We start from the raw sequence: 57,495 nt of genomic DNA on the forward strand, positions 1-57,495 counted from the left end.
CCGCGAGTCGGTCGGCGGCGACGTCGGGCACGCCGGCCAGCGTGATCGAGGGCAGCACCGACAGCAGAAAGGGCAGTCCCAGCAGCCAGGGCACCGGATCGTACCACGCGCCCCCGAGGACAACGAACCCGAGCACCAGGACCCCGACGCTGTGGGTGACGGCGACGTCCAGTTCGCCCAGCGTGCGGTAGGCGAGCCGCAGCGGCGGGAGCGTGTACCCGAGCGCCAGCGCCGCGAGGGCACCCATCGTCCCCGCGGTCGCCGCCGTCGAGCCGATCCCGACGAGCGCCGCGGCACCGCCGAGTGCGACGGCCGCCGCGAGGAACGCGCCGATCCCGGCCCGCACCTGCCCGAACGACAGTTCGTCGTCGACCAGCACGCGGGAGCCCCCGGTGAACGGGCCGGCGAAGGTGTTCCACCGGTCGGTCTCGTAATCCGCGTACTCGTTGCTCAACACCGTCGCGGCCTCGAGGGCGAAGAGGAAGCCGAGCCCGAGCCAGTACGCGCCCGCCGAGAAGGCGTCCGAGCCGACCGCCGCCAGCGCCCCGATCGTGTAGGCGATCCAGGCCATCGGGTAGAACTGCAGGCGCAGCGCCTTCAGCCAGCTCGTCGCCGTTCGCTTCGCCCGTCCCAGCCGCGTGTCGGGCCCCGTCTCGAGGCTCCGGCCCAGCTCCCGGACCTCCTCGAGCCAGTCCTCGCGTTCCTCGAGGCTCGAGTCCTCGATCGGTCCCATGTTCGTCACTCGCGTCGTTCGCACGCCCGCGTAGCCGAGCGTCGCGCGCTTGAGCGCGTGGTTGCCGGGCTGGCGGAGGACCCAGCGGTAGATCCGCGGGGGGACGTCCATCGTGACGATCAGCTCGGCGGTCTTGTCGTCGAGCAGCTCCTCCTTGCCCGCGCCCTCGCCCTCGTCGTAGAAAGAGAAGGCGAAGCCCGGCCTGAACAACCGGTCGAAAAACCCCTTGAGTCGGGCGGGCATCGTCCCCCACCAGTTCGGGTAGACGAAGACGAGGTGGTCGGCCCACTCGAGATCCCGTTGGGCCGCCCGCAGGTCGGGCTCGAGGGGCTGGTTCTCGGGGGAATCGGCGCGGACGTCGGGGTCGAACTCGATGTCGGCGACCGCGAGCTCGCGCACGTCGACGTCGGCCTCGCGAGCGCCCTCGCGGTAGGCGTCGGCCAACGCGGTGCAGTAACTGTCCGTCCGCGGGTGCCCGAGGATCAGCAGTACGTTCACGGCTGTTCGGACGGTTGGATCGTCGGCCGTATAGAACTGTCCGCCCGCTACTCGAGGAGTTCGATCTCGTCGTCGCCGTTGGGCACCGCACAGAGGAAGGCGCCGGGTTCCTCGCCCTCGTTGCGGTACCAGTGGACGGTGCCCGCGGGGATCAGCAGGGAGTCGCCCGCCTCGACCTCGCGTTCCTCGTCCCCGATTCCGACCGTGTACTCGCCCTCGAGGACGTACTGTTCGTGCTCGACCGCGTTGGTGTGTTCGGGGACCTCGGCGCCGGCTTCGAGGACGAACCGACGGATCGCGAAGTTCGGCGCGCCGTCGCTTTCGTCGATCAGAACGCCCTTCTCGAGGCCGTCGGCGGCGTCGACGGGTTCGTACTCGATCTCGTTTCGACGGCGAACGCGCGGTTCGGGTTCGGTCATACCCGAGAGTCGTGCGGGGTGTTACTAAACGTTGTAGTTCGGCCGTCTCGCCGTGACCGGAGCCGCGGCTAAGAAGTGTAAAATACTGCAGTCAAGAGCCGATACCGTTACGAATCCGCCTTACAGGCGCTCGACGTTCGTCGCGCGCGGGCCCTTGGGGGCCTGCTCGATGTCGAACTCGAGCTCCTGTCCTTCCTCGAGGTCCGGGCCGCCGATGTCTTCCATGTGGAAGAAGACGTCCTCGTCCGCGTCCTCAGTTTCGATGAATCCGTAGCCGCCAGTGTCGTTGAAGAAATCAACGGTTCCTTTCGCCATTGCTTCTGAAGAGAGTGGTGCGATATGTATAAACGCTGCGGTTCGTAGATCGACGGTGTATCGGCTGTCACATTCGCCGTCGCCGTCGATTTCGCCCTTGCATCGGGTTACACGTCGTCGACCTCGAGAAACGGGTGTACGTCCGCTCGCCGCCCGGGATCGACGACGAGCGCCGCACGACGGCCCGGAACGCGGGATCGGCCGAAGCCCCTTATATTGGCCGGTCGAAACGACCCGGTATGGCCGAGTACGAACTCGATGCGGTCGACCGGGAGATCCTCTACGCGCTCCAGGAGGAGGCCCGGAATCTCTCGTCCGGCGAGATCGCCGAACGGACCGACGCGTCCTCGAGTACGGTCCGCAAGCGGATTCAGCGCTTGGAGTCGGAAGGGGTCATCAAGGGGTACAGCGCCAACATCGATTACACGAAGTCCGGCTATCCGATCCGGATGCTGCTGTTCTGTACGGCGCCGATCCCGGAGCGGGGCGACTACCTCGACGAGATCCTGGACATTCCCGGCGTCGTCTCGGTACAGGAACTGGTGACGGGCGAGGAGAACCTCCTCGTGACGGCCGTCGTCAAGAACGATCGGGGCATCACGCCGATCGCTCAGGAACTCTCGGATATGGGCCTGACGATCACCGACGAGGTCCTCGTGCGCAGCCACGAGTCGACTTCGTTCGACGAGTTCTCCGCCGAGTGACCGCGCCGTCACTTGGTTTCGGTTCACTTTTTATACTACTTTGCACCTACCGAGTCCGACGGTAACGCCGCGTCGGCGGCGTCTTCGTCGTACCAGAGCGGCGAACTCTCCAGATGTGCTGAGAATCGGCAGGTCGGTTCGCGGCACTTCTTGCGGAAGACCATGATGTTCTTTCACACGGATTTGGCGAACGATTTGTTCGAACAGCAGGTTATAATAACCAGGATGTTCAAAGCGGTGGTAACGACGACCAGACGGGCCCCGCAGTGCGACCGTCCGCGCTGGTCGGAGGGATGACTCGACGCATGACTGACGAACGCTCGATCGACGCCGCACAACTCTCGGAACTGACGACGACGGACGATTCGGTCGTTCCGCGGGCGTCGACGCGATTGGTGTGGGTACTGTTCCTCTGTAGCGTCGGCGTTCTCGCGCTGACGGTCCGACGGGGCGAGCCGTGGACAGGCGCCGACTACGCGGTCGTCGACGGGCTGACCGCGGTGCTTTGGGTCGTGGTCACCTTCTTCAGTGGCATCGTCCACAGCTACTCCCGGCGCTACATGGCGGGCGACCGCGACCTCGAGCGCTTTTTCGCTCGCGTGTTCGCGTTCACGCTCGTCGTGATGGCGCTTACGGCGGCGAATCACGTCGCGCTGTTCGTGGCGGCGTGGCTCGCGATGGGCCTGCTGATGGCCGGCCTCATCGGCCACGTCCGCGAGTGGGAGCAGGCACGGGCCGCCGGCGCGCTGGCGCGTCGGTACTTCGTCGCCAGCAGCGCGGCCCTCGCCGGGAGCCTGGCGCTGCTGGCCTGGGAGATCGGGACGACCTCCATCAGCGGCATTCTCGGTGGTCTCGAGGGCGTCTCCGGGACGGTCGGCCTCGTCGCCGCTGGGGGGATCGTCCTCGCGGCGCTGATCCAGTCGGCGCTGTTCCCGTTCCACGGCTGGTTGCTGTCCTCGATGACGGCGCCGACGCCGGCCTCGGCGCTGATGCACGCCGGCTTCGTCAACGCGGGCGGCGTCCTGCTGACGCGCTTCGCCCCGCTGGTCGCCGACCACCTCGCGATCATGTCGGCCGTCGTCCTCCTCGGCGCGGTCAGCGCCCTGCTGGGGCAGGCGATGCTGCTCGTCCAGACGAACGTCAAGCGCAAGCTCGGCAGCTCGACGATGGCCCAGATGGGCTTTATGATCCTCCAGTGCGGACTGGGCTTTTTCGCGGCCGCGATCGCCCACCTCGTCCTGCACGGATTCTACAAGGCCTACCTCTTCCTCTCGTCGGGAGCCGCCGTCGAGGAGACGGCGCCTCGCTCCACCGCCAAACACGCCGGCCACACCGAGTTCGGCTTCTCGAGCGCCGTCGTCAGCCTGCTCACGGCTGTCGGCGGCGGCGTGCTCTTCGGCGCGCTCACCGGGAAGGCCACGGGGCTGGCCTTCGACAGCGGGACGATCCTGACGCTCGTCGTGGTCCTGACGACGCTGACCGCGGCGCGGGACATCCTCAACCGGACGACGCTCTCGCGGTCGGTCCGGCTCGTCAGCGTCCCGCTGGTCGTTCTCACGGCTATCGGGGGCTACGCCCTGCTGTACAACGCGATCTCGGCGGTGGTTCCCTCCGCGATGACCCACGCTTCGACGGACGTGACGATCGCGCACGGCCTCGTCGTCGCCCTGTTCGTCGGAGCCTACCTCGCGACGGAACTGGGGTGGCACCGCTCGAGCGAGCGCCTCTACGTCACGCTGTTGAACCTCTCGCAGCCGGATTCGTCGACCGTCCTCACGAACAAGGAGGAGTACAAAGATGTCTAAGCAGACGGCTCAAGACCTCGAACGCGCCCGGGCCGAACAGGCACCACAGCAACGCGATCAGGCGGCAGACCGCCCCGAGACGGATTCCGATCGGGACCCCATCGCCGCGACGATCGAGCGGGCGGCCGAGCGGGTCGGCTCCGTCTGGCCGCTGTACTCGTTCGTCACGGCCAACCCCCTCTCGGGGTTCGAGGAGCAGCCGTTCCACCGGGCCGTCGACGAGGCCGAGCGCCTGTTCGGCGGGCGGGGCTACCCGCACCCCGACGTCTTCCGCACGGCGTGGGAGCGCGGCCAGATCGATCCCGACGTGCTCGCCGCCGAACTCGAGGCCCGCGGGATCGACCGCGATCCGGAGCGGCTCCTCGAGGAGCTGGCCGAGGCCGAGGTCGAAGCGACGCGCGACGCCGAGTCCGACGGCGCGACCGAGACCGTCGACCGCGTGCTCTCGAAGTGGCTCGGCGCCTTCCTCGACGAGGGCCAGGCCAAGTGGCCGATGCCGAACCGCGAGGAGGGGTTCTACGCCGCCTGGCGCTCGGTCGCGCCCTACGGCGGCGACGTGCCGGGTTGTGACGATCCCTCGGACCTTCCGGAAACGGCGACCGAGGCGCTCGAGTCGATCCTCGACGAACACCCCGAGAGCCGGTGGGTCGACATCGCCGAGCGCCACTTCGCCGCGCTGCCGGGCTGGACCGGGTTCATCAAGCAACGCGTCGACGACGACACCGACCCCTGGCAGGCCGAGTACCCGATCGCGCTGCGGGAGTACCTCGCGGTGCGCCTGACGCTCGCGGACCGACTCGATGCGCCGATCGAGTCGCCGTCTGCGGACGAAGATTCCGATACCGGCGACGGCGAGGACGCGGAGCCGCCCCTCCCCGAGATCTGGCTGACCGCCTGGGAGAAGAGCTACCGCGGGCGCTTGCTCGAGCAAATCGACGGCTCTGTGACCGATCCCGCCGACGCGGGCGAGACGTCTCGGCCCGCTGGGCAACTGGTGTTTTGCATCGACACGCGCTCGGAGATCGTTCGCCGTCACATCGAGCAGCAGGGTAACTACGAGACCCACGGCTACGCCGGCTTCTTCGGCGTCCCGATGCGGTACCAGGGGTACGACGCGACCGCCTCCGTCGACGCCTGTCCGCCGATCGTCGAGCCCGAGCACCGCGTGGTCGACCGGCCCGACGACGAAGAGACGGTGACGAAACGCGACCGCTGGACCGGCCTCGCGAAGGTGACGCGGAAACACTTCAAGCGGCTCAAGGCCAACGTCGTCGCCGCTTTCCCGTTCGTCGAGGGCGGCGGTGCCGCCTACGGCTCGGCCATGGCCGCGCGGACGCTCGCTCCCTCGGCGATCGCCTCGCTCGAGAACGCCGTCGACGAGCGCGTCCCGAGCCGACACGAGTTCTGTTCGCCGGCCCTCGAGTACGCCGACCACGAGGACCACACGCACGCGGACCACGACCTCCCGCAGGGAATGAGCCTCGAGGCGAAAGTCGAGTACGCCGAGAACGCCTTCGCGCTCATGGGCTGGACGGACTTCGCCCGCCTGGTCGTCTTCGCGGGCCACGCGAGCCGGACGACGAACAACCCGTTCGACTCGAGTCTCGACTGCGGGGCCTGCGCCGGTAACCCCGGCGGGCCCAATGCCCGCGTGCTCGCGACGATCTGCAACGATTCGAACGTGCAGGCGGAACTCCGCGAGCGCGGCTTCCACATCCCCGACGACACGGTCTTTCTCGCCGGCGAGCACAACACGACGACCGACGAGATCGAACTGTTCGACGACGCGGTCCCCGAGACTCACCGCGAGGATCTCGAGCAGTTGCGCGCCGACCTCGAGCGTGCCCAGGCCGGCGCGGCGGCCGAGCGCCTCGAGTCGATGACCGACGGCGAAGTCGACCCCGAAGCGGCCGTCGCCGAAGTCGAGCGCAGGGCGGCCGACTGGGCCGAAACCCGTCCGGAGTGGGGGCTAGCCGGCAACGCCTCGTTCGTCATCGGGCCGCGCGAACTGACCGACGACGAGAACTTAGACGGCCGCGCGTTCCTCCACTCCTACGACTGGACGACCGACCCCGAGGGCGAGGCCCTCGAGGCGATTATGACGGGGCCGCTGGTCGTCACCCAGTGGATCAACAACCAGTACTACTTCGCGACCGTGGACAACCGCGTCTACGGCAGCGGCTCGAAAGTCACGCAGAGCCCGCTGGGCAACGTCGGCGTCGTGCAGGGCAACGGCGGCGACCTGATGACCGGCCTGCCGCTCCAGTCGCTGCAGCTCGACGACGACGAGCCGTACCACCAGCCGCTCCGGCTGACGGCGGTCGTCCACGCGCCGCGCGAGCGCGTGACCGAGATCCTCCGCCGCCACGACGACGTCGAACGGCTGGTCGACAACGGCTGGATCGGCGACCTGCTAGTCGTCGACCCGCAGCGGAACGCCGAGGCGTTTCGCTACCGGGGCGACCTCGAGTGGACGGCGGTATCGCAGTCGCGGACGGCGGCTCCGGCCCGCGGTCGGGAGCAAGAGCAGGGAGGCGTTTCAGCGTCGGCGCGGGACTGACCGCCCGATCGTCGCTCGCGACGACGAACGCACCGCGGCGCTGGAAGAGCCCGTCGGACTCGAGGAGCGAACGCAGGGCGGTACCGGGAGTGGACGACCGTACCGACGGCGACCCGCGGAACCGTGTTCGACGCCCCGTGACGGGGTCACTCGAGTTAGGGCAGCAGGCTGACGACCGCTGTTTCGTAGCCGTCCGGAACGCACTCGCGGATCGCCGCCGGATCGGTCTCGCCGTCGACGTTGACCAGGTACGCGCGGCCGTCCGCGTCGCCGTAGATCCGCTGAAAGTCGTACACGAACCCGTAGACAGAGATATCGTCGGGAACGTCCGCCGCGTCGCGGAGGAACTGCACCTGTCGATCGACGTTGTACTCGACGAGCCGGTTGACGACCGTCTCCTCGTCCGCGTCGGCGTCGACGGCGCCGCGCTCGAGGGCCTCCTCGACGACGGGGACCAGCATTTCGACCCACTTGTCGACGCCCTGTGGACCGGGCACGTCGCCGCCGGTCGCGACCCGGTACGCCGCCGTGACGGCGCCGCAGCCGGTGTGGCCGACGACGGCCGCGACCGCGGTCTCGGTGTGGTGGATCGGGTAGAGGATTCCGCCGTCGACGATGCGCTCGCCGCCGTCCTCGTCCCAGACCTGGTTGCCGATGTTACTCGGCGTAAAGACCGCGCCGGGGTGGTCGAACCCCCACATGTGCTCGTGGGGTACCCGGGAGTCCGAACAGCAGATCGCGACGACGCCCGGGTGCTGCCCCGTTCGGACGTCCCTGAAGTAATCGTCGGGCAGCGAGTCGACGTGGCGTCGGTTACCCGCGAGCAGCGTCTCGAGGACCTCGTGGTCGCAACCTCGCTCGCGGTCGGGGTCGTCGGGAGTCGCGTTCGCGTCGGCATCGCCCTCGTCGCGATCGCCGTCGTCGTTGTCGGTCGCCATGCGGTACCGTACGCGGACGGTGGTGAAAAAACTCCGACGCCGGTCCGTCTCGTCGGCGGTCCTCGAGCGCGCTCGAGGCGTCTCTCGCCCTTTCGATCGCAGTACCGGACCTGACTTCCGCGAGCCCGCGATTCATCCGTCGCCGACCCCTCCGTCTCGGTATGGCAGAAACCAGACAGTGGCGACTCGCAAGCCGTCCGACGGGCGAGCCGACCCGCGAAAACTTCGACCTCGTGACCGTCGACCGTCCCGAACCCGAGTCGGGCGAGGTCCTCGTGAAGACCCGCTACCAGTCCGTCGACCCGTACATGCGCGGGCGGATGCGCGACGAGGAATCCTACGCCGAGCCGTGGGCCGTCGGCGAACCGATGGGAGCCGCCGTCGTCGGCGAGGTCGTCGAGTCGGAAGCCGACGCGCTCGACGAGGGCGACGTCGTGACGGGGAACCTCCTGTGGGCGGAACACGCCGTCGCCGACGCCGACGCGCTGCGCCGCGTCGACCCCGACCGGGGGCCGGTCTCGACGGCGCTCGGCGTCCTCGGGATGCCGGGCGTGACGGCGTACTTCGGGACCCTCGACGTCGCCGAGCCCCAACCCGGCGATACCGTCGTCGTCTCGGCCGCGGCCGGCGCCGTCGGCTCGGTCGCGGGTCAGCTCGCCCGACTGAGCGGCGCGCGGGTGGTCGGCACGGCCGGCAGCGACGAGAAGGTCGACTGGCTCACCGACGACCTCGGCTTCGACGAGGCGATCAACTACGACGAGACCGACGACCTCTCCGGGGCGATGGCCGAGGCCTGTCCCGACGGGATCGACGTCTACTTCGACAACGTCGGCGGACCGATCACCGACGCCGTCTGGCCGCTGCTGAACGTCCGCTCGAGGGTGGCCGTCTGCGGTCAGATCGCGCTCTACAACGCGACGGCGGTCCCGACGGGGCCGCGGAAGCTCGGAAAACTCGTCGAGTCGCGCGCCCGCGTGGAGGGGTTCCTCGTGGGCGACTACGAGGGCCGGTGGGACGAGGCCCTCGACCGCCTCTCGGCGTTCGTTCGGGACGGGCGGATCCGGTACCGCGAGAACGTCGTCGAGGGCTTCGAGAACGCGCCCGACGCGTTCCTCGGTCTGTTCGAGGGCGAAAACGTCGGGAAGCAGCTGGTTCGGGTCGGCGATCCCGACGAGTAGCCGGGAGTCGACGAGTCGTCAGTCGGTCAGTCCGTACCCGGTTTTGAACAGGTAGACGTCGATCGCCAGGACGACGAGGGTACACGCCGTGAGTACTGCGAGCGAGACGAGCGGCGCGAACTCGGTGTAGGGCGCGGGCAGGATCCCGACGCCGGTCAGGTCCGAGTAGCCCAACAGCCCGTACCGGACGCTGTCGACCATGTACACCATCGGGTTCAGCAGCGAGAGCCCGACCTGCCAGGCCTGCTCGAACGTCTCGAGCGAGTAGAAGACGGCCCCGAAAAAGACCAGCGGCCGGAGGATGAACTGGTTCATCACGGTCAGGTCGTCGAAGTCCCGCGCGACGAGTCCGCCGACGATCCCGAAGCCGGCGAACAGCGTCGTGACGACGACCATCGTCGCGACGAGGTAGAGGCCGTGCTCGATGCTGATCGGGACGAACAGCCGGCCGACCGCGGCGATGATGACGCCGACGATGAGCCCGCGAACCGCGCTGGAGCCGACGTAGGCGACGACCATCTCGACGTACGACAGCGGCGAGGTCAGCGTCTCGTGGATGTACTCGTTCCACCGCCCGTGGAAGATCGAGAACGAGGCGTTCTCGAAGGCGTTCGAGATCGCCCCCAGCACGACGAGGCCCGGGACGATAAAGAGGATGTAGTCGAAGCCCGCGATCTGGTCGATCCGGTTGCCGAGGATCACCCCGAAGACCGCGAAGTACAACACGTTCGTGATCGCCGGCGGCATGAACGTATTCTTGGGCCGGCGGACGAACCGCAGGACCTCGCGTTTGAACAGCGCGCGGAACCCGACCGAGAGCATCAGACGACCCCCTCCTGGGCTCGCTTGGTCGGCTCCTCGCCCGTCTCGTCGGCGTCCTCCGACGCGCTCGAGCGGGTGACCGTCCGGTCCTCCTGGGCCGTCAGATCGACGAAGATCTCCTCGAGCGAGGTCCGCGAGATCTCGAGGTCGGCGATCTCGTGGCCCGCGGCCTCGAGGTCGTTGAGCAGCCGCGGCGCGGTCGAACCGCCGTCGTCGACGCGGACCTCGACGTGGTCGCCGCGGGTCGTCACGTCGCGGGCGTACGGCCCGAGTGCGGGCTCGAGGGCGCCCGCGGCGGGCGGCGCCGACTCGAGGCGGACGTCGACGGTGTCCGATCCGCGCCGTTTGAGGTCGTCGGGCGTCGCGACCGTGACCTTGCGGCCCTCGTTCATGATCGCGACGCGGTCGCAGAGCCGTTCGGCCTCCTCGATGTAGTGGGTCGTCAACAAGATGGTGGTGCCCTCGTCGTTGAGGTCGGTGACGAGGTCCCAGAGGTCGTGGCGCAGCTGGACGTCGACGCCCGCGGTCGGCTCGTCGAGGATCAGCAGATCGGGATCGGTCACGAGCGCGCGTGCGAGCAGCAGTCGGCGCTTCATCCCGCCGGAGAGCCAGTCGAACCGCTCGTTGCGCTTGTCGTAGATGCCGACCCGTTTGAGGACCTCGTCGGCTCGCTCGGCGGCCTCGTCCTCGGGGATTCCGTGGTAGCCGGCCTTGTGCATGAGGACCTCGCGGACGGGGAAGAAGCGGTCGACGTTGAACTCCTGGGGTGCGAGCCCGATCGCGTCGCGGGCCTGCCGGTACTCCGATTCGACGTCGTAGCCGAAGACGCGGGCCTCGCCGCCGGTCTTGCGGACGAGCCCGACCAGCGTGTTGATAAACGTCGTCTTCCCGGCCCCGTTGGGTCCGAGCAGTCCGAAGAACTCGCCCTCCTCGACGGTGAGCGAGAGCTCCTGCAAGGCGCGCAAGTCGCCGTACTCCTTGACGAGATCCGTCGTCTCGATGGCCGGTGGCATCGGTGGCCCCTCGGCCGCGCCCGCGGTTAAGAATGTTGGATCCGGCCGTCGAGACGCCCGTCAATCGACCGTTCGAGGCCGACCCGAGGGATCGACGGCGCCGCTTTGCTGGACGATATCGAAGGCGGTCATCACGTCCGACCGCGAGATCAGTCCGACCAGGTCGCCCTCGGTCCTCGAGGCCGGGTCGCCGACGGAATCCTCGGCACCTCGGCCGTTGCGCGGTTCGACCACCAGGAGCCGTCCGATGTCGTGCTCTCGCATCCGCTCGATGGCGGTCATCGCGTCCGAGTCCGGATCGACCGTCTTCAGGTCGGTGGTCATCACATCGGCGACGGTGTAGGCGTCGCGTTCGACGGGCTTGATGTCGCGAGCGTCCGACAGCGTCACGAGCCCCACGAGTCGCTCGCCGCCGGCGCCGCCGGTTTCGACGACCGGGTAGCCGGTGTGTCGCTCGGTGAACATCCGCCGGAGCAGCTCCGCAACCGACGCGTTCGGCTCGACCGTGTGGAGGTCGCCGGCGGGGGTCATGATGTCCCGCACCGTCACGTCCCGGAAGGCGGCCTTCATCGTCACCTGCTGGGCCTCGCTCGAGGCGGCGATGTAGACGAAGAAGGCGACGCCGATGAGGATGATGTTGATCTGGAACAGCCCGAACAGCCCCATCGCGATCGCGAACAGCTTGCCGATGCTTGCGGCCTGTTGGGTGGCCTGTGCGTAGGGGCGGCCGCGAGCGAGCAGCGCCCGGAGGACGCGACCGCCGTCCATCGGGAACGCGGGGATCATGTTGAAGACGGCGAGTGCAACGTTGAGCACGGCCAGGTAGCCGAGGACGAACCGCGCCCCGCCGAACGCCTCGGGCGTGAGCGCGAAGAGCCCGTAGGAACCCACCCCGACGAGTACCGAGACGATCGGTCCGGCGATCGCGATGACGAACTCCTGTCGCCAGTCCTCGGGCATCTCCGAGAACGCGGCGATGCCCCCGAACAGCCAGAGCGTGATCGACTCGATCGGAAACCCGTACCGCCGGGCGGTCAGCGAGTGGCCCAGCTCGTGGAGAACGACTCCGACGAACAGCCCGACCGCCGCGACGAAGCCGAGGATCCAGGGAGTAAGGCCCGCGGTGACGTCGGCCGTGTCGATCCCGGCCTCGAGGACACCGTTTAGGATCTCCGTCACCTCGAGAGTTTGCACGCCGATCAGGTACGCGAACAACGGCAGTACGAGCAAAAACGTCAGGTCGAGTTTGATCGGGATCCCGAACAGGGAGCCGATTCGAAAACTCCTCGCCATACCGGTAATTTCGGTGGCAGGTCCTTAAACGCGCCCCCGTCACGACGAGACGACCGCCGCGGCGTTCGGCCGACGCGGGCGGAACCGTCCCGGACCGCTTCGGCGCGAATATTAGCCTCCTTATACGGAACTGAGAGTGGGGATAGATACCACGTTTCGTTATTGGTTTGCACCGACATGCTCAGACCATTGAACGGAATGGGCCGATACGCGCGAGATATTTACCGGTGGTAGCTCGAGCCGCCGACGTTGCTGTTCGGACCACAGAATAATCCAGAACGGTGCTACGGAATTCTCGTGGCGTTATCTGGCACGGCCGATCTCATTTATATTGATAATAGGTCCCTTATCCTGTACCCACAATATTGTCCGGGTGCACAATAGACTTATATAGAACCTCGTCGTGCCTTCTGGTACGATGATAGAACAGCAACTCGCCACCACCCAGCTCGACCCCCTTCCCGACCAACTCGACTCCCCGCAGGCCAAACTCGTCTACCTCTACCTTGAGGCCAGCGGCGGAGCGACGGCGACGGATCTGAACGAAGTCCTGGCGATGAAAAAGATCGCCGTCCTCTCGGTCCTGAACTGCCTCGAGGGAGAGGGCCTCGTCGAAAAGAACGACGCCGAGTACGTCGTCTGTAACTGAGCGACGATTTTTGCCGCGCTGTCGTCCACCGTTTCTACAGTGGTAACTGAAACGGCTCACACACCGCTTGCAGTGCAGTCCGCCGCTCGGGCGTTCGTCGACTGACACGCGGTAGACGGCGAGCGAACCTCGGCGTTTGCGCCGGGGAGGCCGTCACAGCTCCCCGCTCGCGTCGGCGCCGTCGACGGGTGGCTCCGAACGCATCGGTTCGAAGGCTTTATCCCCACGGTAGGCCTCGGTTTTCGTAAGTAACCACAACCATGTCAGACAAACCTGCCTCGATGTACCGGAAGATTAGCAAGCCGGCCTACACGCGACGCGAATACATCACCGGCATTCCGGGTTCGAAGATCGCACAGCACAAGATGGGCAACGTCAGTGCGGGTCCCGAGGACTACCCCGTTCAGATCAGCCTCGTTACCGAAGAGGAGGTCCAGATCCGCCACGGGAGCCTCGAGGCCTCGCGCCTGTCGGCCAACCGTCACATGCTCAAAAACGCCGGTGAGAACAACTACAAGATGATCCTCCGGAAGTTCCCCCACCACGTCATCCGGGAGAACAAGCAGGCGACGGGTGCGGGTGCGGACCGCGTCTCCGACGGGATGCGCCAGGCCTTCGGGAAGATCGTCGGCACCGCCGCGCGGATCGACGCCGGCGAGCGCATCTTCACGGTCTGGTGTGACGTCGACGACGCCGACCACGCCAAGGAGGCGTTCCGCCGCGCGTACAACAAGATCTCGCCGCCGTGTCGCATCGTCGTCGAGAAGGGCGAAGAGCAGCTGATCTCGTAACCCGGCTCGCCTCTTCGAAACGGTCCTCGTCTCGATTTTCCCCGCAGCGTCGATCGCTCGAGCCGCGCCCGTCGACCGCGCGGACACGCGAGGAGAGGACGCAGCTTTTTGCGTCGCTGGACCCGACGCTCGAGCATGATCGACCTCGCGGTCGCAAACGCCGAGGAGACGTTCCGCCGGATGCGCGAGCCCCTCGCCGAACGGGGTATCCGTGCCCGTCACGTGCCGGTAAGCGAACGCGTCGTCCCGCTCGGAGCCGACGCACCGTGGTCGGCCGGCGAGTACGACGTCGGGTTCGTCTACCCCGGTCGAGCGATGGAGGGCGGCGTCGCCGATGCCCTGCTCGAGCTCCCGTGGCTCAACGACCGCGACGCGATCCTCACCTCGCGGAACAAGGCCGAGGTGCTCGCCCGCCTCGGGCGAGCCGACCTCCCGGTCCCGGAGTCGGTATACGTCTCGAACGACGTCGGCGAGGACGAACTGGTCGACGCGTTCGATCGCTTCGAACCCCCGGTCGTGGTGAAACCCAACTCGACGACCCGCGGAGTCGGGGTCGCGAAGGCCCACGACCTCGATTCCTTTCTGGGGATCTGTGACTACCTCTCGCTGGTCCACGACTACCGGGCAACCGGTGACCGATCCTTCCTGGTTCAGGAGTACCTCCCCGGGGCGACCGACTACCGGGTGATGGTCGTCGACGGCGAGTACGCCGGCGCCGTCGAACGCCGCCTCCCCGACGAGGCGGTCCGCGAGGGCCAGTGGAAGCACAACGTCCACCGCGGCGCGGCGGCGCGGGGAGTCGACCTGCCCGAGGAGTGGCGCCGGTTGGCCGAGTCGGTCGCCGACGTCCTCGAGATTCCGTTCCTCGGCGTCGACCTGCTCGAGACGGCGGATCGGCTCGTCGTCAACGAGACCAACGCCCGGCCGACCGTCGACGAGGCGACGAAGTACCAGCCGGGGTTTTACGACCGTTTAGCGGGCGTAATCTCGGATTGTGTGGGCGTTTCGGGGACTGTCTAACCGCCATCGCACCTCCGTTTCGGACTGATACCTGACCCTGCGCGAGTGGAACGATCGACCGCAGCGTTCGTACCTGGTAGTTGATCCCGTAACGATCTGATCGATTAATACGAACCCCCGGAATTGGCTGGCAGTGGGCCACGGAGCCCGTAGATTCAGTATGACAGAAGACAACTCCAGCACTCGTCGCAGTATGCTTCGTCTCGCCGGAACGGCAGGTATCGGCCTCGTCGGCCTCTCCGGCGCGGCGTCGGCCGACGGAAAGAACCACGGCGGTGACGGACATCGCGGTGACGACCACAACCGCAAACGACGCGGTGACGACCACAATCGCAAACGACGCGGGGACGACCACAACCGCAAACGACGCGGGGACGACCGACGAAACGAAATGGGCCGTGGCGGGCGCAACGGCAAGCGAGACGATCACCGCGGGCGCGATGGACACGACGACAACCACGGACACCGCGGGAAGGACGGTCGTGGACACCGCAATAAGGACGGTCGAGGAAACAACCGTGGGAAGGACGGCCGACGAAACAACTACGGTAAGGACAGCCGACGCCGCGACGGCGATAACGACTACGAGCGCTACGGAGACCGCGGACACGACGGCGGACGACGGCGCAAACGCGACGGACGCCACGACGACGGGCGACAGCGCAAACGCGACGACCACCACGACGGGCGACGGCGCAAACGCGACGATCACCACGACGGGCGCGGAAAACACGGCACTCCGAACCCGACGACCGACACTGACGGGTTCATCAAGTACACGCTGAACAAAGCGCTGGGCGGCTCCAAGAAATAGCGGCTCCGGGCTTCCGCGAGCGATTCTTTTTCGATCGAACCGAGACTCGAGCGACGTCGGTGCCGACCGCGACTCGACTCCGCGTCGGTTACTCGAGGCTGATCCCCGAGGAGCGTTCGGCCGACTCGAAGACGACCTCGAGGACGCCGTTGTTGTAGGTCGCCGAGGCGCTGTGTTCGTTGACCCGTTGGGGGAGCGACACGCGCTCGTCGTACTGGCGGTGGTCGCTGCTGGCGGAGATCGTCAGCGTCTTGCCGTCGCACTCGAGGTCGATATTGTCCTTCTCGACGCCGGGCAGGTCGGCGACGACGCGGATCTCGTCGTCGGTTTCGTGGATATCGACGTGAGTGTCCATGCCGAACCCGCTGTCGACGGCGCTGGAGGAGTCGAAATCGACGTCGGCACCGTTCATCATCTCGTTCATCATCCGCTCGATTTCCCGAAAGAGATCGTCGAAGGGTTCGTCGCGGTCGTCTCGTCGCATAGCTGGTGATAAGGAAGGGACGGCCAAAAGCTTTCCCCGACGCCTCAGTCCGCGGTCTGTCGATCGGCGGTGCGGTTCTCGGGTTCGTCCAGTCGCCCGAGCCCGATCCCGAGTGTCTCGTTGGTAAGCGCGCGACTCTCCGGGCCCTCGAGCAGCCCCGTCACCGAACGGATCGCGTCGACGTTCTCGGGAACGACGTCGGACTCCTGGTGGATCGCCTGCATGCAGTAGAGGTCCTTGCCCTCGACGGTGATCGACTCCTCCCAGATGCAGTTCTCCCAGATGTCCCCGCGCGGGCGACCCGCGTCGAGCGCGAGGTCTTTGAGCGTTCCGGCGCCGTCGATGCCGGCGTAGTCGGGGATCAACAGGAGGCGGTTCTCCTCGCGGAGTCGGTCCCGGACCTCCTCGACGCTGTCGGGTACCTCCTCGAGGGTGATGTTGACCGCGTGGACGTGCATCATCGTCGTCGGGACCTTGAGTCCGATCGTGTCGATGTCGAGTTCGGGGAAGACGGTCTGGACGTCAGGGCCGTGGTGGGAGGGGATCGAGACGGGGTCCGGCACGGCGTCGTTGATCGGACCGCGGCCGGTCTGGTTCGGGTCGCCGCCGCGTCGGACCAGCGTCGTCCGGACCTTCTCGATGCCGTAGTCCTCGTGGATGGGGGCGACCAGCCGGGAGAGTCCGGTCGTGTTACAGGAGACGACGCGGACGTAGTCGGCGTCGGCGGCTTCCTCGTAGTTCGCGCGGGCGTTGAAACTGACCTCCGCGACGGTCGCGTCCTCGCCGCCCTGGAAGAGCGCCGGGGTGTCGTGGCGCTCGTACAGCGGCCGATTCTGTTCGCCGATTCCGGAGGGCGTGGCGTCGACGACGACGTCGCTGTCGGCGACGAGTTCGTCGACGGTACCGGCGAGGTCGACGCCGGCTTCGCGGAACCCATCGGTGCGGTCCTCGTCGACCGCGTAGAGCGGGTACTCCGCCTCGGCCGCCCCGAGGGCGACGTAATCGGGGCTGACCTTGGCGACGCCGGCGACTTCCATGTCAGGCTGCGATCGCACGGCGTCCGCAACGCGTTTGCCGATGGTTCCATAGCCGTTGATTCCGACGCGGAGCATACGCGTCGACATCCACCGCCGACCGGCATAACTGTTTTGCAAGAATCTGATAGATGTTAACTCGAAATCGAGTTTCCTAGGCAGATTATGGCGAAGAACGGGCCCTAACCTGTATATTCGGCTAATATATAATATATATTGAATGTAATATGATATGTGGTACCACGGTGAACGCACCTCCCGCCTGACGGGCCGTGATCCCTCCCGATCGTCAATCAACGTTGCGAAAGGGGCAAGTGATTTAATCGTGGACCCCGTACTACTCGGATATGAGTGAAAATTCGTACACGGAGAACGAGTTCGAAGGAACGCTCCGGATCGGTCTCAACGGGTTCGGTCGGATCGGACGGAACGTCCTCCGCGCGTCGCTCGAGTACGACGGCGTCGAGATCGTCGGGATCAACGACGTCATGGACAACGACGACATGCGGTACCTGATCAAACACGACTCGGTCCACGGTCGGCTCGAGGACGTCTCACTCGAGGGAGACACGCTCACCGTCGAGGGCGACGAGATCCGGCTCTGCTCCGAGCGCGACCCGACCCAACTCCCCTGGGACGAACTCGACGTCGACGTCGCCTTCGAGGCGACGGGGATCTTCCGCACCCACGACGAGGCCGCCCAGCACCTTGAAGCCGGCGCCGAGAAGGTGCTGATCTCGGCCCCGCCGAAAGGCGAGAAGGAGGTCCAGACGATCGTCTACGGCGTCAACCACGACGAGTACGACGGCGAGGACGTGCTCTCGAACGCCTCCTGTACGACGAACTCGGTCGCGCCGGTCGTGAAGGTACTGGACGACGAGTTCGGCATCGAGTCCGGGCTGCTCACGACCGTTCACGCTTACACCGGCACCCAGAACCTCGTCGACGGTCCGCTCAGCAAGCGCCGCCGCGGTCGCGCCGCTGCCGAAAACATCATCCCGACCTCGACCGGCGCCGCGATCGCCACCACCGAAGTCCTCCCGCAGCTCGAGGGCAAGCTCGACGGAATGGCGATGCGCGTTCCCGTTCCGAACGGCTCGATCACCGACCTCACCGTCGACCTCGAGGAGGACGTCACCGAGGAGGAGCTCGCCGACGCGATCCGCTCGGCGGCCGACGACGAACTCGCCGGCGTGCTCGGCTACACCGACGAGGAGATCGTCTCGCGGGACATCGTCGGGATGCCCTTCTCCTCGTACGTCGACCTCGAGTCGACGATGTCACTCGAGGACGGCCTCGTGAAGGTGTTGACCTGGTACGACAACGAGTTCGGCTTCTCGAACCGGATGCTCGACCTCGCGACGTACGTCGCCGCCGAAGCGGAGAGTCGGGAGGGCGACGAGGTCGCCGCCCGCTGAACGGCTTGTCCTTAAAATTTTAAGCGCGTTCGGCACGCCGTCCCTGTATGTTCAAGACGATCGACGATCTCGCGCCCGGGCAGCGACTGCTGGTCCGTCTCGACCTCAACGCGCCCGTCGAAGACGGCGCCGTTCAGGACAACCGCCGGTTCGCGCGTCACGCCGAGACGCTCCGGGAACTGCTCGAGGACGACCACGGGGTCGCCGTGCTGGCCCACCAGGGTCGACCCGGCCGCGACACGTTCGTCTCGCTCGAACAACACGCCGAGATCCTCGGAAATCACCTCGAGCGGGACGTCGACTTCGTCGCGGATACCTTCGGCGAGGACGCGCTCGAGGCGATCGACGGCCTCGAGGGCGGCGAGGTGCTCGTCCTCGAGAACGCCCGGATGTGCGACGAGGAGCTCCCCGAGGAGAATCCGGACGTGAAGGCCGACACCGAGTTCGTGCGGACGCTGGCTCCGGAGTTCGACGCCTACGTCAACGACGCCTACTCGGCGGCCCACCGCTCCCACGCCTCGCTGGTCGGCTTCCCGCGCGTGATGGACGCCTACGCGGGACGCGTGATGGAACAGGAGTACACCGCGAACTCGTCGATCCAGGAGCGGGAGTTCGACGGCACCGTCACGATGGCCCTCGGAGGGACGAAGGCCGAGGACCTGATCCCCGTCATCGAACGGGTCGACGACACGGTCGACCGGTTCTGTCTCGGCGGCATCGTCGGCGAACTCTTCCTGCGCGCGGCGGGCCACGACGTCGGTTACGACGTCGAGGGAACCGACTTCTTCGACGAGCAGTGGGACGAGCAACGGGAGACGATCGAACGCATCCTCGAGGAGTACGAAGAGTCCCTGTCCCTCGCGACCGATCTCGCTTACGAGGGCGAGGACGACGAGCGCGCCGAGGCCGCGGTCGAGGGCCTCGAGAAGGACACGTCCTACCTCGACGTCGGCTCCGACACCGCCGACGAGTACGCAGATCTCGTCCGCGAGTCCGAAGCCGTCTTCGTCAAGGGCGCCCTGGGCGTCTTCGAGGACGAACGGTTCGCCGACGGCACCGTGACGGTGCTCGAGGCGATCGCCGAGACCGACTGCTTCTCGGTCGTCGGCGGCGGCGACACCTCCCGTGCGATCGAGATGTACGGCCTCGAGGAGGACGACTTCGGGCACGTCTCGATCGCCGGCGGCGCCTACGTCCGCGCGCTCACCGGCGAGCCCCTGGTCGCGGTCGAGGTCCTCGAGGACGCCGCCGAGTAGGGGTCGCTGATAGCAAGACCTTTCGGCTCGCTGCATCCAGTATCGGGTATGTCCGATCTCCGTGCAGCCGCAGAGACGGCCGTTCGCCAGTGTCTCGCCCTCGAGTCTTCGGAGAGCTGTGCCGTCGTCACCGACGACGAGCGCGAGCCGATCGGCGAGGCGATCTACGAGGTCGCGAGCGAAATCACGGACGACGCCGTGATCGTCCGCTATCCGCCCGGCGAGACCCACGGCGCCGAACCCCCGACCCCGGTCGCGGCGGCGATGGCCGGCGCCGACGTCGTCCTCGCGCCGACGACCAAGAGCCTGAGCCACACCCGCGCCCGCGGCGAGGCCAACGAGGCCGGCGCCCGCGTCGCCACGCTGCCGGGGATCACCGAGGAGGTGTTCACCACGGGGCTGGACGCCGACTACGAGGCGATCGCCGACCACTCCGCCGCCGTCCTCGAGCAGGTCGCCGACGCCGAGGAGATCCGCGTGACCGCGCCCGCGGGGACCGACATCACGTTCGGGATCGGCGACCGGGAGTTCCTCTCGGACACCGGGATCGTCCACGAGCCCGGCGAGATGTCGAACCTCCCCGCGGGCGAGGTGTTCGTCAGCCCCGAAACCGCCGACGGCACGTTCGTCGTCGACGGCACGATGCGACCCCACGGGCTGCTCGAGGACGGCCAGGAGCTTCGCTTCGAGGTCGAGGACGGCCTCGTCACCGACATCTCCGACGACGAGATCCGCACGACGGTCGAGACCGCCGCGGAGGAGGTCGGCGACGCGGCTTACAACCTCGCCGAACTCGGCATTGGTACGAACGTCGCGGTCACCGACCTCGTCGGCTCCGTCCTGCTCGACGAGAAAGCGGGCGGGACCGTCCATATCGCGATCGGCGACGACGCGGGAATCGGCGGCGCCGTCGAGGCACCGATCCACCTCGACGGGATCCTCCGGGAGCCGACGGTGTGGGCAGATGGGGAAGAAGTGGAACTTCCACGTAGTGCGTGAGCGGCGGAAGCCGCGAACGCGGGGAGGTCGTAGACCTCCCGACGAGCGAGCGGTGTAACCGCGAGCAGGCACCGAGATCGAGCTCCCGGAATCACGTCGGATTGCGCCAGCCTCGAGCGGGGACGCCGAATCGGGGCGGACGACGACGCCGACGTGTCGGTACCGATCCGCGACGGTGCGAGCCAGTAACGGGCCCACACGCGGTCCAATCGCCTTTTACGGCCGTGGCGTCTACGGCGTGCTATGAACGACGTCCCAGACCGGATCCCGACGCCCTGTCCGTCGTGCTCGCCGGACCTCGAGACGGTCCACGAGGTACTGACGGCGGGCGGCGGGGCGCTTACGGTTCGCTGCAGCGAGTGCAGTCACGTTCACAAGGTACAGCCCGATCCCGAACGCGAAGTCACCCTCGACGTCGTCGTCTCCCAGGAGGGCGAGTCGTTCACCGCGAACGTCACCGCCCCCGAAGGCGAGACCGTCGAGGTCGGCGACGAGTTCATCCTCGAGACCGACGAGGTGCTCTCGACAGTGCGAGTGACGAGCGTCGAACTCGACGGCCACCGTCGCGTCGAGGAGGCCGACGCCGACGACGTCGAGACCGTCTGGACCCGCGAGGTCGACAACGTCGCGGTCAACGTCACGGTTCACCCGCAGGACGGCTCCCGGGACGACAGCCGGAGCATCACCGTCTACGTCCCCGGCGACTACGAGTTCGAGGTCGGCGCGATCGAGGAGTTCGGCGACGACGAGTTCGAGATCGACGCCTTCGTCGTCCGCCAGGACGCCTCGGGGTACGACCGCGATCGCTACGAGATGGAAGGCGACACGGGGATCGCGAAGGACCTCAAGCGGGTCTACGCCTACGACGAGCAGACCAGCGCCTGGTCGGCCTGGTAGTCGAACCTTCGTCCGAGCGAAGAACTGGCGTGCAGTTGCGTCCCACAGGCTATTCTCCGCGAGCCCGTAGGTCCCGCCATGTTCGATCGATTCGGCTCCGACGGCTCCGACGACGATTCCGAGACCGCTCGCAAGCGAATGGTTCGAACGGTCGCCAACCGCGTCGACGACGACCGGGTCCTCGAGGCCCTCCGGACGGTCCCGCGCCACGCGTTCGTCCCGCCCGATCGGCGCGGCGAGGCCTACCGAGATCGACCGCTCCCGATCGGCGACGGTCAGACGATCAGCGCGCCCCACATGGTCGCGATCATGGCCGATCGGCTCGAACTCGAGCCCGGCGAGGACGTCCTCGAGATCGGCACCGGCTGTGGCTATCACGCCGCCGTCACGGCGGAACTCGTCGGTGCCGAGGGCGTCTACAGCGTCGAGTACGGCGAGGAACTCGCCGAAAACGCCCGGGAGCGACTCGCCGAGACGGGGTACGGCGACGTCTCGGTCCGCGTCGGCGACGGCCGCGAGGGGTGGGCCGAGCACGCACCCTACGACGCCGCGTACTTTACCTGCGCGGCGCCGTCGTTTCCGGACCCGGTCGTCGACCAGGTCCTACCCGGAGGACGGCTGCTCGCCCCGATCGGAACCGGCTTCCAGACGCTGGTGCTGGCCGAGAAGCGCGAGGACGGGAGTCTCGAGCGAAGCGAACACGGCGGCGTTCGGTTCGTTCGGATGCGAAGCTGATCGCGGGTTGCGCGGGCGGGCGCGCAGTTGATAATGCTTCGTCCGCTACCTCGGGTATGGACCCTGCGGTACTCCGCGAGGACATGGTCGACGGCCTCGAGTCCCCCGCCAAGGGAGTTCTCACGGACGAGGCCGTCGCCATCGCCATGCGGGACGTTCCCCGCCACGAGTTCCTCGAGGACGACCGAGCCGCCTACGCCGACCGGGCACACGAGATCCTCGAGACCCGCGTCCTCGCGCCGAGTACGGTCGCCCGCCTGTTCGAGGTGCTCGCCCTCGAGGACGGCGACGACGTGTTGATCGTCGGCGCCGGCGTCGGCTACACGGCGGCCGTCGCCGCCGAGATCGTCGGCGAGCAGCGCGTCCACGCCGTCGACATCTCGCGGCCGCTCGTCGCCGAGGCGCGAACCAACCTCGAGCGAGCGGGCTACGAAGGCGTGCTCGTCGACCGGCGCGACGGGGCGGGCGGACTCCCGGAGTACGCTCCCTTCGATCGGATCTTGCTCGAGGCGGCCGCGGTCGACCCGCCTCGACGGCTGCTCGACCAGCTCGCCGACGGCGGCCGGCTCGTCCTCCCTCGGGGTACCCAGCCCCAGCGTCTCGCGGCCATCGACGGCGACGGCTCGAGCGACGAGTTCGAGGCGGTCTCGTTCGACCCGCTCTTGCTCGAGGGCGAGCAATCGGGTGCCGTCGAACGGAATCGGACGAACCGCGAGGACCTCGAGTACGCTCGGCAACGGGCGGAGTCGCGGACGGGCTGGGAACAGGAGTGGATCGCGTGGGACGACCGACTGCGCTGATCCGAACCTCCCGCCGCGTCGATTCTCAGCGCTGGGCGCCGACGTCGTCGAACGGAGCTTCGGAGAACGGATCGAAGCGGACGTTGGAGACGCCGGACTCGAGTGACTCGGAGATCGCGTCGCCGTCGCCGTCGGCCGACCGTCCGGTTTCTCGGTCAGTAAACGGTTCGTCCGGTTGCACGTACTCGTACCCGGAGTCTTGCTCATTTCGGCGTCGCTCGAGGCTCAACGGGCCGTTATCCGATCCCCAGTAGTTATTGGTAGCTTGAACCGAAGCCTGTATCGGACGATCGTCCTCCGGATACTCTTCGGAACCCGGCCAGGCTAGACCGTAGACGCCGTACCCGTCGTTGTAACAGATGTGACTCTCTTCGATAACTGTACCAGGTCCCTCGGTGAACGAGACGACACCGTCTCCATTGCCTATAATTCGGCTGGACCGAATTCGTGCATTGGACTCGGGACCAGTCACGATTCCAGCTCTGTCGTTCGACCGTATCGTACAGTTTTCGAAGGTACTCTGCGATCCACCCCATACTTCAGTGTCTCCGTACAGATTCACCCCTGTCTGATTCTCTTCTATGACACAATCTATCAAGTCACTGCCATCTATGTAAAAGTAAAAGCCAGTATCGTTTTCCGCGACCGTGACGTCGGTGTACGTTCCGAAACTCGCTCGCCACGAGCTGATGCCCGTATTGGCGCCGCGAATCTCTATATCTTCGACTGTTGCATCCCAAGACGATTCCAATGCCCCACCCCATCTTTCCCTCGGATCGAAAGCAATTCCAGTGGCGCGTCGCCAAGGATCTTCAAAATCTAATTCGGTACCGCTCAGATCGACCGTGTGGCCGTTCCCGTAGAGGGTAAAATCACCGTGAACGGATGACCTCCCCTGCTCGTCTCTAAGATCTACTAGGATACAACCCGGCTGCTCGAGTCTATCGGGCGCGAGATCGGCGACGAGTTCGTATTCGCCCGGCTCTTCGATCACCGTTGGCGAGTCGATCGGGGTCGGGTCGCCGTCGCTCGAGGCGGCGATCGACGTGCTGGCGGCAAGTCCCAGACCCGCAGCGCCGACAGCACCGATGAAGGCTCGACGGCTCCGGTCGCGGCTCGAGTTGGTCTCGTGAACCATACCGCTTCCCTTTCACTCACGGCGTTTTAACTCACGTCCCTGCAATAATTTCGGACCGTGGTGATTGTTTGTGCATACGACTCTCGATTGGACTGGTATCTAACCAGGAGTATCGGCGCCGGGTAGCCGCCATCGGTACGTTGACCGGCTGCACGCCGACTCGAGGCGATCTCGAGACGGGATATCGGAACGAGGTGTTTCTCGCTGAACAGCTTGCGGTACGGTAGTCGGTCGGTGGCTGGAAGGGCGCGCTCGAGCGAGCAGTCCGACGGTGTACCGCTTGACTCGCCCCTTGCGGAGGACAAGAGCCGACTCCCGTAGAATAGACGGAACACGCTGGATCGCGATAGCAACTATCGGTCGATCGATCCCGGAAATTGATTCTCGAGACGGTACTCTACCGCTCGGTTGACGCTCGGATGGGCGATTTCAGGCTCGTTCAACCGAAGATACGTACTCTTCGCCCCGGCGTCCTCAGTAGGGACCCAATAGAGCTGCTCCGTTTCACGGCATCTAACGGAGAACGCGTCGATTTCGCCGCCGTAATCACTCAGTACGACGTCGCCCTCTGATGTCGTTTTACTCGCAGTTTTGAACCGAACCACGTCGTCCTCGATCCAGCCGGTCTTGCACTGTACTCGCTCGAGGGCTGTTCCCGTATCGAGAACGAGATCGTAGCTCTCGTTGTCGCCGAACGGCACCGAGACAGTGTAGCCCTCGGCGATTAGCGCAGCCATAATCTTGGCTTCCGTTTCGTCACCGATCTGCTTTGTGTTCATCGTTACCTGTCCTGTACCCGTCGTCGTACAAAAACTCGAGTTTGACGAGGGGTCCTCCTCGACTTTTCACACAGCTAGAGCTTGGGTTTTCGCGGTCCTCTCCCGAAGTCAGAGTCCGAGACAAGAGCTACCGCATTGCCTGCTCGCGGACAGACGTCGGAGCGGGATGTGAACACGGTCGCAGCGGAGTTGCTTCCTGGTTTAATCGCTCTGTCGGGCTTTTCCAGTTACGGGCGACAAGCACACCGCTAGGCGGCGCTCGCAGCGTTGTTTGCGGAAGAAGCGCCCGGAGCGGGATTTGAACCCGCGTCACGACCGTGACAGGGTCGTATGATGGGCCACTACACCATCCGGGCAGACAAGTCGCAAGAAAGCGCCCGGAGCGGGATTTGAACCCGCGTCACGACCGTGACAGGGTCGTATGATGGGCCACTACACCATCCGGGCTTGCTTGCGGCGTCTTGCGACGCATTTCTCCGTTTCCCGGTGAGAGTATTAAGGCTTTCCAATCGTGGAACGTGTGGTAGGACGAACCGGGACACGTCCGCCTCGAGGGCGTCTACTTTCGCTCCCCACAAGGAATATAACCGAGAACGGGCTACGTACGAACGTGACAGATAGTTCCGGTCAAGTTCGCCGGGCCGGATAGCCCCGCTTTTGAGTCGAGTTAGTAACCGTTAAATGCATCCCGCCGCTACGTGCCTGTAGTATCTCGTGACAGCCGCTTCTCTCCCGATAGCCCGCACCAACACATGGTAGACGTAAGCCAACACGAACTCGTTCCGGAGCACACCGTTCTCGAGGAGGACGTCCTCGAGGAGGTCCTTTCGGAATACGACATCGACCGTACAGACCTGCCGAAAATCAAGCGCAACGACTCCGCTCTCCCGGACGAGGCGGCGGTCGGCGACGTCGTCAAGATCGTTCGGAACTCACGCACAACCGACCAGGCCGTCGTATACCGACTTGTGGTGGAATAAATGGCAATGGAACTTGACCGATCGAAACGACGGGACATCTCGCGCGAATACTTCTCGAAGGAACGGCTCGCAGAACACCACTACCGCTCGTTCAACGCCTTCCTCAACCGGGGCATGCAGGAGGTCGTCGACGAGAAGGAGACGATCGATACGGACATCGGCGACAAGGAAGGCGAGGAACCGGTCCACGTCAAGCTTGGCGACGTCCGCGTTGTGACGCCCCGCGTTCGGGAGGCCGACGGTTCCGAGGAACTGCTGTACCCACAGGAAGCCCGGCTCCGGAACATCACCTACTCCGCGCCCGTCTTCATGGAGATGTCGATCGTCAAGGGCGAGGAGGGCGACCAGCGGGTCGTCGACTCCACGGAGACGAAGATCGGCCGGATGCCGATCATGGTCGGCTCCGACAAGTGTAACATCGCCGGCTTCAGCGACGAGGAGCTGATCGAAATCGGCGAGGACCCCGCCGATCCCGGCGGCTACTTCATCGTCAACGGCTCCGAGCGGGTGCTGATGACCAGCGAGGACCTCGCCCCGAACAAGATCCTCGCGGAGTACGACACCAAGTACGGCGACGAGATTCAGGTCGCGAAGACCTTCTCGCAGCGCCGTGGCTACCGCGCGCTGGTGCTGTGCGAACGGAATCGCGAGGGGCTGCTCGAGGTCTCGTTCCCCTCCGTGTCGGGTTCGATCAACTTCGTGACCCTCGTTCGGGCGCTCGGACTCGAGAGCGACGAGGAGATCGTCCACAAGGTCTCGAACGACCCCGAGGTCGTCAAGTACATGCTCGAGAACCTCGAGGAGGCGGAGGTTCAGACCGAGGAGGAAGCGATCGAAGCGCTCGGTAAACGCGTCGCGTCGGGTCAGGGGAAGAACTACCAGCTCAAGCGCGCGAACTACGTCATCGACCGGTACCTCCTGCCGCACCTCCACGAGGAAGGGGTCGACGAGGAGGACGTCCGGATCAACAAGGCCCACTACCTCTGTCGGATGGCCGAGGCCTGCTTCGAACTCGCGCTCGGTCGCCGCGAGGCCGACGACAAGGACCACTACGCGAACAAGCGACTGAAGGTCAGCGGCGACCTGATGCGGGACCTGTTCCGGACCGCGCTGAACAAGCTGGCCCGGGACGTCAAATACCAGCTCGAGCGAGCGAACATGCGCAACCGCCAGCTCTCGGTCAACACCGTCGTCCGCTCGGACGTGCTGACCGAACGGCTCGAGCACCCGATCGCGACGGGGAACTGGGTCGGCGGTCGCTCCGGCGTCTCTCAGCTCGTCGACCGAACCGACTTCATGGGCGTCCTCAGCCACCTGCGCCGACTGCGCAGTCCGCTCTCTCGCTCGCAACCGCACTTCGAGGCGCGGGACCTGCACGCGACCCAGTGGGGTCGCATCTGTCCCTCCGAGACGCCCGAAGGTCCGAACTGCGGACTGGTGAAAAACTTCGCGCAGGCGATGGAACTCTCCCAGAACATCGAGGACGAACAGGAACTCAAACGCGAACTCGCCTCGATGGGCGTCGAGGGGATCCCCGGCCTCGAGGGTATCGAGCGATCGACCGCAGACGACTGATCAACCATGAGCAGCCAACAACGAGAAGCGAAAGTCTACGTGAACGGGTCGCTGGTGGGGACCCATCCCGATCCGCACGAACTGGCCGAACAGATCCGCGAAGCGCGACGCATCGGCGACGTCAGCGAGATGGTCAACGTCTCGGTGAAAGAGCGCACCCGGGAAGTGATAGTCAACGCCGACGCCGGCCGCGCGCGCCGTCCCCTGCTGGTCGTCGAGGACGGCGAGCCCCGCATCTCCGAGCAGGAGATGTCCGCCCTTCAGGACGGCGACCTTGAGTTCGAGGACCTGGTCGACCACGGCTACATCGAGTTCATCGACGCCGAGGAGGAAGAGGACATCTACGTCGCCGTCGACGAGGACGACCTGAACGAGGACCACACGCACCTCGAGATCGACCCGCAGCTGATCTTCGGGATCGGCGCGGGGATGATCCCTTACCCAGAACACAACGCCTCGCCCCGGATCACGATGGGTGCGGGGATGGTCAAGCAGTCGCTCGGACTCCCGAGCGCGAACTACCGCATCCGGCCCGATACGCGCCAGCACCTGCTGCACTACCCGCAGCTCTCGATGGTCAAGACCCAGACCACCGAGCAGATCGGCTTCGACGAGCGACCCGCGGCCCAGAACTTCGTCGTCGCCGTGATGAGCTACGAGGGCTTTAACATCGAGGACGCGCTGGTCATGAACAAGGCCAGCGTCGAACGAGCGCTCGCCCGCTCTCATTTCTTCCGGACCTACGAGGGTGAGGAGCGACGCTATCCGGGCGGTCAGGAGGACCGCTTCGAGATTCCGAGCCAGGACGTCCGCGGCGCTCGCGGAGAGGAGGCGTACACTCACTTAGACGAGGACGGGCTGGTCAACCCCGAGACGCGAGTCGACGAGAACTCGGTGCTGCTCGGGAAGACCTCGCCGCCGCGATTCCTCGAGGAGCCCGACGACATGGGCGGACTCTCGCCCCAGAAGCGCCGCGAGACCTCCGTCACCATGCGTTCGGGCGAGTCGGGCGTCGTCGACACCGTCACCCTGATGGAAGGCGAGGACGGCTCGAAGCTCTCGAAGGTCTCCGTTCGCGACGAACGGATCCCCGAACTCGGCGACAAGTTCGCCTCTCGGCACGGCCAGAAGGGTGTCGTCGGCCACCTCGCGCCCCAGGAGGACATGCCGTTTACCGAGGAGGGCGTCGTCCCCGACCTCGTTCTCAACCCCCACGCACTGCCGTCGCGGATGACCGTCGGTCACATCCTCGAGATGATCGGCGGGAAACTCGGCGCGATGGAGGGCCGCCGCGTCGACGGGACGCCGTTTTTGGGCGAGGACGAGGACGAACTCCGCGAGGGACTCGAACGGAACGGGTTCAACTCCGCCGGCAAGGAGACGATGTACTCCGGGGTTTCGGGAGAGAAGATCGAGGCCGAGATCTTCGTAGGGATCATCTTCTACCAGAAGCTCTACCACATGGTCTCGAACAAGCTCCACGCCCGCTCCCGGGGGCCGGTACAGGTGTTGACCCGCCAGCCGACCGAAGGACGGGCCCGCGAGGGCGGACTCCGTATCGGGGAGATGGAGCGGGACGTCTTCATCGGTCACGGCGCCGCGATGACGCTGAAAGAGCGGCTGCTCGACGAGTCCGACCGAGAGTTCATCCACGTCTGCGGCCAGTGTGGGATGAGCGCGGTCGAGAACGTCGAACAGCGCCGGGTGTACTGTCCGAACTGCGACGAGGAGACTGACATCCACGAGATCGAGATGAGCTACGCGTTCAAGCTCCTCCTGGACGAGATGAAAGCGCTCGGCATCGCACCGCGACTGGAACTGGAGGACGCCGTCTAACCCACCATGCAAAACAGCACACCAAAGGACATCGGATCGATCAACTTCGGGCTCATGGAGCCCGAGGAGTACCGGGAGATGAGCGCGACGAAGATCATCACGGCCGACACCTACGACGACGACGGCTTCCCCATCGACATGGGGCTGATGGATCCCCGTCTCGGGGTTATCGACCCCGGCCTCGAGTGTAAGACCTGCGGGAAGCACTCGGGATCGTGTAACGGTCACTTCGGTCACATCGAGCTGGCCGCGCCCGTTATCCACGTCGGGTTCACGAAGCTCATCCGGCGGCTCCTTCGGGGGACCTGCCGGGAGTGTTCGCGACTCCTGTTGACCGAGGACGAGCGCGGGGAATTCTACGACCAGATCGACGACTCCCGGAAGCTCGGTCGCGACCTGAACGACGTCACGAAGGCGGCGATTCGACAGGCCCGCAAGAAGGATCGCTGTCCCCACTGCGGCGAGATCCAGTACGACATCGACCACGAGAAGCCCACGACCTACTACGAGGTCCAGCAGGTGCTGGCAAGCGAGTACTCCCAGCGCATCGCCGGTGCGATGCAGGGCGACGAGGAAGCCGGCATCGAGCGAACGACGCCCGACGAACTCGCCGAGAAGACCGAGATCGACATCGGGCGGGTCAACGAAATCCTCTCGGGTTCGTTCCGACCGCGCGAGGGCCAGCGCAAGGCCATCGAGAAGGCCCTGGACATCGACCTCACCGAGGAGGACACGAACAAGCTGATGCCGAGCGATATCCGGGACTGGTTCGAGGCCATCCCGGACGAGGACATGGAAGTGCTCGGTATCAATCCCGAACGGTCGCGTCCCGAGTGGATGATCCTGACCGTCCTCCCGGTTCCGCCAGTAACCGCTCGGCCGTCGATCACGCTCGACAACGGACAGCGCAGCGAGGACGACCTCACGCACAAGCTGGTCGACATCATTCGCATCAACCAGCGGTTCATGGAAAACCGCGAGGCCGGCGCGCCACAGCTGATCATCGAGGACCTCTGGGAGCTGCTCCAGTACCACGTCACCACGTTCATGGACAACGAGATTTCGGGGACGCCGCCGGCCCGTCACCGCTCCGGCCGTCCGCTCAAGACCCTCTCCCAGCGACTCAAGGGCAAGGAAGGGCGGTTCCGTGGCTCGCTGTCCGGGAAGCGCGTCAACTTCTCGGCTCGAACCGTCATCTCGCCGGACCCGACGCTCAGTCTGAACGAGGTCGGCGTTCCCGACCGCGTCGCCAGCGAGATGACCCAGACGATGAACGTCACCGAGCGCAACGTCGACGAGGCCCGTCGGTACGTTTCGAACGGCCCCGAGGCCCACCCCGGCGCGAACTACGTGCGCCGCCCCGACGGTCGTCGGCTGAAGGTGACCGAGAAGAACTGCGAACAGCTCGCCGAGAAGGTCGACGCCGGCTGGGAGGTCAACCGCCACCTCGTCGACGGCGACATCGTCATCTTCAACCGCCAGCCGTCGCTGCACCGGATGTCGATCATGGCCCACGAGGTCGTGGTCATGCCGTACAAGACGTTCCGGCTGAACACCGTCGTCTGTCCGCCGTACAACGCCGACTTCGACGGCGACGAGATGAACATGCACGCGCTGCAAAACGAGGAGGCCCGCGCCGAGGCTCGCGTCCTCATGCGCGTCCAGGAACAGATCCTCTCACCCCGGTTCGGCGAGAACATCATCGGGGCCATTCAGGACCACATCTCGGGGATGTACCTGCTGACCCACGACAATCCCCGATTCAACGAGACCCAGGCGCTCGACCTGCTTCGGGCGACCCGAATCGACGAGCTACCGGAACCCAGCGGTGTCGACGACGAGGGCGAGCCGTTCTGGACCGGCTACGACGTCTTCTCGGAGCTGCTTCCCGACGATTTGAACCTCGAGTTCACCGGCACCGTCGGCGACGACGTCGTGATCGAGAACGGACAGCTACTCGAGGGGACGGTCGCCGAGGACGAGGTCGGCGAGTTCGGCGGCGAGATCGTCGACACGATCACGAAAGTCTACGGCAATACCCGCGCACGGATCTTCGTCAACGAGGTCTCGACGCTCGCGATGCGGGCGATCATGCACTTCGGGTTCTCGATCGGGATCGACGACGAGACGATCCCGGAGGAAGCCCAGGCCCGGATCGACGAGACGATCGAAGACGCCGACGACCGCGTCGAGGAGCTCATCGAGGCCTACGAGCGCGGCGAACTCGAGAGCCTGCCGGGTCGAACGGTCGACGAGACCCTCGAGATGAAGATCATGCAGACGCTCTCGCGTGCGCGTGACAACGCCGGAAACATCGCCGACGAACACTTCGACGACGACAATCCGGCAGTCGTCATGGCCGAATCCGGCGCTCGCGGTTCGATGCTCAACCTGACCCAGATGGCCGGCGCGGTCGGCCAGCAGGCGGTTCGCGGCGAGCGCATCAATCGCGGCTACGAGGACCGCACCCTCAGCCACTACAAACCCAACGACCTCTCTGCGGAGGCCCACGGGTTCGTCGAGAACTCCTACACTAGCGGCCTGACCCCGCGGGAGTTCTTCTTCCACGCGATGGGTGGCCGCGAGGGGCTGGTCGACACCGCGGTCCGGACGTCGAAGTCCGGATACCTGCAGCGTCGGCTGATCAACGCGCTGTCGGAACTCGAGACCCAGTACGACGGCACCGTCCGCGATACGTCCGATACGATCGTCCAGTTCGAGTTCGGCGAGGACGGCACCTCCCCGGTCAAGGTCTCCTCGGGCGACGACAACGAGATCGACGTCGAGCAGATCGCCGACCAGGTGCTCGATTCCGAGTTCGCATCCGAGGAGGAGCGAGCGGAGTTCCTCGGTACCAAAGCGGAGCCGACGAACCTCTCGGAGTACGCCGACGATCGCCTCGTCGAGGGAACGGAGGTGACCTCAGATGACTGAGGTCGCCTACGACGTCGACGACGACACCGTCGCGGTCGTCGAGGACACCGATCTCCCCCGTCGGCTCAAAGACCAGGTCTACGCGACCCTCGAGGAGCGCGGTGATGCCACTGTCGACGACGCCGACGAGCTCGCGAAGGCCGTCGAGGCTCGCTACCTCGATACACGGGTCGACCCGCTCGATCCCGTCGGGACCGTCTCGGCGCAGTCGATCGGCGAACCCGGAACGCAGCTGACGATGAACACGTTCCACTACGCGGGGGTCGCCGAGATCGACGTGACCCAGGGGCTGCCGCGGCTGATCGAGCTGGTCGACGCCCGCAAGACCCCGGACACGCCGATGATGACGATCTATCTCGAGGACGAGTACGCCACCGAGCGCGAGAAGGCCCACGAGGTCGTCTGGAAGATCGAGGCGACGAAGATCCTCGCGCTGGGCGACGTCTCGACGAACGTCGCCGACATGCGCGTCCAGATCTCGCTCAACGAGGACACCCTCCAGGAGCGGATGATCACGCCCGAAGAAGTCGCCGAGATCATCCAGGACAACCTCGGCGTGAAAGCGATCCAACAGGGAACCCAGATCGAGTTCGGTCCCGAGGAGCCCTCGTATCGGGACCTACTCCAGCTGGTCGAGGAACTGCGCGAGATCACGTTCAAGGGGATCGAGGACATCTCCAGGGTCGTCATCCGCCGCGAGGAGCTCGACGACGGCTCCGAGGAGTTCATCCTCTACACCGAGGGGTCGGCCTTCGGCGACGCCCTCGAGATCGAGGGCGTCGACGCCTCCCGATCGACGTGTAACAACATCCACGAGATCCACCGCAACCTCGGCATCGAGGCCGCCCGCGAGGCGATCATCGAGGAGACGAACAACACGCTCGCCGAACAGGGGCTCGACGACGTGAACGTTCGCCACCTAATGTTGGTCGCCGACATGATGACCAACCGCGGCGAGATCGAGTCGATCGGCCGCCACGGGATCTCGGGGTCGAAGGACTCGGTACTGGCTCGCGCAGCGTTCGAGGTGACGGTCAACCACCTGCTCAACGCCGCGATCCACGGCGAGGTCGACGAACTCGACGGCGTCACGGAGAACGTCATCGTCGGAAAACCGATCAAGCTCGGTACCGGCGACGTCGACCTTCGGATGGGGTCGACCACCTCCGGCTCCGGCCGAGCAGACTGATCGATGGCGGTAACCCTCGACGACGACGCGCGCCAGTATCTCGCGCTGTTCGAGGAGGTCACGGACGTCGCCGGACAGGACTGCCTCGTCGACGAGCACGACGGGAACGAACGGCTGGTCCTCGTCGTCGCGACCGGTCGGATGGGTGACGCGATCGGTCCCGGGGGTCGGACCGTCCGACGGTTCGAAGATCGCATCGAGGCCCCGGTTCGCCTCGTCGAAGACGCCGACGATCCCGAGACGTTCGTTGCAAACGCGCTCGCTCCGGCTGCGGTCTACAACGTTACGATCAGCGAGAACGACGACACGGTCGCCTACGTCGAAGTCGCCAACGAGGACCGCGGCGTCGCGATCGGCTCCGACGGACGAACGATCGACACCGCCCGACGGCTCGCCGCCAGGCACTTCGACATCGACGACGTCCAGCTGATCTGACTCCCGCCTCGCGAGAGCGTCGCTCGAGCGATGAAACGCCCTCAGATTCCTTCGTTACCCCCAATCGAGCGTTCTCGGGGCGTAATCGTATCTCCAAACAGGGACGCTTAAGTGTCTCCGACCGATAGCGACGAGCATGGCAAACGGCAAGTACGCCGCGCGCAAGCTCAAGAAGGACCGCCAGAACCAGCGGTGGTCCGACTCTGACTACGCGCGCCGCGCCCGCGGACTTCGCGAGAAGTCCGACCCCCTCGAAGGGGCTCCGCAGGCACGTGGTATCGTACTCGAGAAGGTCGGTATCGAAGCGAAGCAGCCCAACTCAGCGATCCGAAAGTGCGTTCGCGTACAGCTGATCAAGAACGGCAAACAAGTTACCGCCTTCTGTCCCGGCGACGGTGCGATCAGCTTCATCGACGAACACGACGAAGTCACCATCGCCGGTATCGGCGGGGCGAAGGGTCGTGCGATGGGCGACCTCTCGGGTGTTAACTACAAGGTCGAGAAGGTCAACGGCGTCTCGCTCATCGAACTGGTTCGCGGGAACGCGGAGAAACCGGTGCGATAACGATGGCTGCAGAAGATCAACCCGACCCCGACGCGCCCGCCGGAAACGCCGACGTTTCCGCGAAGCTGTTCGGTACGTGGGAAACCGACGAGATCGAGTACGGCGACCCCTCGACCGAACGTTACATCACGGTGACACCGGTCGCACACACCGCGGGTCGACACGCGAGCAAGCAGTTCAAGAAGTCCCAGATCTCGATCGTCGAGCGGTTCATCAACCGCTTGATGCAGACCGAGGACAACACGGGGAAGAAACAGAAGACGCTCAACCACGTTCGCGAGGCCTTCGAGCTCGTCCACGAGCGAACCGAGGAGAACCCGGTACAGGTACTCGTAACGGCCGTCGAGAACTCCGCGCCGCGCGAGGAGACGGTCCGGCTGAAGTACGGCGGGATCTCGGTCCCGAAGGCGGTCGACGTCGCGCCCCAGCGCCGCGTCGATCAGGCTCTGATGGTCCTCGCCGAGGGCGTCTACAACGATTCGTTCAAGACCCCGACGCCGCTCGCGGAAGCGATCGCAAACCAGCTCGTCGGCGCAGCAAACTACGACGTACAGACGTACGCGATCAGCCAGAAAGAGGAAAAAGAACGCGTCGCGGCTGCCGCTCGCTAATTCGGTTTGCTTTTATTTCACAGATCAGCGAGTAATCTCTACAGCTATGGCAATATTCCTATCTCTTTGAACGTAACATTGTCTCCCTTCCTAACCTCGTCATCGAGGAGGATAGCAGCTTCGCTCATATCTGTAATTTTTGGAAAGTCCGATTTCTCCACCGGAATTGGCCCAATTTCTTTCGGTATCAGATGATATGCATCCGTCGAATTGAGATGGGGCTGATACGTACTCCCGACCTGTACTTCATCTTTTGTGTACACCTTCAGTCGAAGTTTATGTTGATCCCCTTCTTGAGTAATCGAGAAACGCACCGGCAAACCTGCTCTACACTGAGAGATCGCCGTACTGCCCTTGCCGAGTAATCGGTAGCTTTCTCCAGCCGCGCTTTTTTCTCGTATAATATTTGTTGCTGCATAGAGGGGAAATCCCTGATTCAGTAGCTGTGCGATCGTACTTCCCGTTTGTGCGGCGTCAACATTATCGACATCTTCAAACGTCGCTATTCCACCGATGCTTCCCCCCTGAAGCAGGGCGAGCCCTTGATCGTATGAGCGACATGAATTAAGTAAAAACGCGTCCGTACCGACGGTTTCGAGCGACCAGGCATCCAGATATCCGTCAGCGCATCTAAATCCTTCTTCTTCCGTATGCCCAATATAGTGTACGAAATCACTAGTCCGTTCGAAGACGGTTGCTAACTCGGATACCGTAAGATCATACCGTGTTGTGACTTCAAATGGGACGTCCTCGCGGTTACCGTACGTTCCGTAGAGAGCTACGAACTCTTCGCTCATTCTCGGATCGTTACAAATCACTTCGATATCGATTGGACCCGTCCGAACCGTTCTATTGATATCGTTGTAAAACGCTGTGAGCGGAGTTCTAGCTGCGATGCTCGACAAACTACCATCGTTCCAGCGCTGTTCGATACTTTCGTTCAGAGATGACTGTCTTTCCGAATTTGAGCCTGCTTTTGTATTCGAACTGCGTCCGAAACCTCCCGATCGTATCGCTTCGGTTTTAACCACAGCTAGATCGTTCGCGAGAAACGGAAGATACGGAATCTTTTCCTCGGCCGGCGACAGTCTCGTCTCTTTCCAATCGGGGAGATACGGTTCGATTGCGTCGAACGGAACCTCGAGATACGATCGAAGTCGTTCTACCGGTGACTGGTTGTATACTGTCTTTATGTCGAATTGCAGTGTTGATTCGAGTTCGTGACGCTCCTGGAGGGAGTTTGACGAAGGACCTGCAGCTCTGACCATACAGTCGAGGAATACGGTTTGTTTCAATAGCCGTTCGACAGTGGATTCGAAACCTTCCCCGTCGGATAAGGAAAATGAACACTTGGATTCGATTACGAGACGAGGTACAGAACCTGATTCAACTTTCGCTCCCAGATAATATGCAAGCGGTGTTACGACGAATATCGAACGAAGATCAGGGGGGATTTCAATACTAATTCCCGTCTCCGGAGGGTCGAACTGGGATGGAATAGTCAATTCCTGATTGAGTTCTATTATCGGCGGGTGACCACGAAGAGTGGGATAGGATCGCTCGGGTTTTATTGTTTTGAGTGCCGAGCTGAACGCCGATACGGTTCGCATCACGTCATCGACATCCGTAGTCGTTCTGATGGACCCAGCTGGTTGTGTATGATACGACCGTGCACCGAGGGCTACGCTGGTTGACGCTCCGAAATCGATCCGCGTTCGATCCGCATTGGAATGGATGTCTACGCTACTATTGATACCCGCATACAGTTTTACACTACCAGAAATGTCAAGATAATATTCACCCTTAGGAAGACTGGTTATTCCCTCCGGGTTCGACTCGACAAGCATCAGGCCCGTCTTGTCGTAAACGTATACCGAGTTTTGCGTTGGAAGCGTGAGGGTTTTTGTCGTTATTTCAGCCTCGCTGTCAACCGGATACGGTATTCCGGTCTCGGTAATATCGTTTACCTCCACGAGCTCGTTCGTTGCGAGTAGATATCGTTTGCGCTCGATCGGATCGACGATCGCGATCCCATCCCCTGTAGATTTGATGACTGGATCTCCTGTCGAGGAGATACCAAATCGAGGCGATTCCATTACCGTATCCCAACGAGCCATTGTGTATTATACATTCTGCGACTCTTCTTATTTATATTAATCTCGCCTTTTAGCACTTCAAAATAGGAGATGGATCTATAAATTCTATGTATGTTATATTAAAATAAATTCATTACGGTCGGGCACGATACACTATACGTAGCATGACGGACCTAACCCAATACCTAACGAATCACCCCCGAATGATCGGCGTGCTGTTCACGATCCTGCTGGCTATCTCGCAGGCTGGTACCGTGGCGGCAAACCACTCGACCTACACTGGACCGTAATTACCACAGCGAATCGACCGTTACGCCGTCGCTCCAGTACACGGTTTCGTCGACTACTATCGGAAACCGGCCCTGATCTAAGAATTCTTCAAGTTGAGATCGTTCCGCCAATATTTGTCCCGTTTTTCCGGGGACAACATAGTAGCCGTCAATCGGAGATAGATGAGGTATGCTTATCGTACCTTTTTCGGCTTGCACTGAATCGTACGTAGTAATATCTATCAAATACCCACCGTTGCTCTTTTTTATGCTACACAGGTTGGGGACCTCGAGGTCAGACTGGGCTATTGTGGTTCTTCCATCACCCACCATATAGTACTGTTGTCCCACTACCGTTTCATTCTTAACAATATCTAGTGCACCGTACAGTGGAAATCCCTGGTTCAGGAGTTTCGCAACCCCTCTACCGACCTCGATCGCTCCACTGTTGATGACGTTACCAAGAGTTACGATTCCGCCGATACTTCCGGCTTCGATTAAGTATAGACCCTGCGTATGCGATTGACAGGCGTTTAGAAAGAATGCCTTTACATTTGACTCTTTGATTTTCTTTCCATTTAATTTACCATCTGAACATTTGAAACCCTTATTGTCGATATGACCGATGTAGTGTAAAAAATCGCTTTTCGTCGCCAATATATCCTTGAGTTCGGTAGTAGAGATACGGCGATGAACCGTTACATCGAACGGCAACTTATCGCGTTCTCCGTAGGTATCGTTGACGAACTCTGATTCCTCGCTCATTTCGATATCATTACACACGACATCAATATCGATCGGATCATCGTGTGGCGTTCGGCCAATACTGTTTTGGAAAGCCGACAGTGGCGTCGTACTGGCTATGTCCTTTCCCTTAGAACGGTTCCACAACTGTCGTACTACTGGAGATTTCGATGCGTTGTTCCGAACTGATTCCGGCTCAGTAGTAGGAACTGGGCCGGTATTTTCGATCGGATCGCCCCGAGTGAAATCTGCAATCGTTTGCGCTTCTTTCGAAACAGTAGGTGGTTCTTTTCTCCGCTTCCTTACCTCGACCGCAGCGAGATCACTGGCAATGAACGGTAAAAACTCGGCCATATCTGGCGTCGAATCGAGATGTGCTTCGAACTGCCACTCTGGTATCGTCGGTTTCAATTCCGAGTAGGGGACGTTTAGATAGTTCTGCACCCGCTCAGCTAGCGGCTGTTCGTACAAGCTTTGTACACTATGATCGAGCAGGGGCTCTACCTCTGTTCGTTTTTCCAGCGGAAGTGGAGTCATCCCCTCGGTTCGCACGACAGTATCGAGAAAGAACAGCTGATTGAGTGTTCGTTCGACGGTCGTCTCGAACCCCTCCGATCCGGTAAGCGAACGGGTATATCCGTGATCAGTCACCAGACGTGGTTGAGTATCCGGTACAACGGTCGCCCCAAGATAGTACGCTAACGGAGCAGCAACGAATATTTTGTCGAGTTCTCGAGGAACCCCGATCCTGATACCAGTCTTCGGAGATGAGAGTTCATCGGGTACCCGTAATTCGTCCCCTAACTCGATAACAGGAGGGTGTCCGCGTAGAGTTGGGTACGATCGTTCCGCGGTCGTCGTTTTCAGTACCGACCCGAAGGTCGACACGGCTCGCATTAGATCGGTCGGTTTCGCGGTAGTCGTAACCGTGTGTGCAGGACGAGTATGATAGGAGCGTGCGCCGAGTATCACCGAGGACGAATCGTTCAATTCGATATGCGTTCGTTCGGCATCAGAGTATACTCGAACGGAGCTATCCACGCGAGCGTATACCTTCATCGGAACCGAGAGATCGAGCGTATACTCTCCATCGGCTAAGAAAATTTGCTCGTCTGGCTTCGCTTCGGCGATCATCGATCCAGTCTTATCGCGAACGTAGACGTAGTGCGTCGTCGGAAGCGTAAGTGCGTCCGTCGTGATCCGGACCGCCGCGTCGACCGGATACTGAATCTCATCGCAGTCGACGGATTCGATCGAAACCGGGTCGCGGGTCGTGAGCCGGTATCGGTGTCGCTCGATTCGATCGATGATCTCGAGTCCGTCGTCGGTCGGCTCGAACGTCGGTTTCATCTGGTGGGTGCCGTCACTTTGTCTCGAGGGCCGATGGGCGAACGTCGCGAGTTCTCGGTCGACATGTCGGAGTCCCGGCTCTTACAGCTGCGTCGTCGGAATCCAGCCCGAGCACAGCGATTCGTCCTTGAGCGACCACCGCTCCTGTCGAACGCCGTTGTGCACCCGAAGCTCGACGACGACGTCGAAAAGCGGTGTCAACACCGCGGCCACGTCGTGTTCTCGTCCCACCGGGAATCGGTAGTGGATCATTCCGTCGGCCGTTCGTGTCCGTCCGTTCGTCAGGTGGATGAATCGGAACGTCCGTTCGGTGCCGTACTTCTCGAGCAACGGGAGCAGCGAATCGACGCCGATTCGAAGCTCCGAGGGTTCGAGTCCGTCGGCGGCGCGTTCGAACGAGTCGATCGCACTCGAGAGTTCGACTCCGAGGTCGGCGAGCGTGTCGGTGGTCGTCGAGGGAACGTCGGACGACGCCCCCGTCGTCCGGGGAGCGGTCGCAGTGCCGGCGCTTCGGACGTCGACGTCGTGGGTGATAATTCGATGGTGGTTCGGCGGATTCTCGTCGGCGAGGGGCTCGAGCGGTGCGCTTCGACCGGTCGTCGAAACAAGCACCCGCCGGCGCGAGCGGTCCGCGGCGTGTCCGAGTAGTCGTCGGCAGGTCTCGGCGTTCCGACTCGCTCGAGCCGACCCGACGACGAGGACGCTCGCTCCGCGCCGTTTCAGGCGAGACAGCTCCTCGATAAATGCGTCGTCCGGGCCGCGATTCGCCGTTTCGGGGGACATCGACAGTATGTTCCGTACTGGTGTGGTGTAAAACATTAAACGTTCGGGTAACTGAGGCCGACCGCGAAGCTACGCTTCGGGCAGGGATCCGCTCTCGCCGACGTAGGTTCGGGTCGCGTCGACGAGGGCCTGTCGGTAGCTGCTCGAGTCGGGGTCCCTGGCGAGTTCCCTGAAGCGGCGTTTGAACGCTTCGAACGGAACGGTCGGGGCGTCGACGGTGGCGACGTGGGCGAGATCGTACAGGCGGTGGTCGGCCTCGACGAGATCGTGTCGCTCCGCGAGTGCCAGGGCGAACGCCGCGTTGACGGCCGTAATTTCGGGATCGGCGCTCGCGGAGAGCCTCGTTCGGTCGGCGCTCGGTTGGTGCTCGGGGCGATCGACGACCGCCGCGGCGAGGCTCGACTCGAGGAACGTGAGGAGTTTCTCGCCGGGGCCGACCGAGAGCGTGATGTCGTCGGCGTAGATATCCTTCATGTGGTTTGCGATCTGGTAGCAGTGAGATAGTTTGCGACGCTCCACGCTCCTGCCGGCCAGCGCGAGAAATAGGACCTCTTCGGTCGACTGCGTGTGGGAGGGGTGTTCCTGCTCGTATCTGGCCATGTGTGCGAACTCGTGGAGGGCGAGCTCGCGGGCCATCGCGCTCGAGGCGGCCTGTCGAGAGATGTTCAGGACGTGTCGGTCGTCGTAGTGGCCAGCCCAGGTGCGAACGTCGGGGTCGTCGCGCAGTTCGACGTCCACCGGTAGCGAGAGGTCGTACTCGGTTTCGAACAGATCGCGGGCCCCGAGAAAAGGGGCGGTCGGGCCCGAGCCGTTCACGCGGATGTCCATGTGTAACCGTATCACGGGCCGTGACTGTATGGCTCTTACGCCCGCCGAGAATCCCGTCCGTCGTCCTTGACCGGACGAGATATTACTGTGTGCTATTCACTCACGCAAAATAGTCTTTCATCGCTCCAGAACGGGATACACGCCGAATCCTGCCGACGACGAAACACTACCCTTTTGACCCCGCTACCGGTATTGGGGGGTATATGGGCCGACGCAAGAAGATCGTCCAAGAGTGTGAACGGCTGATGGACGAACCGGAGAACATCCGGAACATCGCCATCGCCGCTCACGTCGACCACGGAAAAACGACCCTCTCCGACAACCTTCTCGCCGGTGCCGGCATGATCTCCGACGAGACCGCCGGCGAGCAGCTCGCGATGGACACCGAGGAGGACGAGCAGGAGCGGGGAATCACCATCGACGCGGCGAACGTTTCGATGACCCACGAGTACGAGGGGACGAACCACCTCATCAACCTCATCGACACGCCGGGCCACGTCGACTTCGGTGGCGACGTCACCCGAGCGATGCGGGCCGTCGACGGTGCGCTGGTCGTCGTCGACGCGGTCGAGGGCGCGATGCCCCAGACCGAAACCGTCCTGCGACAGGCGCTGCGCGAGGGCGTCAAGCCGACCCTGTTCATCAACAAGGTCGACCGACTCATCTCCGAGCTCCAGGAGGGGCCCGAGGAGATGCAGCGTCGACTCGTCTCGGTCATCAACGACGTCAACGAGCTCATCCGCGGCATGACCGAGGAGATGGACGACATCGAGGACTGGACGGTCTCCGTCGAGGACGGCACCGTTGGCTTCGGCTCCGCGCTGTACAAGTGGGGCGTCTCGATGCCGTCGATGCAACGTACCGGGATGGACTTCGGCGACATCATGGACCTCGAGCGCTCGGACAAACGCCAGGAGCTCCACGAGCGCACCCCGCTGTCGGACGTCGTGCTCGACATGGTCTGTGAGCACTTCCCGAACCCGGTCGACGCCCAGCCCCGTCGTATCCCGCGCATCTGGCGCGGCGACGACGACACCGAACTCGCCGAGGGGATGCGTCTGGTCGACGAGGACGGCGAGGTCGTCTTCATGGTCACCGACATCGGGATGGACCCCCACGCGGGCGAGATCGCCTCCGGTCGCGTCTTCTCGGGATCCCTCGAGAAGGGCCAGGAGCTGTACGTCTCCGGGACCGCCGGCAAGAACCGCATCCAGTCGGTCGGGATCTACATGGGCGGCGAGCGCGAGGAAGTCGAGCGCGTCCCCGCCGGGAACATCGCGGCCGTCACCGGCCTCAAGGACGCCATCGCGGGCTCGACCGTCTCGAGCGTCGAGATGACGCCCTTCGAGTCGATCGAGCACATCTCCGAGCCGGTCATTACGAAGTCCGTCGAGGCGAAAAGTATGGACGACCTGCCAAAGCTGATCGAAACCCTTCGACAGGTCTCCAAAGAGGATCCGACGATCCAGATCGAGATCAACGAGGAGACCGGCGAGCACCTGATCTCCGGACAGGGAGAACTTCATCTCGAAGTAATCACCCAGCGTATCGAAAAGAATCAGGGTATTCCGGTCAACACCGGTGAACCGATCGTCGTCTACCGCGAGCAGCCCCAGGAACCCAGCGACGAGATCGAAGGCATCTCACCGAACCGCCACAACCGCTTCTACGTCTCCATCGAGCCGATGTCGGACGAACTCGTCGAGGCGATCCAGCTCGGCGAGGCGTCGATGGATATGCCCGAACAGGAGCGCCGCGAAGCCCTGCAGAACGCCGGCATGGAGAAGGACGACTCTCAGGAAGTCGAGCACATCCACGGGACGAACATCCTCATCGACGACACGAAAGGTATCCAGCACCTGAACGAGACGATGGAACTCGTGATCGAGGGATTCGAGGACGCCCTCAACAACGGTCCCCTCGCAAACGAGCCGGTTCAGGGAACGCTCATCCGGCTGCACGACGCCAGGCTCCACGAGGACACTATCCACCGCGGCCCGGCACAGGTCATCCCGGCAACTCGAAACGCACTCCACAACGCCCTGATCGACGGCCGCATCAAGATGCTCGAGCCGATGCAGGACGTCCGTATCGACGTGCCAAACGACCACATGGGCGCCGCCTCCGGCGAGATCCAGGGTCGACGTGGCCGCGTCGACGACATGTACCAGGAAGGCGACCTGATGGTCGTCGAGGGCATCGCCCCCGTCGGCGAGATGATCGGCTTCGCTTCCGACATCCGCTCTGCGACCGAGGGCCGAGCGTCGTGGAACACCGAGAACGCCGGCTTCGAGGTCATGTCCGACTCGCTCCAGCGCGAGAAGATCATGGAGATCCGCGAACGCAAGGGCATGAAGCTCGAGCTGCCCGAGATCATCCAGTACATCTAAACCGCAATCGTCACTCTCTCGAGTCGCTTTCTCCTTTCGCGCCCGCTTTCGTAGCGACGCCAGCGTCCGTCCGTGTTCTGAGGAACCCTCGAGAACGTTTCGAGACCTTCCACCGCTTCGCTCGCCCGAGAGTCGCCGAGCCGACGGTAACTGGCCCGACGGCTCGGGAGCTCGGGTGCGAAATCAGCGGTCAGAACTCGACTCGGAAACCGAGAGGGGAGCGTCGAACCGGTCCGACGTGGCACCGGGTCTGTGCCGACGGCTACTGCTCGCCGCGGTTCACTCCCGCTCGCCCGCGCCCAGCGCGCTCTCGCCGACCTTCTCGTGGCCCTCGATGACCTCCTGGCCGTCCATGTACGGCTGCAGCGCCTCGGGGATCGTCACGGTGCCGTCCTCGTTCTGGTGGTACTCGAGGATCGCCACCATCACGCGGGGCAGGGCGAGCCCCGAGGCGTTGAGCGTGTGGAGGTACTCGGCCGACTCGTGGCGCTCGGGTCGGTAGCGCAGCCCGGCGCGTCGAGCCTGGAAATCCTCGAAGTTCGACGCCGACGAGACCTCGAGCCAGCGACCGCCCTCGTCGGGGCCGTCGTCCATGTTGTCGCCGGGCGCCCAGACCTCGATGTCGTACGTTTTCGCCGAGGCGAAGGTCAGGTCGCCGGTACAGAGCTCGAGGATCCGGTAGGGAAGCTCGAGCCGTCGCAGGACCTCCTCGGCTTCCTCGAGCAGTTCCTCGAGGCGGTCGTAGCTGTCCTCGGGCTCGACGAAGTTGACGAGTTCGACCTTGTTGAACTGGTGGACCCGGACGATCCCGCGGGTCTCGGTGCCGTGCTCGCCGGCCTCCCGCCGGAAGTTGGGGGTGTAGGCCTGGTGTTTGAGCGGAAGGTCGTCCGTGAGCAGGATCTCGTCGGCGTACATGTTGGTCACCGGGACCTCGGCGGTGGGACAGAGCCAGAGGTCGTCGTCCTCGTAGGCCTCCTCGTTGCTCCCGCCCAGCCGGTAGGCGTCGTCGGCGAACTTCGGCAGCTGGCCGGTGCCCCGCATCGACTGACTGTTGACCGGAACCGGCGGGAACAGATCGACGTACCCCTGCTCGCGGTGGACGTCCATCATGAACTGGATCAGCGCGTGCTCGAGGCGGGCGCCGTCGCCCTTCAGAAAGTAAAAGCCCGACCCCGTGGTCTTGGCGGCGCGTTGTTCGTCGATGATGTCCAGTTCCTCGCCGAGCTCGTAGTGGGGGGTGATATCGTCGGCGTCGACGCGCAGGTCGTCGAACCCCCAGCGTCGATCCTCGACGTTGTGTCGCTCGTCGAGGCCGAGCGGGACGCTCTCGTCGGGAATCTGTGGGACCTCGAGCATCCGCTCCCGGAGTTCGCGACCGAGATCGGTCGCCTCTTCCTCGACGTCCTCGATCTCGGATTTGAGCTCCTTCGACTGCTCGATGGCCTCGTCCTTCTCGTCCTGTTTCCCCTCGGCGACAAGCTTCCCGATCCGCTCGGTTACCTGGTTGCGCTCGTGGCGCAACTCGTCGCCGCGGGCTTTCAGCTCCCGCCAGCGCTCGTCGATCTCGATCAACTCGTCGAGGTCGACGTCGGCACCGCGGTTCTCGAGCGCGTCGCGGACGGCGTCGGGGTCCTCGCGCAGGAGGGTCCGATCGATCATTGGCCGTGGGTTCTCCGCGCCGGTCCAAAACCGTGTCGGAAGGCGGCCTCACGTGAACCGGGGCTCCGTAGCGGGAAACGTTTTTTTGACGGGGGTCGGAGGACTAGGACATGGATCCGTTCGGGGACGAGCCGTCGCCGGTGTCGATCGAGTACGAGCCCGTCAGCGTCAAGGACGTGCTCGTGGAGATGAAAGATACCGCGGAGCTGCTGATCGACCTCTCCTACTCGGCCGTCCTCCACCGCAACGAGGATCTCGCCCGAGAGGTGCTTCGCCTCGAGCGACGGATGGACGTCCTCGAGATGCGCGCCCGGATGGGGCTGTTGATGGCCTCGCGAAACCCCGGCGACGCCGAACAGCTCGCGCCGGTACTGGGGATCGTCGCCGCGACGGGAACGATCAGCGACGCCGCCGGCGACATCGCGAAGATCGTCCTCGAGGAGATGGGACTGCCCGAGGCGATGCGCGCGGCGCTGCCCGAGGCCGCGGGCGTCCTGGTCCGCGGCGTCGTCGACGCGGACTCCCCGTACGCCGATCGAACCCTGCAGGATATCGACCTCGAGTCCGAGACCGGCGTTCGCGTGATCGCGCTCCGGCGCGGCGGGCGTCGGCTGTCGTCCGACGACCCCTCCGGCTCCGGCGGGGCCGGGGACGAGGACTGGCTGCTCAACCCCGGACCGACGACGACGATCGCTCCCGACGACGTCGCCTTCCTCCGCGGTCCGGACGCGGCGATCGAGGGGGTGTACGAGACGCTGACGGGGTCGCCCTACGAGGGTCCCGCGGTCGAGACGCCGGACGTCGACGATCTCGAACGGGCCGTGGACACGATCGTTCACATGAAAAACCTCTCGGAGCTGGCGATCGATCTGGCCTACAGCAGCGTCCTGTTCGACAGCGAGGGGCTCGCCGAGGAGGTCCGGAACCTCGAGGTCGAGGTCGACGCGATGCAGTCCCGGTTCGAGGCCTGGACGCTCCGGGCGGCCGGGGACGCCCCCGACCCGGTCGCGCTGCGGGGGCTCATCCGGTTGGGGACGAGCACGGAGGTCATCAGCGACGCCGCGCTCGACCTCAGCGAAGGGGTGTTCAGGGAGATCGAGGTCCACCCCGTCGTCGGGATGGCCGTCGGGGAGAGCGACGAGATCATCGCCCGCATCGAGGTCGAGTCGGGAAGTACCCTCGACGGAACGACGATCGCCGCGGGCGTCCCCGAGACCGAGCCGACGATGTCCGTGATCGCCATTCGGCGCCCCGACGAGGGGTGGCTGCTCGTCGGCGACGCCGACGCGGAGATCCGCGAGGGGGACGTCCTCATCTCGAAGGGGACGCGGACGGCCGCGGAGGCGTTCGAGGAGCTCGCGGCGGCGACGGCCCGGTAGGACGTCAGCCGGCGTACGCGAGCAGCGTCGCGACGAGCTCGAGGTAGAGCACCGCGGCGAGGGCGACGACGACGACCGCGAGGGCGAACGGGACGGTCGTCCGCCGCCGCTCTCGGGTCGGAAGGAGGCCCGTGACCCAGCTCATCGCGTCGTCTCCCTCGGGCGCGTCGCGTCTCGGAGGACGGGACGCCGGTCTCGCTCGTCGCGGATCGATTCGGCTCTCATGTGCGTACTGCCCACGCGCCGACACTTGAAGCTCAGTCAGACGCTCGACGGACGAACGGCACACGCGGGCTCTCCTCTCGGTCCGTCCGCTCTCTGAGCGGAGCCCGGTTCCCCCTCAGAACCCGAGAACGAGCGCGGAAACGCCGATAAAGATGACCATCCCGAAGACGTCGACGACGTTCGTGACGATCGGAATCGTCGTGTCGTCGGGATCGACGCCCAGTCGATAGGACGCGTAGGTCGTCGCGAAGCTGAACACGACCGCGATGACGGCGACGGACAGGCCGCTGACCAGCGCGATCGTCAGCAGCGTCGTCAGCGGGAGCGCCGAGCCGACGAGGCCGCCGAGCAGGTAGGCGCCGAACGCAAGCGCCGTGAAGATCGTCGCCGCGAGCGCGAGGATCGCGCCGACGTTCGCCCACAGCTCCCGGTCCCGCGGATCGAAGTCGGTCGTCCCGAGGTGGAGCCGCGTCGAGAGCCGCGAGGAGAGAATCGCGCCGAGGTTCCCGCCCATGTCGACCATCGTGGGAACCATCAGCGCGAGGATGCCGTACTGCTCGAGCATCTCCTGGGCGTCCTCGAGGGTGATCCCGGCCCAGAGAACGATCACGCAGAGGACGACCAGCAGCGGGAACATGTTGCCGACAATGCTGCGAAGCTCCCAGGAGCCGAGCGAGCCCCGGGGAGAGTCCATCAGGCGAGCACCTCCACGAGGCCGATCGCGAACAGCATGAACAGCATCCCGAAGATGTCGCCGAGGGTCGTCACGATCGGGCCGACGAGGTTGTCGGGATCGTAGCCGGACTCGAACCCGGCGAAGATCAGCGCCAGCAGTCCGAAGATGAGCACGACGGAGGTGAGGACGCCGGCGATCAGCATGATCGCGACCAGCTCGTAGAGCGCGGCGACCTCCCAGCCCAGGATCAACAGCGCGAGCCAGGTGAGAACCCCGATCACGACCGAGATACCGATTCCGTTGATAAAGGAGGCGGCCACCGCGTTCACGAGCCGTTCGTCGCGCTCGAACGTCGGCTCGATCAATCCCTGGTGGAGCCCGCTCGAGATCCGCCCGCCGAGCGCCCCGTAGACGTTGCCCCGCGTGGCGAGAAAGACCGGGATCATCACGAACAGTCCCGGAAACCGCTCGACGCTCCCGACCATCCCCTCGAGCACGATCCCGGCGAACAGCCCGCCGCCGAGGGCGACCAGCAGGATCGGCAGCGCCTCGCGGTAGATCGACCAGAACTCCTCCCGTGCGCTCATACCGGTACGTTTCTCAGTTTCTTGTTAAACTTACCGGAGCGGACGGTACGCCGTCGCTCGGGTCTCGAAGTGCGCTTTTCGGCGGAGAGCGCGGGAAAACGAAACGGGGCCCGGGCGGCCCCGTTATAGCGCCGCGCTCGCGACCACCCACGCGAGTCCGATCGCCGCGAGCGAGAGCGCGAGGTTGCCGACGGCGTTCGCGACCGCGAGCCTGCGGTCGCCGCGCTCGTAGAGTTGCACCGTCTCGACCGAGAACGACGAGAACGTCGTGAACGAGCCACAGACGCCGATTCCGACCAGCTGAATCGCTGACTCGCCCATACCCGCGAACGTCACCGCCCCGAGGACGAAGCTGCCGACGACGTTGACGACGAGCGTCGGCCACGGGTAGCGGTCGTCCGAGAGCCGTTCGTAGACGGCGTACCGGAGTATCGCTCCGACCGCGCCGCCGCCGCCGACGAGGTGGGCGGCCTCGAACTCGAGGGCGCCGTCCTCGAGGACGGGTTCGAGGGCGTGGACGACCTCGAGAAGCGCGGTCAGATCCGACGGATCGATCACGCCGTCTCACCGCCGGTCGGTGCCGGTCGCCAGTCGCGCACCTTGCGGGCGAGTTCTCGGCCCGCGAGCACGCCGGTAAAGCCGAGTCCGTAGTTGGCGACGACGATACCGACGAGCAGCCACGGCTCGGCGGCGATGGCCGTCTGAACCGCGAACGTGCTGTAGGTCGTCAGCGAGGAGAGAAAGCCGGTCGTAAACACCAGCCTCGCTTTCCGGTCGACGACGCCGACGTACTGGGCCTCGTAGACGACGAAGCCGAGCAGGAAGCTCCCGACGACGTTGACGAGCAAGACGGCGAGGACGTCCGAGAACAGGCCGGTCGTAAAGAACCGGAGGTTCGCGCCGGCGAAACCGCCGATCGCGATCAGCGCGAGCGTCTCGAGTCGGACGAGCGGGTGGTCGGTCATGGCTGACTGGAAGGGACCGTCAGCCGGTCGTTCGGTCGTCCACGCGCGGACGCCGGGGGGCTGCGGAGGCGGGACGCGGCTGCGGGCGGGACGCAGCCGCGAACGCGGTGAACGAGTCGCCGGCGGTTGTGACAGGCGGGCCCCATCGCCCGGATCGACGGATCGTTCTCGCACGACCTACATGACGGTTGCGGAAACCGGGCTCGTAACCGAGAAGGAAAAGATCCAAGTTTAGACTGTCTCTAAACGGCGTATGGTCGACGACGGACGCGGCGGGTTCGCGAGAGCGTCGTGGGCGAACGTCCTCGGCAACGTCGTGAAGATCGTTGTCGAGGGCGCCGCGGGGCTGACCTTCGGTAGCGTCGCGCTCGTGGCCGACGCGGCCCACTCGGTCGCGGACCTCGTCGCGAGCCTCGTCGTGCTCGTCTGGGGGCGGAGCACGTTCGACGAACCGGACGATACCCACCCCCACGGCCACGAACGGATCGAACCGCTGACGGCGCTGTTCGTCGGCGCAGTCATCGCCGTCCTCGGACTGAACCTGCTGTACGAGTCCGCACGGGGCATCTTCTACGGCGTCGACGTCGCGTTCAGCCTCCTGCTTCTCGGCGCGCTCGGGTTCGCGATCGTCGATATGTACCTCGTCTACCGCTACACCGAGGCCGTCAACGAGAGGCTCGAGTCGACCGCGCTCGAGGCGCTTGCCGCGGACTGCCTGAACGACATCTACACCTCGCTGGCCGCGGTCGTCGGCGTCTTCGGCGTCCTGCTCGGCCAGCCGCTGCTCGATCCCATCGCCGGCGGGCTCGTCAGCCTGCTGGTCATCTACCAGGGCGTCGATATCGGCCGCGAGAACGTCGGCTACCTCGTCGGCGCCTCGCCGGGACCGACGAAGCGGGCGGCGATCACCGAGATCCTCCAGGACCACCCCGCCGTCGAGGGAATCCACGACCTCACCGTCTTCTACGACGGGCCCGTCCTCGAGGTCGAGGTCCACGTCGAGGTCGACGGCGACATGCCGTTCCGGCGGGCCCACGACGTCGAGTCGGAACTGGTGGCGAGCCTCCGTGGACTCGAGGACGTCGGCGACGCCCACGTCCACCTCGATCCGTCGGGAATCGGCGAGTGGAAGGATCAGCGCGACCGGTAGCCTGGCCGGGACGCCAGCTTTTATTTCATCTGCCCACGGCCTACCGGTATGGAAATCGGTGACGTCCGTCAGGTTACGGCCGGCGACTGTTCGGACCTCTACTACGTCGATACGGGAATGTACGAGACCGGCGGGTACGGCGCGGTCTACGTTATAGACGACGATCGACCCGCGATCGTCGACACCGGGATCGGGACGAACTACGAGCGGATCCTCGCGGCCCTCGAGGAGATCGGCATCGCCCCCGAAGAACTCGAGGTCATCGCGGTGACGCACATCCACCTCGACCACGCTGGCGGCGCGGGCTACCTCGCGGAGGCCTGTCCCAACGCGGAGGTGTACGTCCACCCGATCGGCACCGACCACCTCGCGGATCCCTCGCGACTGGTCGCGGGCACGAAGGCCGCCGTCGGCGACCAGTGGCAGTACTACGTCGAGCCGAAACCGGTCCCCGAGGACCGAATCGTCGAGGTCGAGGACGGCGACGCCGTCGACCTCGGAACCCACGAGCTCCGGGTTCACGAGACCCCCGGCCACGCTCCCCACCAGGTCGTCTTCGAGGATCCCGAGAACGACGCGGTCTTTACCGCCGACGCCGCGGGGATCTGGGTGCCCGAGCGCGAGGAGATCGTCGAGACCTCGCCGCCGTCGAACTTCCACCTCGAGCGCTGCCTCGAGGACGTCGAGACCCTCCAGAAGATCGACCCCGACGTGCTCTGTTACGCTCACTTCGGCCCGCGCTACGTCGGCGACGACGCCGAGGCGGCCCTCGAGGAGTACGCGACCGTCCTCGAGGAGTGGGTCCGAAACGTCGAGGCGAAACGCGGAGAACTCGAGGACGACGAGGCCGTCGTCGATTACTTCGCCTCCAGGTCGGATCTGGGCGACGCCTGGGGCGAGCACAAGGCCGGCGCCGAGGCCGGCATGAACGTCCGAGGCGTCCTCGGCTACCTGGATCACCGGGACTGACTGCCGGAGTCGACCGTTTTCGCCGTCGTCGTCGCCGTTAAAGACGAATAAACGGGGTGACAGATGCGTTCAGTTTCATCACGTTTTATCGATCGGGAGGTACTGTTATGCGGGTATGCACTGGCGGGACGCCGAACGGGAGTACGAGGACGAGGTCATCGGCGAAACGACGCTCGGTCGGCTGTTCGACGACGCCGTCGAGCGCTACCCCAACCGGCCAGCCCAGCGGTACAAGGGCGGGATCTACGACCGCTCGCTGACCGACTCCGTCCTCGAGCCCGCCGACCCTGGCTCGTTCCGGCCGATCTCCTACACCGAGATGCGAGCCCTTGTCCGCAACCTCGCGGCGGGCTTTCGCGAGCTGGGTATCGAGCCGGGCGATCGGGTCGGCATCTTCGCCGAGACGCGCATGGAGTGGGCCCAGACCGACTTCGCGCTGCTCTCGGCGGGTGCGGTCGTCACGACCGTCTACACCGGCTCCTCGCCCGATCAGGTCCGGTACCTGCTCGACGATCCCGACGCCGACGCGGTCGTCGTCGAGAACGAGGCGTTGCTCGAGCGCGTTCTCGAGGTCGAGGACGAACTCGACCTCGAGTTCATCGTCTCGATGGACCGCCTCGAGGGGTACGACGACCGCGACGACGTCCTGACGCTGGCCGACGTCTACGACCGCGGCGAGGACGCGTTCGACCTCGAGACCTACGAGGAGTGGCTCGATACCCCGGAGATGGACGACCTCGCGAGTCTCATCTACACGAGCGGAACGACGGGACAGCCCAAGGGCGTCGAGCTCACCCACCGGAACTTCCGGTCGAACGTCAACCAGATCCGCAAGCGGTACGGGCCACGCCCCGACAAGGACGACGAACTCCCGGTGATCGACGAGACCGTCCAGTCGGTCTCGTACCTGCCGCTGGCGCACGTCTTCGAACGCACTGCGGGCCACTTCCTGCTGTTTGCAAGCGGCGCCTGCATCGCCTACGCGGAGAGCACCGACACGCTCAAGGAGGACTTCGGGACCGTCCAGCCGGATACGGCGACCAGCGTTCCCCGCGTCTACGAGAAGATCTACGACACGATCCGCGAGCAGGCCAGCGAGTCGGGTGCGAAAAAGCGAATCTTCGAGTGGGCGACCGATGTCGGCGTCCGGTACCAGCGGGCGGACGACCCCGGGCCCGTCCTCGGCGCGAAGCAGTCGCTGGCCGACAGGCTGGTCTTCTCGAGCGTCCGCGAGGCGCTCGGCGGCGAGATCGAACTCCTGATCAGCGGCGGCGGGAGCCTCTCGAAGGAACTGTGCACGCTGTACCACGCGATGGGGCTGCCGATCTACGAGGGATACGGGCTCACCGAGACGGCCCCCGTCGTCTCGGTCAACCCGCCCGAGGAGCCGCGGATCGGGACGATCGGACCGTCGTTGCCCGGCGTCGACGTCCGGGTCGACGAGTCGGTAACCGGCGAGGAGACGTTCGCCGACCCCGGCGAGGTCGGCGAACTCCTGGTCAGCGGGCCGAACGTCGCGGAAGGTTACTGGAACAAGCCGGGGGCCACGGCGGAGTCGTTCTTCGAAGCGGACGGCAGCCGCTGGTTCCGAACGGGCGACATCGTCCACCTCCGGCCCGACGACTACATCGAGTTCCGCGATCGGGTCAAGCAGATCCTCGTCCTCTCGACGGGGAAAAACGTCGCGCCGGGGCCGATCGAGGACGCGTTCGCGGCCAGCGAGGTCGTCGAACAGTGTCTGGTCGTCGGCGACGGCGAGAAGTTCGTCGGCGCCCTGCTGGTTCCGAACACGGATCACATCCGCGAGTGGGCCGACGAGCGGGGGATCGACCTCCCCGAGGACCCCCAGGCGGTGTGCGACGACGACCGCGTCCGGGAGTACGTCGGCGAGACGGTCGCGGCGGTCAACGAGAACTTCGAGAGCCACGAGACGATCAAGCGATTCGAGCTCGTGCCGCGGGAGTTCACCGAGGAAAACGACATGCTGACGCCGACGATGAAAAAGAAACGTCGCGTCATCCTCGAGCGGTTCGAGGATCGGATCGATCGGATCTACGCCGAGGACCGCGACGATCGTCTCGATCCGGTCTCTCACTGACGGTTGCCAGTGCCTGCAGAAGAAATAGTTCTCGTCCGATAGTATCAGCGAACCAAGTGCTTCCTCGGCGATCCGACGGGCTAAACACGGAGGAGCGCCGAAGGGTACAACCGAACTAGATGTATCGTCAGCGAACCGACGGCGAGCGGTCAGGAGGAGTGTTACATGGATCTCAATCGGCGTGAGTTCGGCACGGCTGCGGGGGTATCGATCTCGGCTATTCTCGCGGGGTGTGGCGCCCTCGGGGACGAGTCCGACGGCGAGAACGGGAACGATTCGGACGACGAGCAGGCCAAAGGGGGAGACGGTCCGGCGGAGTGGAACGAGTCCGAGGGGAACGAGTCGACGGACGACGGGTCCGAGGAGGAACAGGACCAGTACGAGGACCAGTCGATCCCCGGCGAGGTCCTCATCTCCGCCTCGCTCGAGGATTCGCTCGTCGCCCGCCGTCACACCTACACCTGGGCGTCCGATCCGCCGGGCGACCAGTGTAACGTCCACGTCATGCTCGAGAACACGACCGACGGGGAGTTCGCCATCGACATGGAAGCCCGGATCTTCGACGGCGAGGGCTCCGAACTCGCGACCGCCCTCTACAGGGAGGAGGACAGTCCCGCGCCGGGCGAACGCGCCGTCTACTCCTTCCCGCTCAACAACTGCGAGGACACCGCGGCGTACGAACTCGTCATCACGGATCCGGACGAAGAGTCCTACGGCTCCGAGGACGACTCGAGCGACGATAGCGGAAACGGCGACGATTCTGGAAACGGCGATGACAGCGGAAGTGACGACACCGGAAACGGCGACGACAGCGGAAGTGACGACACCGGAAACGGCGATGACTCCGGGAACGGTGACGACGGCGGAAACGGCGATGACTCCGGGAACGGCGACGACACCGGAAACGGCGACGACAGCGACGACGGCAACAATACCGGAGACGAGAGTAACAGCGACGGCGGAAACGGCAACGACGCGGATGACGGCGGAAACGGCGACGATGGCGGGAACAACGACGGTGGAAACGGCGACGACACCGGAAACGGCGATGACTCCGGGAACGGTGACGACGGCGGAAACAGCGACGACTCCGGGAACGGTGACGACGGCGGAAACGGCGACGATAACAACGATACCGGGGGCGAGGACTCCGGAAACGAGAGCAACAGCGACGGCGGGAACGGCGACGATAGCGGGAACGGTGACAACGACGGCAGTAACAGCGACGACGGCGGAAACGGCGGCGGCAACGAGAGCGGTGGCGGGAACGGCGATGGCGCGAACGGTAGCAACGGGAACAGTACCGACACCGATAGCGAAACCGACGGGGGAAACGGAGACGGCAGCAACGAAAGCGGTGGTAGTAACGACGACGAAAGCGGAGGCGATACGGGAAACGGTAACGACTCTGCAGACGGCGGAAACGACGAGGACGAAGATAGCACCGGCGGAAACGGTGACGGCGGCGGTAACGGCGGAAACGAGAGTACCGAGTCCAACTCGAGTGACGGGGCGGAGAGTGGGGACGAGACGAACGTCGAGAACGGGACGGACGGTGAGAACGAGACCGTGACCGATCCCGAGAACGAAACGGAAACCGAAGACGAGACCGATCCCGAGAACGGAACGGACGCGGAGAACGGGACGGATACCGGAGACGAGACTGACTCCGAGAACGTGACGGGCGCCGAAGACGGTAACGAGACCGACTCCGAGAACGTGACGGGCACCGAAGACGGTAACGAGACCGACTCCGAGAACGTGACGGGCACCGAAGACGGTAACGAGACCGGGGCCAACTCGTCCACTCCCGACGACCGACCGAACTCGAGCGATTCCAACGAAACGGCCGATCCCGTCGCCGAACCCGAACTGAACGCCTCCGACGACGGCGAAAACGAGAGCGGACCGAGCGCGACCAACGGCTCGAGCAACGCGAGCGGCGAGTTCGGAATCGGTCTGTTCGGCTGACTACGGTCGAACAGCACTCCAAAACGGGGACTGTAGTTATTTCTGATTAGTTCTGTGAAGACAGTGTACGCGGTATCCGGGGGAGAGAGCGGGACTGTCGGATGACGTCTCGATACCCAATATAATTACAAGCGTTAGTACACAAGAATTATATCGACTGTCCGCCTGGAACGGATATGGTTCCACACGGACGATCGCTCGCCCTCACCGCGGAGACCCTCCACCTCGGAACGACCATCCGGTACCACTACCGGACCGGCAGCGCGCTCGCGACTGTCGTCGAACGCACCTCCAAACGGGTGACCTTCGTCGGCGAGGACTGCGACGGCACGTTCACGCACGACCAGATCGATCGCCTGTTCGCGACGGATCGCCTGCAGGTCGTCCTCGACGACGAACTCCACCTCCCCGCCGACGCCTCCCTGGAGGGCTATCGTCGGAGCTGAACCATCCACACACCGATCGCAGTGCAGTCCGGCGATGAGTGTGCAGTGACGTTCAGTTCCTGTTATCGTCGCCGGCCGTCCCGGCCGAACGCCGCCCACGAGGACGAAGGAGACCTGTCCCGAGAGCACCGATAATGCCGTATACAGTAACTGTTTTATGGGGATCGATATACCGTATACAGTATGAACCACGTTCACGGACCGCTGTGCTCGATCGACCTCGAGGACCGCACCTCGTCGGCCGAGGACGTCGACGACGTCCTCGAGTCGTTCATCGGCGGACGCGCGCTCGGGACGAAGCTGGCCCACGACCGCATCCCGTTCGACGCCGACCCGCTCGGGGCGGACAATCGGCTCTACTTCGCGACGGGACCGCTCCAGCACTCGACGATGAGTTTCACCGGGCGGATGTCGGCGACCGCGGTCTCGCCGCTCACTGAGGGATTACTCTCCTCGAACGCCGGCGGCTTCCTCTCGCGGAACTTTACGGGAACGGGCTACAGCGCCCTCGAGGTCACCGGCGCCAGCGACGAACTCGTGATCGTCCACGTCACCGACGAGAGCGTCGAGTTCGAGGCGGTGCCGGAGCTCGAGGAGGCGACGGTCCCCGAGACTTGCGAGTACATCGAGGACGAGCACGGCCTCGAATCGGAACACACCGTCGTCGTCGGTCCCGCCGGCGAGAACGAGGTCCGGTTCGCCTCGATCATGACCTCGGAGGAGCGGGCGTTCGGTCGCGGCGGACTGGGCGCGGTCCTGGGGTCGAAAAACGTCAAGGCGATCACCTTCGACGGCGACTCGACTCGCGAGGTCGAGATTCCGCCGCTGCAGATGGAGATCCACGGCGAGGCCGCCCAGTCGGATCACATCATGAAACGGCAGGGGACCTCCTCGATGACCGAGTTCGCGAACACCGTCGAGGCGTTGCCGACGCGGTACTTCTCGGAGCTGTCCTTCGAGGGTGCCGAGGGCGTCAGCGGCGACCGCGTCGAGGAGAAGAAGTACAAGAAGGGAACCTGCTCGGCGTGTGCGTTCGCCTGCAAACTTCCCACCAGAGACGAGGAGTCGGGCCTCGAGACCGAGGGGCCGGAGTACGAGACCGTGATGGCGTTCGGCCCGAACTCGGGAGTCGACGACATCGTCGACGTCATGCAGTCGAACAAGCTCTGCGACGAGCTCGGTCTGGACACGATCTCCTGTGGCGACACCGTCGCGGCCTACCTCGCCAGCGAGGCGGAGTTCGGCAACGCCGACCTGATCCACGAGCTCGTCGAGAAGATCGCCTACCGCGAGGACGTCGGCGACGACCTCGCCGAGGGGGTCGACCGCGTCCACGACGACCTCGGCGTCGAGAACTGGTCCGTGAAGGGGCTCGAGTTCCCCGCCCACGACGGGCGGGCGCTGAACGGGCAGGGGCTGGCCTTCGCCACCTCGAACCGCGGCGCCGACCACATGTACGCCGAGTTCTACCCCTACGAGTACCCGCTGGTCGACTCCGAGCGGGCCTTCGAGAAGGAGGGCCTCGAGGACAAACCCCCGAAAGTCGTCGAGCTCGAGAACGTCAACGCGATCAAGGACAGCGCCGTCCTCTGTAAGTTCTCGCGCGATTTCGTCGACGAGGACCGCCTGTCGACCCTGCTCGACGCCGACTACGAGGAGCTGCTCGAGATCGGCGGACGAGTCGTCGCCCTCG

At 64.5% G+C, this 57,495-nt stretch carries 52 protein-coding genes and 2 tRNA genes (2 of these 54 running past the window's edge); 31 read left to right on the top strand and 23 right to left on the bottom strand.

Annotated elements, in window-relative coordinates:
* From C492_RS06180 to C492_RS06190, 3 genes are all read right to left on the bottom strand, one after another.
* A protein-coding gene (locus tag C492_RS06180; RefSeq protein ID WP_008421477.1) for an NAD(P)H-dependent oxidoreductase crosses the window boundary here: on the bottom strand, window positions 1-1,231 show its 5' portion. 287 nt of this gene lie to the left of the window's left edge; only the first 1,231 of its 1,518 coding nucleotides appear in the window; its start codon is at window positions 1,229-1,231; the stop codon falls past the left edge of the window.
* Between the two features lie 47 nt (window positions 1,232-1,278).
* Complete coding sequence (locus C492_RS06185) at window positions 1,279-1,650, bottom strand: cupin domain-containing protein (RefSeq protein ID WP_008421479.1); 372 nt, start codon at window positions 1,648-1,650, stop codon at window positions 1,279-1,281.
* Window positions 1,651-1,770: 120 nt separating this feature from the next.
* Entirely contained in the window at window positions 1,771-1,965 is a 195-nt protein-coding gene (locus C492_RS06190; RefSeq protein WP_007259363.1) for a cold-shock protein, read from the bottom strand.
* A 239-nt stretch (window positions 1,966-2,204) separates the two neighbouring features.
* On the opposite strand from C492_RS06190, the gene C492_RS06195 reads away from it, so the two are divergent.
* The 3 genes from C492_RS06195 (at window position 2,205) to C492_RS06210 (ending at window position 7,034) form a co-directional block, all read left to right on the top strand.
* Entirely contained in the window at window positions 2,205-2,669 is a 465-nt protein-coding gene (locus tag C492_RS06195) for an Lrp/AsnC family transcriptional regulator (protein WP_008421484.1), read from the top strand.
* Between the two features lie 305 nt (window positions 2,670-2,974).
* Window positions 2,975-4,474, top strand: coding sequence for a proton-conducting transporter transmembrane domain-containing protein (locus tag C492_RS06205; protein WP_008421486.1), 1,500 nt, complete (start codon window positions 2,975-2,977; stop codon window positions 4,472-4,474).
* Complete coding sequence (locus C492_RS06210) at window positions 4,467-7,034, top strand: DUF2309 domain-containing protein (protein ID WP_008421488.1); 2,568 nt, start codon at window positions 4,467-4,469, stop codon at window positions 7,032-7,034. Before C492_RS06205 ends, C492_RS06210 begins: the two co-directional genes overlap by 8 nt.
* Before the next feature lie 155 nt (window positions 7,035-7,189).
* Here C492_RS06210 and C492_RS06215 read toward each other — a convergent pair whose 3' ends face one another.
* A complete protein-coding gene (locus C492_RS06215) occupies window positions 7,190-7,972 on the bottom strand; it encodes a carbonic anhydrase (protein WP_008421490.1) in 783 nt (260 codons plus the stop codon).
* A 161-nt stretch (window positions 7,973-8,133) separates the two neighbouring features.
* Here C492_RS06215 and C492_RS06220 point away from each other — a divergent pair, with 161 nt between their 5' ends.
* On the top strand, window positions 8,134-9,150 hold the full coding sequence (locus tag C492_RS06220) for an NADP-dependent oxidoreductase (protein ID WP_008421492.1): 1,017 nt from the start codon (window positions 8,134-8,136) through the stop codon (window positions 9,148-9,150).
* A gap of 18 nt (window positions 9,151-9,168) precedes the next feature.
* Here the strand turns inward: C492_RS06220 and C492_RS06225 are convergent, their stop codons facing one another.
* The 3 genes from C492_RS06225 to C492_RS06235 are packed head-to-tail and all read right to left on the bottom strand — an operon-like array spanning window position 9,169 to window position 12,278.
* A complete protein-coding gene (locus C492_RS06225) occupies window positions 9,169-9,972 on the bottom strand; it encodes an ABC transporter permease (protein WP_008421494.1) in 804 nt (267 codons plus the stop codon).
* The gene (locus C492_RS06230) at window positions 9,972-10,985 is read right to left on the bottom strand and encodes an ABC transporter ATP-binding protein (RefSeq protein ID WP_008421496.1); all 1,014 of its coding nucleotides are present in this window, start codon (window positions 10,983-10,985) and stop codon (window positions 9,972-9,974) included. Before C492_RS06230 ends, C492_RS06225 begins: the two co-directional genes overlap by 1 nt.
* Window positions 10,986-11,045: 60 nt before the next feature.
* Window positions 11,046-12,278 (bottom strand): site-2 protease family protein, encoded by a 1,233-nt coding sequence (locus C492_RS06235; RefSeq protein WP_008421498.1) that lies wholly within the window; start codon window positions 12,276-12,278, stop codon window positions 11,046-11,048.
* Between the two features lie 418 nt (window positions 12,279-12,696).
* Here C492_RS06235 and C492_RS06240 point away from each other — a divergent pair, with 418 nt between their 5' ends.
* From C492_RS06240 to C492_RS06255, 4 genes are all read left to right on the top strand, one after another.
* Window positions 12,697-12,927, top strand: a complete 231-nt coding sequence (locus tag C492_RS06240) for a MarR family transcriptional regulator (RefSeq protein WP_008421500.1) — start codon at window positions 12,697-12,699, stop codon at window positions 12,925-12,927.
* Between the two features lie 260 nt (window positions 12,928-13,187).
* On the top strand, window positions 13,188-13,718 hold the full coding sequence (locus tag C492_RS06245; RefSeq protein WP_008421502.1) for a 50S ribosomal protein L16: 531 nt from the start codon (window positions 13,188-13,190) through the stop codon (window positions 13,716-13,718).
* 135 nt (window positions 13,719-13,853) lie between these two features.
* Complete coding sequence (locus tag C492_RS06250) at window positions 13,854-14,738, top strand: ATP-grasp domain-containing protein (protein ID WP_008421504.1); 885 nt, start codon at window positions 13,854-13,856, stop codon at window positions 14,736-14,738.
* Between the two features lie 275 nt (window positions 14,739-15,013).
* Window positions 15,014-15,523: a hypothetical protein gene (locus C492_RS06255; RefSeq protein ID WP_152424803.1), complete on the top strand. Its 510-nt coding sequence runs from the start codon at window positions 15,014-15,016 to the stop codon at window positions 15,521-15,523.
* A gap of 117 nt (window positions 15,524-15,640) precedes the next feature.
* Here the strand turns inward: C492_RS06255 and C492_RS06260 are convergent, their stop codons facing one another.
* Window positions 15,641-16,036 carry an Hsp20/alpha crystallin family protein gene (locus C492_RS06260; protein WP_008421507.1) on the bottom strand — a complete coding sequence of 132 codons (396 nt, stop codon included), beginning with the start codon at window positions 16,034-16,036 and terminating at the stop codon, window positions 15,641-15,643.
* 44 nt (window positions 16,037-16,080) lie between these two features.
* On the bottom strand, window positions 16,081-17,148 hold the full coding sequence (locus C492_RS06265; RefSeq protein WP_008421509.1) for a type II glyceraldehyde-3-phosphate dehydrogenase: 1,068 nt from the start codon (window positions 17,146-17,148) through the stop codon (window positions 16,081-16,083).
* Window positions 17,149-17,417: 269 nt separating this feature from the next.
* Here C492_RS06265 and gap point away from each other — a divergent pair, with 269 nt between their 5' ends.
* The 6 genes from gap (at window position 17,418) to C492_RS06295 (ending at window position 23,175) form a co-directional block, all read left to right on the top strand.
* Window positions 17,418-18,488, top strand: coding sequence for a type I glyceraldehyde-3-phosphate dehydrogenase (gene gap / locus C492_RS06270; protein ID WP_008421511.1), 1,071 nt, complete (start codon window positions 17,418-17,420; stop codon window positions 18,486-18,488).
* A gap of 47 nt (window positions 18,489-18,535) precedes the next feature.
* Entirely contained in the window at window positions 18,536-19,744 is a 1,209-nt protein-coding gene (locus tag C492_RS06275; protein ID WP_008421513.1) for a phosphoglycerate kinase, read from the top strand.
* Between the two features lie 48 nt (window positions 19,745-19,792).
* Complete coding sequence (locus C492_RS06280; protein ID WP_008421515.1) at window positions 19,793-20,743, top strand: aminopeptidase; 951 nt, start codon at window positions 19,793-19,795, stop codon at window positions 20,741-20,743.
* Window positions 20,744-20,986: 243 nt separating this feature from the next.
* On the top strand, window positions 20,987-21,640 hold the full coding sequence (locus tag C492_RS06285) for an HVO_0476 family zinc finger protein (RefSeq protein ID WP_008421517.1): 654 nt from the start codon (window positions 20,987-20,989) through the stop codon (window positions 21,638-21,640).
* 78 nt (window positions 21,641-21,718) lie between these two features.
* Complete coding sequence (locus tag C492_RS06290) at window positions 21,719-22,375, top strand: protein-L-isoaspartate(D-aspartate) O-methyltransferase (protein WP_008421519.1); 657 nt, start codon at window positions 21,719-21,721, stop codon at window positions 22,373-22,375.
* A gap of 56 nt (window positions 22,376-22,431) precedes the next feature.
* A complete protein-coding gene (locus C492_RS06295) occupies window positions 22,432-23,175 on the top strand; it encodes a protein-L-isoaspartate O-methyltransferase family protein (protein WP_008421521.1) in 744 nt (247 codons plus the stop codon).
* Between the two features lie 25 nt (window positions 23,176-23,200).
* Here C492_RS06295 and C492_RS22110 read toward each other — a convergent pair whose 3' ends face one another.
* The 4 genes from C492_RS22110 to C492_RS06315 form a co-directional block, all read right to left on the bottom strand.
* Window positions 23,201-24,313 carry a right-handed parallel beta-helix repeat-containing protein gene (locus tag C492_RS22110; protein WP_083898744.1) on the bottom strand — a complete coding sequence of 371 codons (1,113 nt, stop codon included), beginning with the start codon at window positions 24,311-24,313 and terminating at the stop codon, window positions 23,201-23,203.
* Between the two features lie 353 nt (window positions 24,314-24,666).
* Window positions 24,667-25,092, bottom strand: coding sequence for a group I intron-associated PD-(D/E)XK endonuclease (locus C492_RS06305; RefSeq protein ID WP_008421522.1), 426 nt, complete (start codon window positions 25,090-25,092; stop codon window positions 24,667-24,669).
* Window positions 25,093-25,375: 283 nt separating this feature from the next.
* Window positions 25,376-25,448, bottom strand: a tRNA-Asp gene (locus C492_RS06310).
* An 18-nt stretch (window positions 25,449-25,466) separates the two neighbouring features.
* Window positions 25,467-25,539: transfer RNA gene (locus C492_RS06315), tRNA-Asp, on the bottom strand.
* A 305-nt stretch (window positions 25,540-25,844) separates the two neighbouring features.
* On the opposite strand from C492_RS06315, the gene C492_RS06320 reads away from it, so the two are divergent.
* The 8 genes from C492_RS06320 to C492_RS06355 all read left to right on the top strand — a co-directional run bounded on the left by C492_RS06320 (window position 25,845) and on the right by C492_RS06355 (window position 35,217).
* On the top strand, window positions 25,845-26,072 hold the full coding sequence (locus C492_RS06320) for a DNA-directed RNA polymerase subunit H (RefSeq protein WP_008421524.1): 228 nt from the start codon (window positions 25,845-25,847) through the stop codon (window positions 26,070-26,072).
* Complete coding sequence (locus C492_RS06325; protein ID WP_049892791.1) at window positions 26,073-27,647, top strand: DNA-directed RNA polymerase subunit B''; 1,575 nt, start codon at window positions 26,073-26,075, stop codon at window positions 27,645-27,647.
* Between the two features lie 6 nt (window positions 27,648-27,653).
* Window positions 27,654-29,483: a DNA-directed RNA polymerase subunit B gene (rpoB, locus tag C492_RS06330; protein WP_008421528.1), complete on the top strand. Its 1,830-nt coding sequence runs from the start codon at window positions 27,654-27,656 to the stop codon at window positions 29,481-29,483.
* A gap of 6 nt (window positions 29,484-29,489) precedes the next feature.
* Entirely contained in the window at window positions 29,490-32,417 is a 2,928-nt protein-coding gene (locus tag C492_RS06335; RefSeq protein ID WP_008421530.1) for a DNA-directed RNA polymerase subunit A', read from the top strand.
* Window positions 32,410-33,606: a DNA-directed RNA polymerase subunit A'' gene (gene rpoA2 / locus C492_RS06340; protein ID WP_008421532.1), complete on the top strand. Its 1,197-nt coding sequence runs from the start codon at window positions 32,410-32,412 to the stop codon at window positions 33,604-33,606. Before C492_RS06335 ends, rpoA2 begins: the two co-directional genes overlap by 8 nt.
* 3 nt (window positions 33,607-33,609) lie before the next feature.
* A complete protein-coding gene (locus C492_RS06345; protein ID WP_008421533.1) occupies window positions 33,610-34,041 on the top strand; it encodes a NusA-like transcription termination signal-binding factor in 432 nt (143 codons plus the stop codon).
* 136 nt (window positions 34,042-34,177) lie between these two features.
* Window positions 34,178-34,606 (top strand): 30S ribosomal protein S12, encoded by a 429-nt coding sequence (locus tag C492_RS06350; RefSeq protein WP_005554545.1) that lies wholly within the window; start codon window positions 34,178-34,180, stop codon window positions 34,604-34,606.
* 2 nt (window positions 34,607-34,608) lie between these two features.
* On the top strand, window positions 34,609-35,217 hold the full coding sequence (locus C492_RS06355; RefSeq protein ID WP_008421536.1) for a 30S ribosomal protein S7: 609 nt from the start codon (window positions 34,609-34,611) through the stop codon (window positions 35,215-35,217).
* Window positions 35,218-35,261: 44 nt separating this feature from the next.
* Here the strand turns inward: C492_RS06355 and C492_RS23440 are convergent, their stop codons facing one another.
* Window positions 35,262-37,313, bottom strand: coding sequence for a hypothetical protein (locus C492_RS23440; protein ID WP_152424804.1), 2,052 nt, complete (start codon window positions 37,311-37,313; stop codon window positions 35,262-35,264).
* Between the two features lie 164 nt (window positions 37,314-37,477).
* Between C492_RS23440 and C492_RS26015 the strand changes: the two genes are divergently transcribed.
* Window positions 37,478-37,603 carry a DUF7503 family protein gene (locus C492_RS26015; RefSeq protein WP_449289494.1) on the top strand — a complete coding sequence of 42 codons (126 nt, stop codon included), beginning with the start codon at window positions 37,478-37,480 and terminating at the stop codon, window positions 37,601-37,603.
* On the opposite strand, the gene C492_RS06365 is transcribed toward C492_RS26015, so the two are convergent.
* The 3 genes from C492_RS06365 to C492_RS06375 form a co-directional block, all read right to left on the bottom strand.
* A complete protein-coding gene (locus C492_RS06365) occupies window positions 37,604-39,676 on the bottom strand; it encodes a hypothetical protein (protein ID WP_008421540.1) in 2,073 nt (690 codons plus the stop codon).
* A gap of 81 nt (window positions 39,677-39,757) precedes the next feature.
* Window positions 39,758-40,459, bottom strand: a complete 702-nt coding sequence (locus C492_RS06370; protein ID WP_008421542.1) for a DUF7504 family protein — start codon at window positions 40,457-40,459, stop codon at window positions 39,758-39,760.
* A 69-nt stretch (window positions 40,460-40,528) separates the two neighbouring features.
* Window positions 40,529-41,287 (bottom strand): DUF5781 family protein, encoded by a 759-nt coding sequence (locus tag C492_RS06375; protein WP_008421544.1) that lies wholly within the window; start codon window positions 41,285-41,287, stop codon window positions 40,529-40,531.
* A gap of 203 nt (window positions 41,288-41,490) precedes the next feature.
* On the opposite strand from C492_RS06375, the gene C492_RS06380 reads away from it, so the two are divergent.
* Window positions 41,491-43,677 (top strand): elongation factor EF-2, encoded by a 2,187-nt coding sequence (locus C492_RS06380; RefSeq protein WP_008421546.1) that lies wholly within the window; start codon window positions 41,491-41,493, stop codon window positions 43,675-43,677.
* Window positions 43,678-43,956: 279 nt separating this feature from the next.
* Here C492_RS06380 and serS read toward each other — a convergent pair whose 3' ends face one another.
* Window positions 43,957-45,336: a serine--tRNA ligase gene (gene serS, locus C492_RS06385; protein WP_008421548.1), complete on the bottom strand. Its 1,380-nt coding sequence runs from the start codon at window positions 45,334-45,336 to the stop codon at window positions 43,957-43,959.
* 110 nt (window positions 45,337-45,446) lie between these two features.
* Between serS and C492_RS06390 the strand changes: the two genes are divergently transcribed.
* Window positions 45,447-46,715 (top strand): potassium channel family protein, encoded by a 1,269-nt coding sequence (locus C492_RS06390; RefSeq protein WP_008421550.1) that lies wholly within the window; start codon window positions 45,447-45,449, stop codon window positions 46,713-46,715.
* A 4-nt stretch (window positions 46,716-46,719) separates the two neighbouring features.
* On the opposite strand, the gene C492_RS24475 is transcribed toward C492_RS06390, so the two are convergent.
* The 5 genes from C492_RS24475 to C492_RS06410 form a co-directional block, all read right to left on the bottom strand.
* A complete protein-coding gene (locus tag C492_RS24475) occupies window positions 46,720-46,860 on the bottom strand; it encodes a hypothetical protein (protein ID WP_169333435.1) in 141 nt (46 codons plus the stop codon).
* A gap of 195 nt (window positions 46,861-47,055) precedes the next feature.
* On the bottom strand, window positions 47,056-47,634 hold the full coding sequence (locus C492_RS06395; protein ID WP_008421552.1) for a magnesium transporter: 579 nt from the start codon (window positions 47,632-47,634) through the stop codon (window positions 47,056-47,058).
* The gene (locus C492_RS06400) at window positions 47,634-48,203 is read right to left on the bottom strand and encodes a magnesium transporter (protein ID WP_008421554.1); all 570 of its coding nucleotides are present in this window, start codon (window positions 48,201-48,203) and stop codon (window positions 47,634-47,636) included. The genes C492_RS06395 and C492_RS06400 overlap by 1 nt, the downstream gene beginning before the upstream one ends.
* Window positions 48,204-48,326: 123 nt before the next feature.
* Window positions 48,327-48,761 (bottom strand): fluoride efflux transporter CrcB, encoded by a 435-nt coding sequence (gene crcB / locus C492_RS06405; RefSeq protein WP_008421556.1) that lies wholly within the window; start codon window positions 48,759-48,761, stop codon window positions 48,327-48,329.
* Window positions 48,758-49,168, bottom strand: coding sequence for a CrcB family protein (locus C492_RS06410; protein ID WP_008421558.1), 411 nt, complete (start codon window positions 49,166-49,168; stop codon window positions 48,758-48,760). Before C492_RS06410 ends, crcB begins: the two co-directional genes overlap by 4 nt.
* A gap of 253 nt (window positions 49,169-49,421) precedes the next feature.
* Between C492_RS06410 and C492_RS06415 the strand changes: the two genes are divergently transcribed.
* From C492_RS06415 to C492_RS06440, 6 genes are all read left to right on the top strand, one after another.
* Complete coding sequence (locus tag C492_RS06415; RefSeq protein ID WP_008421560.1) at window positions 49,422-50,318, top strand: cation diffusion facilitator family transporter; 897 nt, start codon at window positions 49,422-49,424, stop codon at window positions 50,316-50,318.
* Window positions 50,319-50,366: 48 nt separating this feature from the next.
* Window positions 50,367-51,287 carry an MBL fold metallo-hydrolase gene (locus tag C492_RS06420; protein ID WP_008421562.1) on the top strand — a complete coding sequence of 307 codons (921 nt, stop codon included), beginning with the start codon at window positions 50,367-50,369 and terminating at the stop codon, window positions 51,285-51,287.
* Window positions 51,288-51,402: 115 nt separating this feature from the next.
* Window positions 51,403-53,385 carry an AMP-dependent synthetase/ligase gene (locus tag C492_RS06425; RefSeq protein ID WP_008421564.1) on the top strand — a complete coding sequence of 661 codons (1,983 nt, stop codon included), beginning with the start codon at window positions 51,403-51,405 and terminating at the stop codon, window positions 53,383-53,385.
* A gap of 165 nt (window positions 53,386-53,550) precedes the next feature.
* Window positions 53,551-55,356, top strand: coding sequence for a midas domain-containing protein (locus tag C492_RS06430; RefSeq protein ID WP_008421566.1), 1,806 nt, complete (start codon window positions 53,551-53,553; stop codon window positions 55,354-55,356).
* A gap of 176 nt (window positions 55,357-55,532) precedes the next feature.
* The gene (locus C492_RS06435; protein ID WP_008421568.1) at window positions 55,533-55,802 is read left to right on the top strand and encodes a hypothetical protein; all 270 of its coding nucleotides are present in this window, start codon (window positions 55,533-55,535) and stop codon (window positions 55,800-55,802) included.
* A 183-nt stretch (window positions 55,803-55,985) separates the two neighbouring features.
* Window positions 55,986-57,495, top strand: the 5' portion of a protein-coding gene (locus C492_RS06440; RefSeq protein ID WP_008421570.1) for an aldehyde ferredoxin oxidoreductase family protein. It continues 167 nt past the right edge of the window; only the first 1,510 of its 1,677 coding nucleotides appear in the window; it begins with the start codon at window positions 55,986-55,988; the stop codon falls past the right edge of the window.

It is taken from the genome of Natronococcus jeotgali DSM 18795 (assembly GCF_000337695.1).
Classification (GTDB): Archaea; Halobacteriota; Halobacteria; order Halobacteriales; family Natrialbaceae; genus Natronococcus; species Natronococcus jeotgali.

Bases quoted from the DNA above. Each gene is read 5' to 3' on its own strand.
- C492_RS06185 (WP_008421479.1), bottom strand. From the start codon at position 1,650: ATGACCGAACCCGAACCGCGCGTTCGCCGTCGAAACGAGATCGAGTAC.
- C492_RS06190 (WP_007259363.1), bottom strand. From the start codon at position 1,965: ATGGCGAAAGGAACCGTTGATTTCTTCAACGACACTGGCGGCTACGGA.
- C492_RS06195 (WP_008421484.1), top strand. From the start codon at position 2,205: ATGGCCGAGTACGAACTCGATGCGGTCGACCGGGAGATCCTCTACGCG.
- C492_RS06205 (WP_008421486.1), top strand. From the start codon at position 2,975: ATGACTGACGAACGCTCGATCGACGCCGCACAACTCTCGGAACTGACG.
- C492_RS06210 (WP_008421488.1), top strand. From the start codon at position 4,467: ATGTCTAAGCAGACGGCTCAAGACCTCGAACGCGCCCGGGCCGAACAG.
- C492_RS06215 (WP_008421490.1), bottom strand. From the start codon at position 7,972: ATGGCGACCGACAACGACGACGGCGATCGCGACGAGGGCGATGCCGAC.
- C492_RS06220 (WP_008421492.1), top strand. From the start codon at position 8,134: ATGGCAGAAACCAGACAGTGGCGACTCGCAAGCCGTCCGACGGGCGAG.
- C492_RS06225 (WP_008421494.1), bottom strand. From the start codon at position 9,972: ATGCTCTCGGTCGGGTTCCGCGCGCTGTTCAAACGCGAGGTCCTGCGG.
- C492_RS06230 (WP_008421496.1), bottom strand. From the start codon at position 10,985: ATGCCACCGGCCATCGAGACGACGGATCTCGTCAAGGAGTACGGCGAC.
- C492_RS06235 (WP_008421498.1), bottom strand. From the start codon at position 12,278: ATGGCGAGGAGTTTTCGAATCGGCTCCCTGTTCGGGATCCCGATCAAA.
- C492_RS06240 (WP_008421500.1), top strand. From the start codon at position 12,697: ATGATAGAACAGCAACTCGCCACCACCCAGCTCGACCCCCTTCCCGAC.
- C492_RS06245 (WP_008421502.1), top strand. From the start codon at position 13,188: ATGTCAGACAAACCTGCCTCGATGTACCGGAAGATTAGCAAGCCGGCC.
- C492_RS06250 (WP_008421504.1), top strand. From the start codon at position 13,854: ATGATCGACCTCGCGGTCGCAAACGCCGAGGAGACGTTCCGCCGGATG.
- C492_RS06260 (WP_008421507.1), bottom strand. From the start codon at position 16,036: ATGCGACGAGACGACCGCGACGAACCCTTCGACGATCTCTTTCGGGAA.
- C492_RS06265 (WP_008421509.1), bottom strand. From the start codon at position 17,148: ATGCTCCGCGTCGGAATCAACGGCTATGGAACCATCGGCAAACGCGTT.
- gap (WP_008421511.1), top strand. From the start codon at position 17,418: ATGAGTGAAAATTCGTACACGGAGAACGAGTTCGAAGGAACGCTCCGG.
- C492_RS06275 (WP_008421513.1), top strand. From the start codon at position 18,536: ATGTTCAAGACGATCGACGATCTCGCGCCCGGGCAGCGACTGCTGGTC.
- C492_RS06280 (WP_008421515.1), top strand. From the start codon at position 19,793: ATGTCCGATCTCCGTGCAGCCGCAGAGACGGCCGTTCGCCAGTGTCTC.
- C492_RS06285 (WP_008421517.1), top strand. From the start codon at position 20,987: ATGAACGACGTCCCAGACCGGATCCCGACGCCCTGTCCGTCGTGCTCG.
- C492_RS06290 (WP_008421519.1), top strand. From the start codon at position 21,719: ATGTTCGATCGATTCGGCTCCGACGGCTCCGACGACGATTCCGAGACC.
- C492_RS06295 (WP_008421521.1), top strand. From the start codon at position 22,432: ATGGACCCTGCGGTACTCCGCGAGGACATGGTCGACGGCCTCGAGTCC.
- C492_RS22110 (WP_083898744.1), bottom strand. From the start codon at position 24,313: ATGGTTCACGAGACCAACTCGAGCCGCGACCGGAGCCGTCGAGCCTTC.
- C492_RS06305 (WP_008421522.1), bottom strand. From the start codon at position 25,092: ATGAACACAAAGCAGATCGGTGACGAAACGGAAGCCAAGATTATGGCT.
- C492_RS06320 (WP_008421524.1), top strand. From the start codon at position 25,845: ATGGTAGACGTAAGCCAACACGAACTCGTTCCGGAGCACACCGTTCTC.
- C492_RS06325 (WP_049892791.1), top strand. From the start codon at position 26,073: ATGGCAATGGAACTTGACCGATCGAAACGACGGGACATCTCGCGCGAA.
- rpoB (WP_008421528.1), top strand. From the start codon at position 27,654: ATGAGCAGCCAACAACGAGAAGCGAAAGTCTACGTGAACGGGTCGCTG.
- C492_RS06335 (WP_008421530.1), top strand. From the start codon at position 29,490: ATGCAAAACAGCACACCAAAGGACATCGGATCGATCAACTTCGGGCTC.
- rpoA2 (WP_008421532.1), top strand. From the start codon at position 32,410: ATGACTGAGGTCGCCTACGACGTCGACGACGACACCGTCGCGGTCGTC.
- C492_RS06345 (WP_008421533.1), top strand. From the start codon at position 33,610: ATGGCGGTAACCCTCGACGACGACGCGCGCCAGTATCTCGCGCTGTTC.
- C492_RS06350 (WP_005554545.1), top strand. From the start codon at position 34,178: ATGGCAAACGGCAAGTACGCCGCGCGCAAGCTCAAGAAGGACCGCCAG.
- C492_RS06355 (WP_008421536.1), top strand. From the start codon at position 34,609: ATGGCTGCAGAAGATCAACCCGACCCCGACGCGCCCGCCGGAAACGCC.
- C492_RS23440 (WP_152424804.1), bottom strand. From the start codon at position 37,313: ATGGAATCGCCTCGATTTGGTATCTCCTCGACAGGAGATCCAGTCATC.
- C492_RS26015 (WP_449289494.1), top strand. From the start codon at position 37,478: ATGACGGACCTAACCCAATACCTAACGAATCACCCCCGAATGATCGGC.
- C492_RS06365 (WP_008421540.1), bottom strand. From the start codon at position 39,676: ATGAAACCGACGTTCGAGCCGACCGACGACGGACTCGAGATCATCGAT.
- C492_RS06370 (WP_008421542.1), bottom strand. From the start codon at position 40,459: ATGTCCCCCGAAACGGCGAATCGCGGCCCGGACGACGCATTTATCGAG.
- C492_RS06375 (WP_008421544.1), bottom strand. From the start codon at position 41,287: ATGGACATCCGCGTGAACGGCTCGGGCCCGACCGCCCCTTTTCTCGGG.
- C492_RS06380 (WP_008421546.1), top strand. From the start codon at position 41,491: ATGGGCCGACGCAAGAAGATCGTCCAAGAGTGTGAACGGCTGATGGAC.
- serS (WP_008421548.1), bottom strand. From the start codon at position 45,336: ATGATCGATCGGACCCTCCTGCGCGAGGACCCCGACGCCGTCCGCGAC.
- C492_RS06390 (WP_008421550.1), top strand. From the start codon at position 45,447: ATGGATCCGTTCGGGGACGAGCCGTCGCCGGTGTCGATCGAGTACGAG.
- C492_RS24475 (WP_169333435.1), bottom strand. From the start codon at position 46,860: ATGAGCTGGGTCACGGGCCTCCTTCCGACCCGAGAGCGGCGGCGGACG.
- C492_RS06395 (WP_008421552.1), bottom strand. From the start codon at position 47,634: ATGGACTCTCCCCGGGGCTCGCTCGGCTCCTGGGAGCTTCGCAGCATT.
- C492_RS06400 (WP_008421554.1), bottom strand. From the start codon at position 48,203: ATGAGCGCACGGGAGGAGTTCTGGTCGATCTACCGCGAGGCGCTGCCG.
- C492_RS06410 (WP_008421558.1), bottom strand. From the start codon at position 49,168: ATGACCGACCACCCGCTCGTCCGACTCGAGACGCTCGCGCTGATCGCG.
- C492_RS06415 (WP_008421560.1), top strand. From the start codon at position 49,422: ATGGTCGACGACGGACGCGGCGGGTTCGCGAGAGCGTCGTGGGCGAAC.
- C492_RS06420 (WP_008421562.1), top strand. From the start codon at position 50,367: ATGGAAATCGGTGACGTCCGTCAGGTTACGGCCGGCGACTGTTCGGAC.
- C492_RS06425 (WP_008421564.1), top strand. From the start codon at position 51,403: ATGCACTGGCGGGACGCCGAACGGGAGTACGAGGACGAGGTCATCGGC.
- C492_RS06430 (WP_008421566.1), top strand. From the start codon at position 53,551: ATGGATCTCAATCGGCGTGAGTTCGGCACGGCTGCGGGGGTATCGATC.
- C492_RS06435 (WP_008421568.1), top strand. From the start codon at position 55,533: ATGGTTCCACACGGACGATCGCTCGCCCTCACCGCGGAGACCCTCCAC.